This window comes from Enterobacter cloacae complex sp. P29RS, from assembly GCF_014893445.1.
GTDB classification, from domain to species: Bacteria; Pseudomonadota; Gammaproteobacteria; order Enterobacterales; family Enterobacteriaceae; genus Enterobacter; species Enterobacter intestinihominis.
This window is the reverse complement of the sequence record NZ_JADBPZ010000004.1, coordinates 112033-167476: the sequence shown is the minus strand read 5'-3', so window position 1 is coordinate 167476 and position 55444 is coordinate 112033. Positions and strand designations below refer to the sequence as shown.

The following is a 55444-nucleotide window of genomic DNA, read 5'->3' as shown; positions in this document are numbered from 1 at the left end:
CGGTTTAAACAGCAGGCAGCGGCAGGCGCTGTTCAATGATCCCACCGCCGAGGCAAATTTCGCCGCTGTAGAAAACAGCAGACTGGCCAGGGGTAACGGCGGAAACCGGTTCGTCGAAACGCACGTCAATGCGATCGTCATCCAGTGCGGTGACGGTGCAAGGGATGTCCGTCTGGCGGTAGCGCGTTTTCACGGTGCAGCGCAGCGTGCCTTTCAGCGGCTCGCGATCGACCCAGTGCAGCTGTTGCGCGATAAGTCCAACGGACATCAGGCGCGGATGGTCGTGACCCTGAGCCACCACCAGAATATTGTTTTCGACATCTTTGTCGACCACGTACCACGGATCTTCGCTGCCCTCTTTGGTGCCGCCGATACCCAGACCTTTACGCTGGCCGAGAGTGTGGTACATCAGCCCCTGGTGCTGACCAATCTCATCACCGTCAACGGTGACGATTTTGCCCGGCTGTGCAGGCAGGTAGCGCCCCAGGAACTCGCGGAATTTACGCTCGCCGATAAAACAGATACCGGTGGAGTCTTTTTTCTTCGCGGTGATCAGATCCAAATCTTCAGCAATCTTACGTACTTCCGGCTTTTCCAGCTCGCCGACCGGGAACAGACTTTGGGCAATCTGTTCATGGCTCAGCGTGTAGAGGAAGTAGCTCTGATCTTTATTGCCATCCAGACCGCGCAGCAGCTGGCTTTTACCATTCACATCCGCGCGACGCACGTAGTGGCCGGTCGCAATGTAGTCTGCGCCCAGATCTTCCGCGGCGAATTCCAGGAAGGCTTTGAATTTGATCTCTTTGTTACACAGGATATCCGGGTTTGGCGTGCGGCCCGCTTTGTACTCTTCGAGGAAGAGTTCAAAAACGTTGTCCCAGTATTCTGCGGCAAAGTTAACGGTGTGCAGTTCGATGCCGAGCTTATCGCACACGGCCTGCGCATCGGCGAGATCCGCAGCGGCAGTGCAGTATTCCTCGCCATCGTCTTCCTCCCAGTTCTTCATGAACAGGCCCTCCACCTTATAGCCCTGTTGCTGCAACAGGTAGGCGGAAACGGAGGAATCGACACCGCCGGACATGCCGACGATCACTTTTTTCTGGCTGTTATCTGACATGGAATACTCACGACATTGAACTTCAAGGCGGCGTATTCTATCACGCCCCCCCACCATTGACACCCTCTGTAAACGGCCAGTTAAATTCTGCAATGACATCCAGCGGCAGGCGCGCCGCAGACTGCCAGCAGCGGATGCTTTCCGCAACCAGCGGCGAGCGCAGGTTTGACGCGTTCATGATCTCGTCTGCGGTCATCCACAGGCAGCGATCGATATCGTCGTCGTGCGGTTCAGTGGCGCACGTTTCGTTAAGCTCAACGGCGAATAAAAAGCGCAGGAAAGGTGTCTGGTCAGGCGCTATCCACTGATGCATACGGATAAAGTGCTGCGGTTCGGCGCGGATACCCGTCTCTTCCCAGAGCTCGCGTTTCGCTGCCTGCAATAAGGTTTCGTTGGCTTCAAGATGCCCGGCTGGCTGATTCCAAAGCGCTTTGCCGTTGATGGTCTCTTCCACCACCAGGAATTTCCCCTGAGCGTGGACCACGCAGGCGACCGTAACATGGGGTTTAAACATCAGTTCTCCTTAGGGGTAACATCCCGCCATTCCCCGTTAGCCAGCGAGTCCAGCGTGTAGCTGCCCATGGCGTAGCGAATGAGTCGCAGGGTAGGGAAGCCCACATGCGCAGTCATGCGCCTGACCTGTCGGTTGCGGCCTTCATAAAGGGTGATTTTAAGCCAGCTGGTGGGAATCGATTTGCGCTCACGAATCGGCGGGTTGCGCGGCCACAGCCACTCGGGTTCATTCACGCGCTCAATACCAGCTGGCAGGGTAGGACCATCGTTCAGCGTTACGCCGTTGCGCAGCTTTGCCAGCGACGCGTCGTCCGGCTCGCCTTCAACCTGCACATAGTAAATTTTTCCGGTACGTTTGCCCGGCTGAGTAAGCCTGGCCTGGAGCACGCCGTCATTGGTAAGCACCAGCAGCCCCTCGCTGTCGCGATCCAGACGCCCGGCCGCGTAGACCCCCTGAACGGGGATAAAATCCTTCAGCGTGCTGCGCCCGGCCTCGTCGGTAAACTGCGGCAATACATCGTAGGGTTTATTGAACAGTATGACCCGCGTTGGCTGGGGTTCTGGCGTTCTTCTGGTGGCTTGTCGTGAGCTGAATCGCTCAACCCGGTGTTTTCTAAAAGAAGTTTTCTTCATGGTATTTTCAGGCGTTATCAATTGCCGCATTATAGCCTAATAACGAAGACCTTTCATGGCGTCGGACAATCAGGTACTATCGGAAGGCTCATTACAATTTATTAACATAAGATCAGTAACAACCAGAAGCGCTCGAAGGAGAGGTTAATGGAAAGCAAAGTAGTTGTTCCGGCGGAAGGTAAAAAGATCACCCTGCAAAACGGCAAGATTAACGTTCCTCACAACCCGATTATCCCGTTCATCGAAGGTGACGGTATCGGTGTAGACGTTACCCCGGCAATGCTGAAAGTGGTTGATGCCGCTGTTGAGAAAGCCTACAAAGGCGAGCGTAAAATTTCCTGGATGGAAATTTACACCGGTGAAAAATCGACTCAAGTTTATGGCCAGGACGTCTGGCTGCCAGCCGAAACGCTGGACCTGATCCGCGACTATCGCGTTGCTATCAAAGGCCCTCTGACCACGCCAGTTGGCGGCGGCATTCGCTCCCTGAACGTGGCGCTGCGTCAGGAACTGGATCTGTATGTGTGTCTGCGTCCGGTGCGTTACTACCAGGGCACTCCAAGCCCGGTTAAGCACCCGGAACTGACCGACATGGTCATCTTCCGTGAAAACTCTGAAGACATCTACGCCGGTATCGAATGGAAAGCGGATTCTGCTGATGCAGAAAAAGTGATTAAATTCCTGCGCGAAGAGATGGGCGTGAAGAAAATTCGCTTCCCTGAGCATTGCGGCATCGGCATCAAGCCGTGCTCCGAAGAAGGGACCAAGCGTCTGGTGTGTGCCGCCATCGAATACGCTATCACCAACGATCGTGACTCTGTGACCCTGGTTCACAAAGGCAATATCATGAAGTTCACCGAAGGCGCGTTCAAAGACTGGGGCTACCAGCTGGCGACCGAAGAGTTCGGCGGTGAACTGATCGACGGCGGCCCATGGCAGAAAATTAAAAACCCGAACACCGGTAAAGAGATCATCATTAAAGATGTGATCGCCGATGCGTTCCTGCAACAGATCCTGCTGCGTCCTGCTGAATATGACGTGATCGCCTGTATGAACCTGAACGGCGACTACATCTCTGATGCGCTGGCAGCGCAGGTCGGTGGTATCGGTATCGCCCCGGGCGCGAACATCGGTGACGAGTGCGCCCTGTTTGAAGCAACTCACGGTACTGCACCGAAATATGCAGGCCAGGACAAAGTCAACCCAGGCTCTATCATTCTGTCCGCAGAGATGATGCTGCGTCATATGGAATGGTTCGAAGCCGCAGACCTGATTGTTAAGGGTATGGAAGGCGCGATTAACGCGAAAACCGTCACCTATGACTTTGAACGTCTGATGGAAGGCGCTAAACTGCTGAAATGCTCAGAGTTTGGCGACGCGATTATCGCGAACATGTAATCCACTCGCTGGGTTAAATGACAACGGGAGCCTGAGGGTTCCCGTTTTTTATGCACACAAGACGGAAAACAACGCTATGACCCATGATATCCCGCTCAAGTATTATGACATCGTCGACGAGTATGCGACTGAAACGGCAAAACCGCCAGAAGAGGCGGAGCGTACGCCACTGGCACACTATTTTCAGCTGCTGCTCACTCGCTTATACAACAATGAGGAAATCAGTGAAGAGGCGCAGCGGGAGATGGCTGTCCAGGCGGAGATAGATGAAGCGCGCATTGACGATATTGCGAACTTCCTGAATCAATGGGGCAATGAATAACGCGTCATCGCGCTGAGTAAGCCAGCAGGCTGGCGAGGTCGTGCCGGGTTAGTGATTTTGAAAAGTACCAGCCTTGCACGAGGGCATCGGGGTATCTCTGCGCGATGAACTGATATTGCGTTTCGCTTTCGACTCCCTCAAACACCAGGGTTTTGTGCAGTTTAGCGAGCGCGTCGCTAAAGATCACCAGGATATCCTGTTTATAATGCTCGTTGATGCCATCCACTAACGACTTATCCACTTTGATTTCGTCATATTTGAGATTGGACAGCCTTGCCAGATTAGAGTTTTGCACGCCAAAATCGTCTATTGAAATTTTGACGCCTGCCGATTTAAGATCCTCACAAAACTCTTCAAGGATGGCCGAGGTGGAAACGCCATTCTCGGATAACTCAACTTTGATTAACGATAAGGGAATAGCGTTCTCTAAGCATGCATGACGTAATACCGCCAGAAATTTGCCGTCTTCAATTTCCGTCCGGCCAACGTTCAGTGAAATCATTAACTGATGTTCGGCCGCCAGCCCGGCAATTTCCGCCAGGGATTTCTTTATCATGTTCTGATAATAAACGTTATACAGACCAATTTTTTTTATTAACGGGATAAACAGCTCAGGAGAAACCTCTTTGTGATTGTTATCCTGCCATCTTGATAACACTTCAACCCCGACGATTTTCTTATCAGCAACCCGAATTATGGGCTGAAAATGAACGCTGATAGTATTCGCTATCACCGCCTTGACCAGCGTTCGCTCAAGAGAAAGTCGATCTTCATAAAGTCGAAGAGAAAACAGCGTCAGGGATACCCAGATAAAGTATAAAAACAGGCACAGGAGCACCATCACTACGCGGGAGAGCGATGCCAGTCCGGCATTATGGTGGGTGACGGTAACGCACAAATCCCAGCGCGTGCTGCACTGCGTCACGGTCTGCGTGAATAACAGTGACGACAAGCGGCTAAGGTTTTCTGTAGGTGACGTAACGGTAAAAAAGGTTCGGTCGAAATCTTTCGTGGTAGAACGAAGTGAATAGTTGGCGGTGACCGGAGAGAATTTATCGTAGGCTGAACGTGATGTGAAGATAATAAGATGGTTATAAATTGTCGCATTGCCTACAAAAAAATCTTTCTGTGAAAATTGCGCCAGACTGAATCCGTTCAGGGTGTTGTGAAGCTCAGAGGGAAGGGCGATGGGATTTGCCAGCTTGCCCCAAAATGCGGTGCAGGTGATTTTCCCATTTTCAATAAACCCCACATCGGCGAAATAGAGACTCTGCATCTTTAAATTACGGTAGACGTTCAGGCTGGCGTTATCGCATCCCTTCGCGGAGGTATTTTTAAGCGTACTGGCGATATTTTGCGTCAAGTCTTCGGAATAGCGTAAGAGCGTGTGGGAGATCTCCCTCTGCCGGTCCTTTTGCTGCTCAACGATAATGGCGTTAACCGCATACAGCGACAGGACGACCATAAAGGTTGAGATGATAGCAACGGCAATGGCCTTGATCATTTTCCTGCTGTCCCGCCACGTCCTGAGGTGCAGGGATCTTAACACAGGTCATTAAAGCTACAAGTATGCGCGTTGAGCCCGCACGTAATTGAAAGGAAAGCCACCATGCCGACTCATTACATCTCAGAACCACTCAAACCGTGTTGAGAGCAGTAAGAGTAGCGTACTGGCAGAAACAAGATTAAGGCAGATGACGAACTTGCTCGATACGTTCATGTTATCAGATTCACTTTGCTGTTCAGTAGCCACAGAGAATAGCGGTTCACCTCATGGGAAAAAACGCCAGATTTTGGTGGGGTGAGGCAAAAAAAAGCCCACTAAAAAGTGGGCAAAAAATACTGGAAGCAATGTGAGCAATGTCGTACTGAATACCTGAGTAATTTGCTCAACTATTCAGTAATGAGAAAGATAATCTTTCTCAGTAAAAGATGCAACCCCACGATGAGTGTGGAACGGCAATTTTTATTGCTTAGATTTTACTCAAACGAACCGTGTGATTCTTATCACAAATTTCCTTTCTCAGATCCTGTGCTATCCTTTTCTGTGTCGTTGATTTAATGACAAAAACCATACAGAGAGGAAAGCTATGGGAATTTTATCCTGGATTATCTTTGGGCTGATTGCGGGGATCCTGGCGAAGTGGATTATGCCGGGCAAAGATGGCGGCGGTTTCATCGTCACGATCGTTCTGGGGATTGTGGGTGCAGTCGTCGGTGGCTGGATCAGTACCCTGTTCGGCTTTGGCAGAGTTGATGGCTTCAACTTCGGCAGCTTTGTCGTCGCGGTGATTGGCGCGCTGGTTGTTCTGTTTATCTACAGAAAAATCAAAAGCTAAATCTGACCTGTGTTAAAAAAGGCTGCCTGAGGGCGGCCTTTTTACTTTGGGCGTTACCACCAGCCTAACTGCGTACCGGCGACGGCCACGATGGCGACAATCAGCATGATGAGGGTCGTTTTTCTCATTTATGCCCCCGGCGCGGCGTAACCGCCAAGGAAAAACCAGCCTAAAAACACGACTGCCGTGATAAAAATAACCACCGGAAAGAGGATCCCTATTCTCATGCCATCACCTGTTTGAGTTTGTATAAGGCCGTAGAGTGTACGGTTTTAATCTAACGCGACAAAGCCTGTTTTGTTTTTTCCTTTTTTATCCTGATACATCGCGAGGTCTGCGGTGCGCAGGGCACTATCTTCATCTGTGCAGTGAGGATCAACAATAACGACGCCATAGCTTGCACCGGGATAGAGAATAGTGACATTACCTAACCCATATTCACCCGCGATACGGCCGTTGAGGCGGGTTTTGATAGCGTTGACCTCTGTGCTGGCGTCGCCATCATCGCTGTGACTCAGGCTGGCAACCAGAAATTCATCGCCGCCGAGCCGGCCGATAATTTCGTCCTGCGTTTGCTGGTGAGTCAGTCGATTGCCGACCTGAACGAGGAACCGATCGCCCGCTTCATGACCGTACTGATCATTGATTCGCTTGAAATCATCGAGGTCAATAAAGGCAATCATGACGTTGCGGTTAAGATGGCGCGCCAGTGAGAACAGGGTGGTAAGGTTTTCAAAAATGGCGCGACGGTTCGGCAGGCCGGTAAGGGCGTCGGTGTAAGAGTGGGCAATGAGCGCCGCATTTGCTTCACGAAGCTGAAGCACAAGCGACTCTTTCTGAATGTACTGACCAATTAACCCGGCAAAGAGCCTGATCACCTGCTCGCCACGCTCGCTGAACTGTTTCTGTGCGGTGCTGGCAGCGCAAAGCGTGCCGTACAGAGAACCGTCAGCCAGGTGAACCGGCACGCTCATATAGGTTGTAATACCCAGTGCTTTTGCCGCTTCACACTCCGGCCAGCGGTCGGGCACCTCGTTACTGAACAAGGTGTCGCTATCCATGGCGCGCTTACAGAGCGTTTCGTCCCAGGGCACGCTGAACCCTTCCGGGATCTGCATTTGCTTGCTGTTACGGGCATATAAAATGTGCTGCAAACGCGCGTTGATATCGATTTTGGTCAGGTAGGTTGATTCCATATCCGTCACAATTTCCAGCATTTCCAGTAGCTGACGCACCAGACTGTCGAGAGATTGCTCGGTGGAGAGGGTTTCTGAAACACGGGCAAGAATGATATCTGACATGAGGCAGGTTGACTCCCATGCAGAAGACCTCTGTATCTGCATGTTATGCTGAAAATATAGACTCCGGTCATAGTAAAACATGAACTGGATTAATTTTATAGATTCTTCTGAAAGCGGATGAAGGAGAGGCTAAAAAAAAGCCCCGATGTTGAGATCGGGGCAAAACATCTTGATTACGGAATGATGTTCTCTGGTCAGAGTGAGAACAGACACCACTATAGGGATGAATCGTGCAGGTTTAATGGAGAAATCATGGAGAAAACGGCGATGACCCGTTACTCTGACGTTTTCAACACCCTGAAGGATCATGATAATGAAATATCTTCTCCTGGCGCTGGTTTTACCGCTGGCCGCATGCTCAACAAAGACACCTCCTCCCGATGCGCCTCAACCGCCGCACGCTATTGGTATGGCAAATCCGGCGTCAGTGTACTGTCTGGAGAAAGGGGGAGAGCAAATCCCTGTACAAAGCCCGCAGGGCGTACGTACCGAGTGCAAATTGCCAGGCGGGGAAGTGATCGATGAATGGGATCTCTATCGCCGCGATCACCCGCAACCGACCAGATGACAACGGCAATAAAACTGCGATACACTTCTCTTTAGGATTATTCTTAGCCAGTTTCTGGCGGTACGTTTGCGAGAAGAAGTATGTTTCAGTTAAAACCGGGCAGCATGGCGATAATTGTGGGTGCGCGTACGACGGCGGGCCGTCGAAATATCGGTAAATCCGTGGAGCTGTTTGGCCTTTGTCAGCCGGGCCAGCGTTTTGTGAACCCGGTTAACGGCGTCATGACGCAATTACCTGATACATCAGCGCGTGCGCTGTGGCTGGTCACCGGTGATGTTTACGCCTTTGATAATCAGCACGGTTTTGCGTTTGTTCGCCCGGAACATTTGATGCCGCTTACTCCCGACGAGATGCCACACAACGTGGATGAGCTGGCAATCGGTTAATCACAGTTCACGCAGCCAGTCCGCCAGTACCCGCGCGTGATTCTGCTCCGTATTTTTCGCCCCATAGAGTAGCGTCACGGTCTGCTGTCGGGCGAGGGCCGCCAGGCGTTTGCCTTCATCCTGCTGCTGCGCCAGCTCTTTACGATAGGCTTCACTGAACGCGGTGAAATCGATCGTTTCACTGTGAAAGGCTTTCCGCAGTTCGCTGGACGGCGTTAGCGCTTTACACCACTCATCACAGGCGAGGTCGGTCTTTTTTATCCCTCGCGGCCAGAGTCTGTCTACCAGCACCCGGTAACCATCGTCTGACGTTGCCTGTTCATATACGCGCTTACATTGAATCATCCGTTTTCCTCCTACCGTTCGACGTTCGGCAAGAACACTATAACACCCGGCGTTTAAGCACCCAATTTAAGGTATTGTGATAATTGCAAAAGATCGGTAGTCTGAGGTTCCTTATGTTATCTGAAAATCCTCCGGCATAAGGAATCTCTCATGGAACTCTCCCCGGTTAAAACGACGCTGCGCATTGCGCTGGTTGGTGATTACAATCCCGATGTTATTGCGCACCAGGCGATCCCGCTGGCGATTGACGACGCCGCTGCGGTTCTGGATCTCACCGCTGATTATGACTGGCTCGCCACGCCTGAGCTGACCAACCCCGAAGACCTGGTCGGGTACGATGCCATCTGGCTGGTACCGGCAAGCCCGTATAAAAACACCGAGGCGGCGTTTATTGCCGCGCGTTACGCGCGTGAGAACAGCATCCCTTTTCTCGGCACCTGCGGCGGGTTCCAGCATGCGCTGATTGAGTATGCCCGTAATGTGCTGGGCTGGCACGATGCAGGCCATGCCGAAACCGATACCGAGGGGAGGATGGTGATTGCGCCGCTGGCCTGCTCGCTGGTGGAAAAAACCGACGCGATTGAGCTGCGGAACAATACGCTGATTGCCAAAGCGTACGGCAAGCCGGAAATTCAGGAAGGTTATCACTGCAATTACGGCGTCTCGTCTGAGTTTGCCAGCCAGCTTGAGCGGGGCGACATGCGCGTAACGGGCTGGGACGAGCAGGGCGAGATCCGCGCGGCAGAGCTGCTGACCCATCCTTTCTTTGTCATCACCCTGTTCCAGCATGAGCGGGCTGCGCTTCAAGGGCGCCCGGTGGTGCTGGTACAGGCCATGCTGCGGGCGGCGCAGGGATAAAAAAAGCAGACCGTCAGGTCTGCCTTGAATGTCAGCGGGGTGTGATCTCCCGGTCACGCCCGGCCAGCATGCCGCACAGGGCCATCACTACCGCTGCCAGCGCGCAGGCCAGCAGCGGAATGCGCCAGTCTCCGGCGGTATCGTGAATTTTCCCCATCAGCGGTGGGCCACAGGCCGCCAGCAGATAGCCAATCGACTGTGCCATGCCGGAGAGCGCGGCGGCCTGATGGGCCGAGCTGGCCCGCAGTCCGATAAACGTCAGGCCGAGGATCATGGTGGCGCCGGATCCAAAGCCAAACACCAGCGTCCAGACGACGGCCAGCCCCGGCGCGAACCAGAACCCGGCCGCACTGACGGCGCACATCAGAGCGACAAGCCCGGCTATGCCACGCTGATCGTTAAGACGGTGCAGGATCAGCGGAATGGCGAGACCGGGAACAGCGGTTGCCAGCTGGAGAAGTCCGTGCATGGAGCCAGCCTGCGTTTCGCTGTAGCCGTGGCTAAGTAAAATCGCGGGTAACCAGCCGATAATGACGTAGTAAATCAGCGAGTTAATGCCCAGAAAAAGCGTCACCTGCCAGGCGAGTGCCGAGCGCCAGATTGCCCGATTGTGCAACGCGCCCGCGCCGGTCAGGGTGGCGGCCGGCCTCTTGCGCCATTGCGGTAACCACAGCAGCAGCGCCACCAGCGGGAAGAACATCAGCATCAACAGCGCCCCGTGCCAGCCACCACTCCCCAGCGACAGCGGGACGATCAGCGCAGACCCTGCGGCAGCGGCGGCCCCCATCGTCAGCGAATAAGCCCCCGTCAGTTTTGCGACCTGGCCCGGAAAATCACGTTTGATTAATCCGGGTAACAGGACATTGCCCAGCGCAATCCCACAGCCCACGATCGCCGTACCGATAAACAGCAGCGAGGCCGACGGCAGCGAACGTACGCCAATCCCGATGCAAATCAGCAGCAGAGCGATAAAAAGGCTGCGCTCAATGCCCAGGCGCCGGGCGACGCCTGCGGCAAGGGGAGAGATAAAGGCGAAGGCCAGCAGAGGCAGCGTTGTGAGCAGACCGGTTTGCGCCGTGCTTAAGCCATAGTCCTGTCGGATGGTGTCGAGCAGGGGGGCGACCCCGGTAAAGGTGACGCGCAGCGTCGTGGCGATCATCAGGATGCCTGCAACCAGCAGCGCGCCCTGTTTCCCGGAAGGTTGAATAGCAGTAGTCATTATTGTCTCTTACTTTCAGGCGAGCGCATACCATACCGATTTAAGTCGTGGTTGAAATCAGGCTAAAATGACAGTTTATCGCTAATATCGGACAACTTTATGTATGGACTGGGACTCGACGGCTACGATCCCGATAGCCAGCACGACGCGGCGGTGGCCTTTCGCATCCGCGTGGTGGCACAAGAACAGTACATTCCGCTGCATCAGCACCGCAAAGGGCAGCTGATTATGGCGCTGGGAGGAGCGATCACCTGTGAAGTAGAGAACGCGATGCTGATGGTGCCGCCCCAGTATGCGGTGTGGATACCGGGTCAAACGCCGCACAGCAACAAGGCGACGCCCGGCGCGCAGCTCTGCCTGCTGTTTATTGAACCCGGTGCGCTCGAATTACCGACGCGTACCTGTACGTTGAAAATATCGCCCCTGGTGCGGGAGCTGGTGCTGGCGCTCGCGGACAGGTCACAGGAGGAACTGCCTCTTCCCGCTACCGGAAGGCTGGTTGACGTCCTGTTTGATGAACTGCCCCTGCAACCGCAGGAGCATCTCCAGCTGCCGGTATCTCCGCATCCGAAAATTCGTCTGATGAGTGAGACCATGGCAAACGAACCTGCCGCCTGGCAGACGCTGGCGCAGTGGGCCAGCCACTTTGCCATGAGCGAGCGCAATCTGGCGCGACTGGTGGTGAAAGAGACCGGCTTAAGCTTTCGCCGCTGGCGACACCAGCTCCAGCTGATTGTCGCATTGCAGTTTTTGATCGGCGGAAAGTCGGTCCAGCAGGCGGCGCAGGCGCTGGGGTATGACTCCACCACCGCCTTTATCACCATGTTCAAGAAAGGACTGGGACAGACGCCCGCCCGCTATATCGCCAGCCTGACTACGACTTCCCGATAAACAGCGAAACCAGTCCGGCAGCAATCAGCGGGCCAACCGGCACGCCACGAAATAGCGCCACGCCTAACACGGTGCCCACCAGCAGCCCGGCCACCAGAGAAGGCTGGCTGCTCATCAGCGTCACGCCGCGCCCGCCAAGCCATGAGACAAAAATGCCCACCGCAATCGCCACCAGCGATTTCCAGTTCACAAAGGAGTGCAGCAGCGTTGAGGCCGGTAGCGTTCCGCTGGCAATCGGGGCCATCACGCCGATGGTCAAAATAATGATCCCGATGGTAAGCCCCTGTTTTTCTATCCACGGGAAGAAGGTGTTCAACGGTGTGACGCGAACGATGATCAGGACCAGAATGGAAATCGCGACGGTGGTATTGTGGCTGACAAAACCCAGAGCAGCCAGGGCCAGAAGTATGAGTAGTGTAGGGTCGAACATGACGGGATCCTTGCCAAAAATAGTAAGCCTGCTTACTTTACGCGCAAACGCGACGGCAGGCAGGCTTTACTGAAAAAATTGTCTATTTTTGGGCACTTGCCTGACGTCAGTCCACCAGTTGCTGGATAAGCGGACTCCCTTCGCGGATAAACACCGGGATGGTTTCCAGCGCCGCAGGCACCCGGATATGCTCCCCACCGGCGTAGCGCTCACCGTTGAGGGCGATCCAGCTATTGCCCGTCGGCAGCCAGACATCGCGCTCACGCTGACCGGCCTGCATAACCGGCGCCACCAGAAGATCTTCACCAAACAGATACTGATCTTCACACGCCCAGCTCTGCTTGTCCTGCGGATAGTGCCAGAACAGCGGACGCATAAGCGGGTCTCCGTGCAGATGAGCCTGCCGGTACAACGCGTCAATATACGGGCGCAGGGTTTCGCGCACGGTAAGCCAGTGCTGCATGATGGCGTAATTCTCTTCTCCGTAACTCCACAGCTCATTAGGCGAACCGCTGTTACACTGAGGAATACCGTCACGGTAGCGCTCCGGAGGTTGGATCTGCGGTTCGCGATAGCCGTGCATGCGCAGTACCGGTGTAAACACCGCCCACTGGAACCAACGGATCAGCAATTCATGGAACGCCGGGTCGTTAACGTTCCCTCCCTGGAAGCCGCCGATATCGGTCGTCCACCATGGGATCCCCGCCAGCCCCATATTCAGTCCTGCGGCGAGTTGATTGCGAAAAGCATGGAACGATGAGTGGACATCACCCGACCACGCCAGCACGCCGAATCGCTGGCTGCCTGCCCAGGCGCAGCGTACCAGGTTAACAATGTCGGTTTCGCCGTTTGCCTGGAGCCCATCGTAAAAGCCCTGCGCAAAGTCACGCGGGTAGCGATTGCCCACTTCCAGTACCGGACCGGCGTGGTAGCGATAGTTGTCAAAATCATAGGCGCGATATTCCGGCTCCGCTTCGTCCAGCCAGAACAGCTTAATGCCCATGTCGTAGTAATTTTTCTTCACCGTATCCCAGACGAATTTCCGCGCCTCTGGATGGGTCGCATCAAAGAAGGTGGTATTGCCCATAAAATCGAGGTTGACCTGCACGCCGCGCTCACTGCTGACTAGCCAGCCTTTGGCTTTCATCAGCGGGTAGAGGGGGCTGCGCGCCTCTACCGTTGGCCACACCGACACCATCAGCGCAATACCCATTTCGCGCAGCTCGTCGACCATGCCTTCAGGATCGGGCCAGTCTACGGGGTCGAAGCACCAGGTGCCCTGATTCGGCCAGTGGAAAAAGTCGATGACCATCACCGACAGCGGCAGATTACGGCGGCGATACTCCCGCGCAACCTCCAGCACCTCCTGCTGGGTGCGGTATCGCAATTTGCACTGCCACAGCCCGCTGATAAACGCCGGGGCGGGGGGCGGAGTACCGGTGGCTTTCACATACTGGCGGGTGATATCCGCCACCGTGTCAGCGGCGGTGATCCAGTAGTCCATCTCTCCTGTGACGCGGGCGCGCCATTCCGTCTGATTTTTTGCAAAGCTGGCTTCACCAATCGCCGGGTTGTTCCACAGCAGGCCATAGCCAAGGCTGGACTGCATAAAGGGCACGCTGGCCTGGGAGTTGCGCTGAGCCAGCTCCAGCGTGCAGCCTTTCAGATCCAGCCACGGCTGTTGATACTGACCCATGCCATAGATGCGTTCATCCGGACGCGATTCAAACCGGACGGTGAGCTGATATTTGCCGCCCATCAGCGGTTTAAATTCGCGGCCATCCAGCTTCAGGGCGCTGACATATTTATCCTGACTCTTCTCGCTGGCACCGATACCCACCGTTGAACGCTGGCGCCACATCTCCTCCAGCAGCAGTTCGCCGCGCTGATTGTAGAAGGCCAACTGACCTTTAAGGTTCAGGGTCGCGGTAATATTGCCGTTGCGCAGCGTCAGGCTTTCCGCTTCGGCGACAATCTCGGCCTGGCAAGGGGCGGCGGGTAACAGTGCCTGTAAGGCGTCATCAAATGCCGGGGAGCAGGTGGCCCTGACGCGAAGACTGTTTTCTCCCCAGGGTTCGATGCGCAGGATCTGGCGTTCAAAACGCCATTCGATACAGTTGGAATGTTGAATCAGCTCACTCATGGATAATGCGTCCTTCTAAACAGGGTGTTTGGCGAGATGGATGGATTGCATTGTGCTGTCGTCGAGCTTGTACCAGCGCAGCGTGGCAAACGCGCAGAGCGACAAGATGCCAGGTACGACGGTGAAGAGGGCGATGATGCAGTACATGGCCGTGGTGGTTTGTTCCGGGGCATTGGCAACATAGCCGCTTAAGCCCAGCGTCCAGCCAACAATCGCGCCGCTGATCGCCATCCCCAGCTTGAGTACGGCGAGGAAGGTGGAGAAGATCACGCCGTCCATGCGTTTGCCCTGTTTCCATTCGCCGTAATCGGCGACATCCGCCATCATCACCCACATTAGCGTGGTGGTGGCCTGGTAAAGGGTGGAGACGATAAACGTCATGGGCACCAGAATAAGCACCGACTTAGGCGCAAAGAACAGGGCGATGCTGAGTACCCCCGCCAGTACGGAACAATATCCAAACATCTGCACTTTGCTGACGTTCTGCGTCAGACGTTTGGCCAGCGCGCTGCCTGCGGCTTTCCCGAGAATATGCGCCCCGAGCATCCACATAAAATAGCTTGCGCTACCGAGATAATAAGTGACGAAATACATCATTGCGCCAAGGCGAATAACGCCAAAACTAATATTGGTTAATACCAGGACGGCGACAACTCGCCATTGGTCGTTTCGTAATAAATCCCGCAGTTCCGCAAGATAATTATTGTGGGTGGCGGGAGCCTTAATACGTTCACGCGTATTGGCGAAGCAGATCCAGAACATGATGACCGCGACGGTCGCCATAATGGCCATCGCCCAGCGGTAGCCCAGTAATTTATCGTCGCCGCCTAAAAACTCTGCCAGCGGCATCATAAAGAATGTCGACAACGCGCCACCCAGCGTGGCAAGGAAAAAGCGATAAGACTGAAGGGAAATTCGCGCATCGTTGTCGGGCGTAATTACCGCGCCCATGGAGCAATAGGGAATATTGATTGCGGTATACATCAGCATCATCAGGGTATAGCTGACGGTGGCGAAAATCATTTTACCGTGCAGGTCGAGCGACGCCGGCACGGCGTAGGTCAGCAGACAGCTTGCGCCAAAGGGCAGCGCCAGCCACAGCATCCAGGGGCGGAATTTTCCCCAGCGGGTACGCGTCCTGTCTGCGATATAGCCCATCGCCGGATCAATTATGGCATCGGCGGTTCTCGCCAGAAGAAACATAGTGCCCACGAATGCGGCAGGTAACCCCACCACGTCCGTATAGTAAAACGTCAGAAAAATAATGACGTTATCCAGCCCAATATGGCTCGCCATATCGCCTAACCCATAACTGATTTTTTCTTTACGGGTAATTATCTCGGTCATTGTATTCACCTTGCCAGTGTAAGGTTTATTTATGAGGTGCTCCGTAAACAAGGTTAACCATCATGAAAAGGTTAACAATTGCGAGATCTGGCATCGGGGTTACGTAAATTTCTTTTCGTGATACCGGTAACAAATAAAGTATTTAAACAGTGACTTTATACGGGGGAGGGGAGTTAACAGCGAATCGTTTCAGCGAAAAATTGTCATTTCGCGGACGCGTCATTGTCATTTAACTGTCATTATGCGGGAGTAAAAAAAAAGGAAATGGGCAAGGCAGAGGGCATCATGAACGATCCTATGTTTGTCGAAACGCTGATTATCTCCTCATCGTTTTTTATCATCGCGATTATTTTGATTGCTTCCGTGCTGCTGCTGGAAAACGGCTGACCGTTAGCCAGCCTCTGTATTTATTGTTTACGGAACGACACCAGTTCAGGACGGGCGATACGCAGATAGTCCTGGGTATCCATAATCACCGATTTTTCCAGCAGACCGGCGTTAAAGGCGATCTCGTCAAAGCGCTCAAACAGCAACGGATCGGCGACAAGCGTCAGATCCGGGTGAAAGCTGAAGGGGGGAATGGCGCCGAAAACGCAGCCGGTAAGCGCATCCACTTCGGCCGGACTGGCGAGAGATGCCTTAAGCCCTCCGAAATGGCTGGCCAGCAGGCTCAGATCGGCCTGCCGATCGGCGGCGAGGATTGCCAGAATATGTTTCTTAACGCCGTTGCCTTTTACCTTACAGACCAGCGCTTTTGCACCCTGGCGGAGATCGGTCCCGCGAATTTCACTGACCGCTTCGCATTTCCCTACGGCCTCATGCGCCACCACACGAAAGTGCGCCTCCTGCTCGGTTAATAAGCTGATTAGCTGCTGATGGGTTGTCGTCCCGGTCACGTCATCAGACATAACGATTTCACCTGTGATTAGCCAATACGTAGCTTGCTACATTAGCACGGGAGGGAGAGGGCTGAAAGAAAACAGCCAGCGGGAGCGCTGGCTGTTGATTCATGCGTTGCTGGTGGAAGACTGTTTCTGGAACAGTTCCCGGAAGACCGGATAGATATCATCCTGGTCTCGAATGTGCTGCATCGCAAAGTTATCGAACATCGCTTGCAGATGCTCATACTCTCGCCACAGCGTCTGGTGGGCGCGACGGGTAATTTCAATGTAACTGTAGTAGCGCACCACCGGCAGGATCTTCTTCGCCAGAATTTCATGACACAGGGGTGAGTCATCCGCCCAGTTATCGCCATCCGATGCCTGTGCGGCGTAGATGTTCCACTGCGCCGGGTCGTAGCGCTCCTTTACCACCTCATCCATCAGCTTCAGGGCGCTCGACACGATGGTGCCACCGGTCTCCTGCGAGTAGAAAAACTCATGCTCATCCACCTCTTTCGCCTGAGTGTGATGGCGGATGTAGACCACCTCCACGTTCTTATACGTTCTGCTCAGGAACAGATAGAGCAGAATATAAAAACGCTTAGCCATATCCTTGGTGGCCTGATCCATTGAACCTGACACGTCCATCAGGCAGAACATCACCGCCTGGCTGGAAGGCTCCGGACGTTTTTCGTAGTTCTTGTAGCGCAGGTCGAACGTGTCGATAAACGGTACCCGGTCGATCTTCGCCCGCAGTTCGGCGATCTCTTTTCGCAGGCGCTCCTCTTCCAGTAGTTGCGCCGGTTCGGTGTTTTCCACCACTTTCAGGCTGGTTTCCAGCTCGCGCAGTTCGCGCCGTTTGCCTGCCGTCATCGCCGTGCGTCGCGCCAGCGAGTTTTGCAGTGAACGCACTACGCTGATGTTGGCGGGCACCCCGTTTGCGGTATAGCCCGCACGATGGGTTTTGTATTCGTTGAGCTGACGGTGCTGATTCTTTCTCAGATTCGGCAGGGCCAGATCCTCAAACAGCAGGTCGAGATATTCGTCTTTTGAAATCTGAAAGACGAACTCATCCTGGCCTTCACCGTCCTGGCTGGCTTGTCCCTGACCGCTGCCAGAACCGCCGCCTCCGCCTTGTGGCCGCTCGATTCTGTCATTCTGGACGAAGTGGTCATTACCTGGGTGCACGCGATGGCGAAGACCGCCACGCCCCTGATGAAACATCGGTTCGCTGATGTCATCGTTGGGAATGGAGACGGATTCGCCGCTGTCGACGTCGGTCACCGAGCGTTTGTTGATGGCCTCGGAGATCGACTGTTTAATTTGCGCTTTATAACGGCGCAAGAAGCGCTGGCGATTCACCGTGCTCTTGTTTTTGCCGTTAAGACGCCGGTCAATAAACCAGGTCATATATCCCCCGTACTGCATTTGCCAACTTGCAGCGTCCGTAAGTGCCGGACATTTTGTTGGCCCGGTAAGCGCGTTACCGGGCACTTGTTTTAAGACGATTTACGCACGCGCAGATACCATTCACAAAGCAGGCGGACCTGTTTGCGCGTATAGCCTTTTTCCATCATACGGTCGACAAAATCGTCGTGCTTTTTCTGCTCGTCGGTTGAGGTTTTGGCGTTGAACGAGATAACCGGCAACAGCTCTTCCGTGTTAGAGAACATTTTCTTCTCTATAACCGTGCGCAGTTTTTCGTAGCTGGTCCAGTTTGGATTGCGGCCGTTGTTATGCGCTCTGGCGCGCAGCACGAAGTTCACAATCTCGTTTCGGAAGTCTTTCGGGTTGCTGATCCCGGCCGGTTTCTCAATTTTTTCCAGCTCTGCGTTCAGGGATTCACGGTCAAACAGCTGGCCGGTATCCGGGTCGCGGTACTCCTGATCCTGGATCCAGAAGTCAGCGTAGGTGACGTACCGATCGAAAATGTTCTGGCCGTATTCGGAATAGGATTCCAGGTAGGCGGTCTGGATCTCTTTGCCGATAAACTCGGCGTATTTCGGGATCAGGTAGCCTTTCAGGAACTCCAGGTAGCGTTCAGCCTGCTCCTGTGGGAACTGTTCACGTTCAATTTGCTGTTCCAGCACGTAGAACAGATGAACCGGGTTGGCGGCCACCTCCGCGTGGTCGAAGTTAAAGACGCGGGAGAGGATCTTAAACGCGAAACGCGTCGACAAACCGTTCATCCCTTCGTCGACCCCGGCGTAATCGCGGTATTCCTGGTACGATTTGGCTTTCGGGTCGGTATCCTTCAGGCTTTCGCCGTCATACACGCGCATTTTGGAGTAAATGCTGGAGTTTTCCGGCTCTTTCAGGCGCGACAGGATCGAGAAGCGTGACAGCGTTTCCAGCGTTCCCGGTGCGCAAGGGGCATGGACCAGCTCACTGTGGTTGAGCAGTTTTTCGTAAATCTTGATCTCCTCGGAGATCCGCAGGCAATAAGGCACTTTGACGATGTACACACGGTCAAGGAACGCCTCATTGTTTTTGTTGTTACGGAAGGTCACCCATTCAGATTCGTTCGAGTGGGCGAGGATAATCCCGTTAAACGGCAGGGCGGAAATACCTTCCGTCCCGTTGTAGTTCCCCTCCTGGGTGGCGGTCAGCAGCGGATGCAGCACTTTGATCGGTGCTTTAAACATCTCGACAAATTCCATAATCCCCTGGTTGGCGCGGCACAGCGCACCGGAATAGCCGTAGGCATCCGGGTCGTTTTGCGCGTGATGTTCCAGCTTACGGATATCGACTTTACCCACCAGCGCCGAGATGTCCTGGTTGTTCTCGTCACCGGGTTCAGTTTTAGCAATGGCGATCTGCTCGAGGATAGACGGCCACACTTTCACGACGCGGAATTTGGTGATGTCCCCACCAAACTCGTGCAGGCGTTTTGCCGCCCACGGCGACATGATCGTACCGAGATAGCGATGCGGAATGCCAAACTCTTTTTCCAGAATTTGCGCATCCTCTTGCGGATTAAACAGGCACAGCGGATGGTCATTGACCGGGCTGCGCTCGCCGTTGGCGCTCAGCACATAGATCGGCACGCGCTGCATCAGCGCTTTCAGCCGTTCAGCCAGGGAGGATTTACCCCCGCCGACGGGACCCAGCAGGTAAAGGATCTGTTTCTTCTCTTCCAGCCCCTGAGCGGCATGCTTCAGGTAGGAGACGATCTGCTCAATGGCATCTTCCATACCATAGAACTCTTCAAACGCCGGGTATCGGGCGACTACCCGATTCGAAAAAAGACGGGAAAGCCGTGGCTCCAGGGCAGTATCAACCATGTTTGGCTCACCGATAGCCATCAATAGCCGTTCTGCCGCATTGGCATAGGCACTGCGATCTTGCCGACAAATGGTAAGAAACTCCTGCAGTGTGAACTCTTCGTCCTTGGCAGCTTCGTAGCGCTGGCGATAGTGATCGAATATATTCATGGCATGCCGTCCTTTCGTTTTTTAGCACAGGATAAGAGCCGTTCGTATGAGTAGTGGAGGCTCCCGGAAGAGAATCTTTCGCACCTCACTGCCAGAGCAGCAACCTGTGTGCCAGGTCGAAGGCTATGAACCGCAGGGTGTTCAGCAAAACCTCTTCTTAAATTAAAGCGTAGATGGCAATTGCAAAACTTGCATACGGATAAAATCTACTTTCAATGACATATCAATAACTCATCCAAAAATTTCCACTGCGGTTATAAGCGAAAAGGGGGTTTTTCATTTATCGGTCACATAAATGAAAGCGGGATGTCATCTGAAAAATGAAAAATAACGGGTTAATCAAATGGATTCGCGCGCAAAAAATTTTGGGATGTACGGGAATGGCGGTTACACTTCACCCGCTGATTATTTGACTACAGGAAAGAATGGATTGTGACCAAACTCAAACTTCTGGCATTGGGCATCCTTGCCGCTACCGCAGCGAGCACCGTACAGGCGGAGAGCCAGTGGACTGTTGGCGCGGGTGCTGGCGTGATCAACAGCCCGTACAAGCAGTATGACCGCGACGTTTATCCTGTCCCCGTTGTCACCTATGAAGGCGATAACTTCTGGTTCCGTGGATTGGGCGGCGGCTACTATCTGTGGAACGATACGGCCGATAAGCTCTCCATCATGGCCTATTACGACCCAACGTACTTTAAACCAGGCGACAGCGACAGCAATGCGCTTCGTCAGCTGGACAAGCGCAGAAGCTCACTGATGGCCGGGCTTTCTTACGTCCATAATACCCAGTATGGCTTCCTGCGCACGGCGCTGGCGGGCGATACCCTGGACAACAGCAATGGCTTCATCTGGGATCTGGCGTGGCTTTATCGCTATACCAACGGCGCGGTGACCCTGACGCCGGGTATCGGTGTGCAGTACAGCAGCGAGAATTACAATGACTACTACTATGGCGTGTCTAAGGCTGAGTCTCGCCGCAGTGGTCTGAAGAGCTACAGCGCTGATGATGGCTGGGATCCGTACCTGGAACTCACCGCCTCGTATAACTTCCTCGGTGACTGGAACGTGTACGGTACTGGCCGTTATACCCGTCTGAGCGACGAAGTGAAGGACAGCCCGATGGTCGACAAGTCCTGGTCCGGCATCTTCTCCGTGGGTGTGACCTACAAGTTCTGACCAGAACGTGATGTATTAAAACGGGGCGCTTGCGCCCCGTTTGTTTTTTATGGTGCCTGATAAATATTAGCGCTTCACAATCTTGATCGTCTGGCCTAAGCGGGACGGTTTTTCTTCGCTGGTCTTCTGCGGGGCGGTCACGCACGCGGTTTCCACACACACGAAGGTCTTGTAACCGTCATCCGGGATATCTGCCATGCTGACGGAAAGGGCAGGGCCCGGGTTCCAGCCCACCACGTTGCTATGGTGGTGGTGAACCACGTCAATGCCGCGGTTCAACGCGCTGTCGTGGATGACGCTACAGGCTTCCGGGTGCAGATACACGCGGTCGGTACGGTCCGGGAAGCTCTGAACGCCGTCGTCCAGCCTGCCTTCTTTCGCGTTGTCCACTTTGTCGATAAAGGTATCGCCAAGTCCGCTCACCTTAACGGCCTGAATGTCGCCTACGTTGAAATAGGTGTGCAGGGCGGACGTTGTTTCGAATTCGCCGTGCGCTTCCAGTTCAATCTCGCAGGTTTTACCCAGCTTGAAGCGGGCATAGAGGGTGAATTCATGTGGCCACAGGGCGCGCGTTTCATCATTTGCCTGAAGTTCAAAGGTCAACACCGCGCCGTTATCATCTTCGTTGTGGGCTTTCAGCGTCCACTGCTGGTTACGGGCGAAACCGTGAGACGGCAATCCCTGCTGCGCTGACGGACCAAACCATGGCCAGCAGATCGGTACGCCGCCACGGATCGCCGCCCCTTTTTTGAACGAGGTGGCCTCGCTCAGCCACAGGCCTTCTTCTTCGCCTTCTGGTTTCCAGGAGAGCAGGTGGGCGCCATTGAGCGCTACGGAGGCTTTAACGCGCGGATGATCGACGACGATGATATCGGCGCCGTCAATCTGACGGCGGGAGAGCACAGGGGTAAGTTGTTCGACTACCGGAAGTGCAAAAATTTTATTAATCATTAAGCAATCCTCTGTCTAAAAACAATAAAAAAGGCGACCGAAGTCGCCTTTTAGGATCAAGCACTCATCTCAACTTATTTGGAGATGTGAGCGATCAGGTCCAGTACTTTGTTAGAGTAGCCAGTTTCGTTGTCGTACCAGGAAACCAGTTTCACGAAGTTGTCGTTCAGTGCGATACCTGCTTTAGCATCGAACACGGAAGTGCACACTTCGCCGTTGAAATCGGTAGATACAACGTCGTCTTCGGTGTAACCCAGAACGCCTTTCATTGGGCCTTCGGAAGCAGCTTTGATTGCTTTCTTAATTTCTTCGTAAGAAGCAGCTTTTTCCAGACGAACGGTCAGGTCAACAACGGATACGTTAGGAGTTGGAACGCGGAACGCCATACCAGTCAGTTTGCCATTCAGTTCTGGCAGTACTTTACCTACTGCTTTAGCAGCACCGGTAGAAGATGGGATGATGTTCTGAGCCGCGCCACGGCCGCCGCGCCAGTCTTTGTGAGACGGGCCATCAACGGTTTTCTGAGTAGCGGTGGTAGCGTGAACGGTAGTCATCAGACCTTCGATGATGCCGAAGTTGTCGTTGATAACTTTAGCCAGCGGTGCCAGGCAGTTGGTGGTGCAGGATGCGTTGGAAACGATGTCCTGGCCAGCGTAAGTTTCGAAGTTTGCACCGCGAACGAACATTGGGGTGTTGTCTTTGGAAGGACCAGTCAGAACAACTTTCTTCGCACCCGCAGTGATGTGTTTACGTGCAGTTTCGTCGGTCAGGAAGATACCGGTAGCTTCAGCTACAACGTCAACACCGATTTCGTTCCATTTCAGGTTAGCTGGGTCTTTCTCAGCAGTAACGCGGATGGTTTTGCCGTTAACAACCAGGTGGCCGTCTTTCACTTCAACGGTGCCGTCGAAACGACCGTGAGTTGAGTCGTACTTCAGCATGTACGCCATGTATTCAGCGTCCAGGAGATCGTTGATACCAACGATTTCGATGTCAGAACGTTTCTGAGCAGCACGGAAAACAATACGGCCGATACGGCCAAAACCGTTGATACCTACTTTGATAGTCATATATTCCACCAGCTATTTGTTAGTGAATAAAAGGTTGCCTGTAAAATTACAAAAACCTTACGCAGCGTCAAGCGGAATCGTGTCAATCATTGCGACAAATCAATCCTGTGACTAACGTTTGTGCGACTGACTCGCCTCACTTTCCCTTTGAGCTAGCAACCACATGGGGGCTGCGCCCGGAATTTTAAAGGCCTTGCAGGATTAAAATGTGAAATTGATCACAATTGCCTGACCGCCTTTTCGCGACACATAAGTTTAGATCAAAAGTGCACGCGCGGGTGTTAATGTTTTGTTAGAATCTGGGTTAAAAGATGTCTGTTTCAACAGCGAGATGTAAGCATATGTCGAACCAACATAACCCCGACGATTTAAAAAAAAACCTTACAGAGATGCAGTTTTACGTAACGCAAAATCACGGCACGGAACCGCCGTTTACCGGGCGTTTGCTGCACAATAAACGGGAAGGCGTCTACCACTGCCTGGTGTGTGATGCACCGCTGTTTAACTCCCAGACTAAGTACGATTCTGGCTGCGGCTGGCCAAGCTTTTACGAGCCTGTCAGCGATGATGCGATCCGCTATCTGACGGACTCCTCGCACGGCATGGTGCGCACCGAAATTCGTTGTGGGAATTGCGACGCCCATCTCGGGCATGTCTTCCCGGATGGCCCGCAGCCGACGGGGGAGCGTTTCTGCGTAAATTCGGCTTCGATGAGCTTTACCGATGACGAAAACGGCGACCAGACCAAGGGTTGAAAAAACGATTCAGCAAATTATTCCTTTGAAAGGGAGAGATCGTGAATATTAATGACATGATTGCTGGCATGACCCCGGAGGTTTATCAGCGCCTGGTGACGGCCGTTGAGCTGGGAAAATGGCCGGACGGTGTGGCGCTCACACCTGAGCAAAAAGAGAACAGCTTGCAGCTGGTGATGCTGTGGCAGGCGCGTCACAATACCAACGCCCAGCACATGACCATCGACACTAACGGTCAGATGGTGATGAAAAGTAAGCGCGAACTGAAAGAAGACTTCGGCATCACGCCGAAGCCGATTGCAACCTTCAAATAAATCTCCCATGTAGGCCGGGTAAGGCGAAGCCGCCACCCGGCACACTACACCTTAGTGCGGGATCCCAAGCGACTCCGCCAGCTGCTTCGCTAACTGGTTGTTGTCATCCGCGCCATACTCCCAGAACATCGCCCCGGCGAGACCTTTCTCCTTGATGTAATCTGCTTTAATCGCCACGGAACGCGGGTTCTCATAGGAGATCGCAAACAGCGCCTTCCCGTCGGCGGATTTTACCGACAGCCACGGCACCTTCGCCTGTTCGTCCCAGTGCTCGGTAAAGCGTTTCTGCGGATCGTTTAGCAGTTTGCGGACGATATCGTTGTATTTCACGTAGGTATCTTTGGTCAGGTCATAGCCAAGCGATTTGAACAGGCCCAGTTCCTGCGGCCCGAAGTAGGGCTGGGTGACAGGATTGTTTTGCGCGTCCGGTTTACTCCAGTCGATACCCGGTTCAACGGCGCGCTTCGGTACACGACCGTAAAAACCGATTCCGAGGTTCATTTGCTGCGGCTTAAGGCCGGCGGCCAGATAGTTATTCACCACAAAATCAACGCTGTATTTGTCTGCGGCAGCCACCGTTGGCCAGGCGCTGGAGTCATACAGATTCGCGTTAAAATACTGCGTCCCGTACGCCATGTCGTAGGTCATCAGGTTGATGTAATCGAGCAGGGGGGCAATGGCCTTCACATCCACCCAGCTTTTCGGACTTTCTGCATTTGCGCCCACCGCAATCGTGACCAGTTTTTTCTTACCAAACGCGTCACGCATCTCTTTTAACAGCGCGGTGAAATTATCCCTGTCGGCTGGGGTGCTCTCGACCAGTCCCCACGCGCCGTTGACCGGGAACTCCCAGTCGAGATCGATCCCGTCCAGGCCGTATTGACTGACGATCTGCTGTGCGGAGCGAATAAACACCGCGCGGCTCTCTTTGGTAGCCGCTGCGCCAGAAAAACCACGTGCGCCCCAGCCGCCAACGGAAAGCAGCACTTTTAAATTCGGGTTTTTTTTACGAAGCTGAGGAAGTAACGCCAGGTCGGATGCCACCTTGGGTGATAACCAGATTTGATGCAGTTTTGCCGGATCTTTCAGTGCAGGGTTGGTTTCGTCTTTCTCGTTATTATAGACCAGACCAAACGAGTAGTTGAGGTGTGTGATCTGACGGACATCGAGTTTATTGATATCGCCACCCGGTCCGGCGGTAACATCGCCACCGCCATTGAAGTAGCCCACGGACATCAGGGGCGCGGCGGAAGCCAGTGACGCGCAAAGCAAGGGTAATGCTGCCAGCAAGGGCAAACGTTTCATATAAGTTCCTCTTTGACTGAATAAAAATAACCACGCCACAGAAAAGGCGTGGCGAAAAAACAGCCTGAAGAGAATACCATCGCCGCTTCGCTTGTGATGCGAGGGAGTTCACTTTATGGGAGATCGGGGAGGGGTTTTGCCGGGTGGCGCTGATGCTTACCCGGCCTACAAAACCAGAGAAAGTAGGCCGGGTAAGGCGAAGCCGCCCCCCGGCTAAAAAAGCTTACGCCTGCGTCTCCATCCAGTCAGCCAGCGTATACAGTGTTGCGCCTTCTGCGGCCATATCCATAAACGCCTGGGCGCTGTCATGCGGCTGAATATTCACCCCGCGACAGCCGTCGGTAATGACATTCACGGTATAGCCCAACTGGAGCGCATCCAGCACGGTGAACTTCACGCAGTAATCCGTCGCCAGGCCCAGCACAATCAGCTCGGTGATCTCATGATGGCGTAACCATGCGTCAAGCGCCGTCTTCTGGCGGTGACCGTTATCGAAGAATGCGCTGTAGCTGTCGATGGTTGGATTTTCACCTTTGTGGAACACCGCGTCGATGGCTTTCTGGTTCAGCAGCGGATGCAGCTCAGCGCCTTCCGTCTGCTGCACGCAGTGATCGGGCCAGAAGGTTTGCGCCAGTCCGTCCAGTTCGCCCTGGCTGTAAGGCTCAACGTTGTGCTGGCTGGCAAAGCTGCCGTGGTTTGCCGGATGCCAGTCCTGACTCGCCACCACCGCTTCATCACGAGCCTTACACCACTCAATCAGCGAATTCGCGACGTCTACGGTGCTGTCGCCTTCCGCGACGGCCAGCGCACCGCCCGCACAGAAATCATTTTGCAAATCGACCAGTAACAGGGCGCGTTGCTTCATGGGAACTCCTTATTCGTCCGGCGTCAGTTCACCGCGCAGGTTTTGCATCATGGCGCGGCGAATGGAATCAATATCCAGATCCTGACTCAGTAAATAGTGAAGTTTAGTCAGCGTTGCCTCAACGGTCATATCGAAACCACTGATCACGCCAGCGTGCGCCAGGGCGTTGCCGGTGGCGTAGCCGCCCATATTGACCTTACCGGACATACACTGAGTGAGGTTCACCACCACAATCCCGCGATCGCTCGCCTCCTGAAGCTCTTTCAGGAACTCACCGTTCTGCGGGGCGTTACCCACACCATAGGAGCGCAGGATCAGCGCCTTCACCGGCTGGCGCAGGAAGTTGCGCACCACGTCGGCGGAAATACCCGGATAAATCGTCACCACGCCAATCGGCTGCGGGGTGATCGGGTGAACGATCAGCTCGCCTGCAGTATTTGGCGCGGGCGGCGTGCCCAGACGACGGATATGGATCCCCGCTTCCAGCAGCGGTTGCAGGTTAGGTGAGGCAAACGCGTCAAAGCCGTCAGCGTGCGCTTTAGTGGTACGGTTCCCGCGGTACAGTCGGTTGTTGAAGAACAGCGTTACCTCGTTGATCGGGTAATTAGCGGCCACGTACAGGGAGTTAAGCAGGTTGATCTGCCCGTCTGAACGCAGTTCCGCCAGCGGGATCTGCGAACCGGTCACGATGACGGGCTTGCCCAGGTTCTCCAGCATGAAGGAGAGCGCCGAGGCGGTGAACGCCATGGTGTCGGTGCCGTGCAGTATCACGAAGCCGTCGTACTGGTCGTAATGGGCTTTAATATCGTCCGCAATATGCTGCCAGTCTTCCGGCGTCATGTCGGAGGAGTCCATCAGCGGCTCATATTCGTGGATGGTAAAGTCCGGCATTTCCGGACGGTGGAATTCAGGCATCAGCGCCAGCTGGCGCTGCAAGTGGCCAGAAACCGGGATATAGCCATTTTCTGAGCGCTGCATACCGATGGTACCGCCGGTATAGGCGACATATATTGATTTCTTCTGCATGGTAATGAGTTCTTGTTCTTCAAAAGAAAAAATCCCCTCTTCACGGGAAGAGGGGACGGTTTTTAACGCACGTTCGCACAGGTCAGGCAAAACGCGTAACGGCTTTGCGGATCGTTGAAAGTCGCGAGCTTATCGCTCTCCGCTTTCATGGCTTTAGCCGCCGTCGCCACCGGCGCCGGCAGATACGCCTGAAGCGCTTCCGGCAGCATGGCGCGGACGGAGCCGGACATGCTGTCCATGACCATATCGAAGAACGTCGGTTCGTCCTGATAATAGTCAACGTACCACTGCTTGAGCTTCGCCAGTTCCGCCGCTTTCTTCACGGCATCGTCGAAGTCACCCAGGCTGTCTACCAGACCGTTGCTCTTCGCATCCTGGCCGGTCCAGACGTGGCCCTGCGCGATCTGGTCAATCTGGTCTGGCGTCTTTTTACGGGAATCCGCCACCAGCGTGATGAAGCGCTTATAGCCACTCTCAATGCTGAGCTGCATCATCTCGGACACCTCAGGCGGCAGAGATTTAGTCACGGACACATCCGCCAGCGGCGAGGTGGAAACGCCGTCGGTATGAACGCCGAGATAATCCAGGCTGTTCTCTACGGTGTTGATCACGCCGAAGATGCCAATCGAGCCGGTCAGCGTGCTTGGGTTAGCCACAATGTAGTTGGCTGGCGTCGAGATCCAGTACCCCCCTGAAGCCGCCATGCCCCCCATCGAGACCACGACCGGCTTGCCCGCGGCACGCGCGGCGGCCAGCTCAGCACGGATCACCTCGGAGGCGCTGACGCTGCCGCCAGGGCTGTTCACCCGCAGGACAATCGCCTTCACTTTCGGATCCAGACGCGCATCGCGGATCTGCGACGCGGTGGTGTCCCCGCCGACGTTCCCCGGCGTTTCTTCACCGTCCATAATGGCCCCGTTAGCAAACACCACGGCGATGCTGTCACCGCTGTCATCCGGCTTTTTCGCGGCGTAGTCATACATGCTGATGGCGCTGTAGTTCTTGTCCTCTTTACTCCAGCCGAACTGTTTGGTCAGCGCTTTTTCGATTTCAGCGCTGGAACCCAGCCGATCGACCAGTTTGTTATCAAGCGCGTATTTCGCTGTATCGCCGTCCACTTTGCGCAGGCCCTCCAGCACACCGCGCGCGCGCGGGAAGACCTGCTCAGCGGTCATTTGACGGTTAGCGGCAATGGTGCCGAGATAGTTCTGCCACAGCTCGCCAATCCAGCGGCTGTCCGCTTCACGGGCGGCAGGGGACATATCATCACGGATAAACGGCTCCACGGCAGATTTATAGGTCCCGACGCGGAAGACGTGGGTAGTGACCTTCAGCTTGTCGAGCAGCGATTTGTAGTACAGACCATTTGTGGCGAAGCCATGCAGATCGACCGTGCCCTGCGGAGAGAGCCAGATTTTGTTAGCAAAGCTCGCCAGATAATATTGCCCCTGGGTGTAGCTGTCGCCGACGGCAATGACCGGTTTACCGCTGTCGCGGAATTCCCGCAGCGCTTTCCCGATGTACTGCATCGAAGGCTGATCGGCTCCGGCAAAATCTTTCAGATCCAGCACGATACCGGTAATGTTGCGATCGTCTTTGGCCTGACGGATCGTGTCGACGATATCAAACAGGGAGTTTTCCTGCAGGCGGTCTGAAGTCGCGCCGAACAGCTGGCGGCCAATCACGCCCAGACGGTTGCTGGTCGATGGCTTATCAACAATCACACCGGTGATATCGAGGAGCAGTGCGCCGCGCGTCGAATTCTGCGCCTGGCTGGCGCTGCTGAGATGCATCCAGATACCTGCGCATACCAGGACCAGGAAGATGAAGAAGATATTCATCACCAGGTTGCGGACGAAGTTGAGCAGTCGCCACGTCCATTTAAAGAAACCGGCAAAGATTCGCCAAAGGGTTCGCATGTATTCTCCCTAACCAGAAAAGGACTGTTTCCGTCGCCACAGGACGGTAATGTGCGGTTATCGTAATGACCCAACCGCCACTTGTCAGCAGGAATCGCCTGCCACGCTGTAACAAATTCTGCTGTCGTGTTAATTTTGTGAGTAAATTTCACGAAAGGAGTTAACCAATGGACGCACTTGAACTGCTTGTTAACCGTCGTAGCGCTTCCCGCCTGGCCGACCCGGCCCCCGTCGGCGAACAGCTGGAAAACATTCTGCGTGCCGGAATGCGTGCGCCGGACCATGGCACATTGCAGCCGTGGCACTTCTTTATTATTGAAGGCGAAGGGCGCGACCGCTTCAGCCAGCTGCTGGAGCAGGGGGCGGTTGCCGCAGGCCAGGATGAGAAGGGGATTGATAAAGCCCGCAACGCGCCGTTCCGTGCGCCGATGATCATCGCGGTAGTCGCTAAATGCCAGGCCGACCATAAAGTGCCGGTCTGGGAGCAGGAGATGTCTGCCGGTTGCGCGGTAATGGCAATGCAGATGGCCGCCGTCGCGCAGGGCTTTAACGGCATCTGGCGTACCGGGCCGCTGACCGGGAGCGCCGCCGTGCGGGAAGGCTTCTCCTGCGGTGAACACGATAAAATTGTCGGCTTCCTCTATCTCGGCACCCCGCAGCTTAAAGCCTCCAGCACCATTAGCGTGCCGGACACCACGCCTTTCGTCAGCCGTTTTTAATTACACGCGCTAAACTGTCTGGATTCTGAGCATCCGCCGCAGAATTCAGACAGTCATACTTACCTCTTTATGGAATGAGCGCTACCATAGCGCGATTGAGATGACAGGAGACGTCCATGAGCGAGCAAACTATTCGTTTAACGCAATACAGCCACGGAGCCGGTTGCGGTTGTAAAATTTCCCCGAAAGTGCTGGAGACCATCCTGCACAGTGAACAGGCGAAGTTTGTCGACCCGAACCTGCTTGTCGGTAACGAAACGCGTGACGATGCAGCGGTTTATGACTTAGGTAACGGCACCAGCATTATCAGCACCACTGACTTCTTTATGCCGATTGTCGACAACCCGTTCGACTTCGGACGCATTGCGGCCACCAACGCCATCAGCGATATCTTCGCGATGGGCGGTAAGCCGATTATGGCGATCGCCATTCTGGGCTGGCCGATTAACACCCTCCCGCCGGAGATTGCCCGCGATGTCATCGAAGGCGGACGCTTTGCCTGCCAGCAGGCGGGTATTGCCCTGGCCGGTGGTCACTCTATCGATGCGCCGGAGCCGATCTTCGGCCTGGCCGTCACCGGCGTGGTGCCGACCGAACGCGTGAAGCGCAACAGCACCGCGCAGGCGGGCTGCAAGCTGTTCCTCACCAAGCCGCTGGGCATTGGCGTACTGACAACCGCCGAGAAAAAATCCCTGCTGAAGCCCGAGCATATTGGTCTGGCAACGGAAGTGATGTGCCAGATGAACCTTGCCGGTGCGGCATTCGCCAGTATCGACGGCGTGAAGGCCATGACCGACGTGACCGGCTTTGGTCTGCTGGGACACCTCTCTGAAGTCTGTCAGGGCGCGGGCGTGCAGGCGCAGGTCTGGTATCAGGATGTGCCGAAGCTGCCGGGCGTGGAAGAGTACATTGCTCAGGGCGCCGTTCCGGGCGGGACGCAGCGCAACTTCGCCAGCTACGGCCATTTAATGGGCGAAATGCCGGAAGCGTGGCGCAATCTGCTGTGCGATCCGCAAACCTCCGGCGGCCTGCTGCTGGCGGTGACGCCGGAAGCAGAAGCTGACGTTCAGGCAACGGCGGCCGAGTTTGGCATCACCCTGACGGCCATTGGCGAGCTGGTGACCGCCCGCGGTGGCCGCCCGATGATTGAGATCCGTTAATTCGATGCGGTTGTTTATTGCCGAAAAGCCGAGTCTGGCGCGAGCCATCGCCGACGTGCTGCCCAAGCCGCATCGCAAAGGTGATGGCTTTATCGAATGCGGTAACGGGCAGGTGGTCACCTGGTGTATCGGTCACCTGCTTGAACAGGCGCAGCCGGATGTCTACGACAACCGCTACGCCCGCTGGAACCTCAACGATCTGCCGATCGTGCCGGAAAAGTGGCGTCTGCAACCGCGTCCTTCCGTCACCAAACAGCTCAACGTCATTAAGCGTTTCCTGCATGAGGCGACGGAAGTGGTCCACGCGGGTGACCCGGACAGGGAAGGGCAACTGCTTGTCGACGAAGTGCTCGACTACCTGGAGTTGGCACCGGAAAAGCGCCAGCAGGTGCAGCGCTGTTTAATTAACGACCTCAACCCGCAGGCGGTGGAGCGCGCGATTTCGCGCCTGCGCGCCAACAGCGAATTTATTCCCCTGTGTGTCTCCGCGCTGGCGCGTGCGCGTGCCGACTGGCTGTACGGGATCAACATGACCCGCGCCTACACCATCCTGGGACGCAATGCGGGCTATCAGGGCGTACTCTCTGTTGGGCGTGTTCAAACCCCGGTGCTGGGGCTGGTGGTGCGTCGCGACGAAGAGATCGAAAATTTCGTCGCCAAAGACTTCTTCGAAGTCAAAGCGCATATCGTCACGCCGAAAGACGAACGCTTTACCGCCGTCTGGCAGCCGAGCGATGCCTGTGAGTCATATCAGGACGAAGAGGGACGGCTGCTGCATCGTCCGCTGGCGGAGCACGTGGTTAACCGCATTACCGGCCAGCCCGCGATCGTTACCAGCTATAACGACAAACGGGAATCAGAGCCCGCACCGCTGCCGTTCTCCCTTTCGGCGTTGCAGATCGAGGCCGCGAAAAAGTTTGGCCTGAGCGCGCAGAACGTGCTCGATATCTGCCAGAAGCTCTATGAAACCCACAAGCTGATCACCTATCCGCGTTCGGACAGCCGCTATCTGCCGGAGGAACACTTCGCCGGACGCCACTCGGTGATGAATGCCATTGGTGTCCATGCGCCGGATCTGTTGCCGCAGCCGGCGGTAAACCCGGATACCCATAACCGCTGCTGGGACGATAAAAAAGTCGATGCCCACCACGCGATAATCCCGACGGCGCGCACCAGCAACGTCAACCTGAACGACAACGAAGCAAAGGTCTATAACCTGATCGCGCGTCAGTATCTGATGCAGTTCTGCCCGGACGCGGTTTTCCGCAAGTGCGTTATTGAGCTGGAAATTGCCAAAGGCAAATTTATCGCCAAAGCGCGTTTCCTCGCGGAAGCGGGCTGGCGCACGCTGCTCGGCAACAAAGAGCGTGACGAAGAGAACGACGGCACGCCGCTGCCGGTCGTAGCCAAAGGCGATGAACTGCTGTGCGAAAAAGGCGAAGTGGTTGAACGTCAGACCCAGCCGCCGCGCCACTTCACCGATGCGACGCTGCTTTCGGCCATGACCGGGATCGCCCGTTTTGTGCAGGATAAAGATCTGAAGAAGATCCTCCGCGCCACCGACGGTCTGGGTACGGAAGCAACCCGCGCGGGGATTATCGAGTTGCTGTTTAAGCGTGGTTTTCTCGAGAAAAAAGGGCGCTATATTCATTCGACAGAGCCGGGCCGGGCACTGATTCACTCCTTGCCAGAGCTGGCCGCCAGACCGGACATGACCGCGCACTGGGAGTCGGTGCTGACGCAGATCAGCGAAAAGCAGTGCCGTTACCAGGACTTTATGCAGCCGTTGGTGGGGACGCTTTATCAGCTGATTGATCAGGCGCGCAGTACGCCAGTGAAGCGATTCCGGGGGATGGTTGCCCCGGGTGGCGGGGCGAAGAAACCGTTCAAAAAGAAAAAAAGCGCAGCCAAAAATACCACCGCTTAAACCGTAGGCCGGGTAAGGCGAAGCCGCCACCCAGCAAAAAGCAGCTCTGCGGCCTGAAAAAAGCCCGGTGGCGATAACGCTTACCGGGCCTGCAAGGGCGAGAATGCAGCGAAACTAAATCACACCCTGCCCGATCATCGCATCGGCCACCTTCACGAACCCGGCGATGTTGGCGCCGCGCACGTAGTTGGTCTGTGAAGCCTCACCGCCGTACTCCACGCAGGCATGGTGAATATCAAGCATAATGTGGTGCAGACGGGCATCCACTTTCTCCGCCTTCCAGCCCATTCTCGCGGCGTTTTGTGCCATTTCCAGACCGGATGTTGCCACCCCGCCCGCGTTCGCCGCCTTGCCTGGCGCAAAGAGTACGCCCGCGTCCAGGAACAGATCGGTCGCTTCAATGGTGGTGGGCATATTTGCCCCTTCCGCTACCGCCTTCACGCCATTGCTAATCAGCGTCCGGGCGGCATCCACGTCCAGCTCGTTTTGCGTCGCGCACGGCAGGGCGATATCCACCGGCACACCCCACGGCTGTTTACCTTCCAGATAGGTCAGGCCAAACTCTCGGGCATAATCCGCCACGCGGCCGTCACGGCTGGCTTTGATTTCGCACAGACGCGCCAGTTTTTCTGCTGTGAAGCCAGCTTCATCCACCACGGTGCCGCTGGAGTCGGAGGCGGTCACTACGCGCGCGCCAAACTCCATCGCTTTCTCGATAGCGTACTGCGCCACGTTGCCGGAGCCGGAGACCGCCACGCGCATCCCCTCGAAGCTCAGCCCGTGACGCTTAAGCATCGCTTCAGTGAAATAGACCAGACCGTAACCCGTCGCTTCCGGACGAATCAGGCTGCCGCCAAACGACAGACCTTTGCCGGTAAAGACGCAGGCGCTGTTGTTGGAGAGCTTTTTCATCATCCCGGCCATAAAGCCCACTTCACGACCACCCACGCCGATATCCCCGGCAGGAACGTCGGTGTCCGGCCCAAGGTGGCGATAGAGCTCAGTGACCAGCGCCTGGCAGAAGCGCATCACTTCGCCTTCGCTCTTGCCTTTCGGATCGAAATCACTCCCGCCTTTACCGCCGCCCATCGGCAGGGTAGTGAGCGCATTTTTAAAGGTCTGCTCGAAGCCGAGGAATTTCAGAATCGACAGGTTCACCGAGGGATGGAAGCGCATCCCGCCCTTAAACGGCCCAATGGCGGAGTTAAACTGCACGCGCCACGCGCGGTTGACCTGTACCTGATTGCGATCGTCCACCCACGCCACGCGGAACTGGATGACGCGCTCTGGCTCCACCAGACGTTCAAGCAGCGCCATCTGGCGGTAGCGCGGATTTTCCTCAAGGAAGGGCCACAGGGTGGTCATGACTTCACGAACGGCCTGGGCAAACTCGCTTTGGTGCGGGTCGCGCTGCTGAACATGGGCAAGAAAGCTTTCCAGAGAGCGTGTCTGATCCATAGATATAAGAACCTCTTATAATAATTTGTGCGTGTGGCGGAGATGTTTTGTGTCGTTTTTTTGACTATACCACCCGCACCGCTTTGAGAGGCAAGCAGAAATTTAGGCCGAAAGGGAAATTAATGACAAGCCGCGCGTCATAACCAAAAGCGATGACGAGATAAATTAAAGATCCCGTCAGGATCTACCGTTATAGATATAAACGATGCAAAGGAAATTAAGTCTATGAACCGTTTCGCAATGGCCGCGTTATGTTTGATGGTGTCCGCCGGGGCACAGGCTGATCGCATTCGCCCGGATGTCGAAGTTAACGTGCCGCCAGAGGTTTTTAGCGCTGGCGGACAGCGTGCGCAGCCGTGTAATCAGTGCTGTATCTATCAGGATCAAAACTATTCCGAAGGCGCAGTGGTCAGGGCGGATGGCGTGCTGTTGCAGTGCCAGCGTGATGAGCGCACCCTCAGTACAAACCCGCTGGTCTGGCGTCGCGTAAAAGAATAAACGCTTCCAGAAGCGGTATATCCGCCGGGGCTAAATCATACGTGAACGCGTCTTCTGGCGTGCACCACACCAGCGCCGAGTGGTAGTGCGCCTTCAGCTCGCCGCTAAATTCCGGCACGTGCCAGGCGTGGAGGTGGATCAGCCGCTGCGACACTTCCCGCTGGTGGCTTGCCACATACCGCGCGGGCACGGCTTCAATGCCGAGCTCTTCGCGTAGTTCGCGGATCAGCGCTTCCTGCTGGGTCTCAGCGGCTTCAACCTTTCCGCCCGCAAATTCCCACATTCCTGGCTGATCGGCATGTTCGGGACGCTGCGCCAGCAAGATCTTGCCCTCTTTTTCGAGGATGGCCGCAACAACATCGAGTGTTTTCAGCATGTTCGTCAATAATTAATAGCGAAAAACGACATATTATCGTGCCCTGCCAAAGAGTCCAGTCATCAGGAGAATCAGGTGAAAGAGACAGCCGCCTGGGTTGCGCCCATGGAAACCCTTCCCGTCAGCCTCAAGCCCATTGCTGCCATGCAGAAAAAACACTTCGGCGCGGTGCTGAACCCCACGCGCTGGTGGGGGCGTATGCCGCGTCTTTTCTGGCTGGTAGCGCTATTTGTCGGCTATCTGGAGCGGCGCAAGGCGCGTTTGACGCCGGTTCTGCGTTCGTTACTAATGACGCGGGTCTCGCAGATCTGCCACTGCGCATTTTGTATTGATGCCAACAGCCTGCGTCTGGCCGAGCGGAGCGGGGCGCTGGATAAAGTGCAGGCCGTCAACGACTGGCAAAATTCCACCCTGTTCAGCGAAGAGGAGCGCGCGGCGCTGGCCTATGCGGAAGCGGTCACCGCCACGCCGCCTCAGGTGGATGAAAATATCAAAAACCAGCTGAAGCGCCACTTTAGCGAAGAGACTATCACCGAAATGACGGCTCTGATTGCCTTTCAGAACCTTTCCGCCCGCTTTAACGCCGCGCTGGATATCCCGGCTCAGGGCCTGTGTGCCACGTTTAAAGGTAAACCGCATGCTGGATAAACATCTGCATCCACGGCTGAAGCCCGGGTTAAATCAGCTGGCCGCCGCGCTGGATAAACCGTTTATTACGCCTGATGGGTTAACGCTCGCCGGGTTAGCGATTGGCGTACTGGCGTTACCGTTTCTGGCGCTGGGCTGGTATCTGCCAGCGCTGGTCGCCATTGTGCTGAACCGGCTGCTGGATGGTCTGGACGGTGCGCTGGCGCGTCGCCGTGGCCTGACGGACGCGGGAGGATTTCTTGATATCGCCCTCGACTTCCTGTTTTACGCGCTGGTACCGTTTGGCTTCGCGCTGGCCGCTCCGGCTGACAATGCGATCGCCGCCGCCTGGCTGCTGTTCGCGTTTATGGGGACGGGCAGCAGTTTCCTGGCCTTTGCCGCGCTGGCGGGGAAGCATAATATCGACAACCCCGGCTACGCGCACAAGTCGCTTTATTACATTGGAGGATTAACGGAAGGAACGGAGACCATCGCGCTGTTTGTGCTGTGCTGCCTGTTTCCGGCACACTTCACGCTGTTCGCCTGGGCGTTTGGCGCGTTGTGCTGGCTGACCACCACAACGCGCATCTGGAGCGGTTACGTGACGCTGAGGTCACTCCCCCGCTAGCGTGCGCTCTCCGGTCCACGCTCCCCGGTGGAGACCGGGTTCTGCGGATGGCTGCTCCATTCGTACCAGCCGCCGTCGTAGACGGCAACGTTTTGCCAGCCCATGGCGCGGGCGTACATGAAGGCTTCAGACGCGCGCCAGCCAGTGCCGCAGTAAAACGCAACGTGCTGCTCCGGCAGGATATTCCACGTCTTCCACATGGCGGCAATATCATCGGCGCTGCGCATGGTGCCATCCGGATTGTGGAAATCTTCCATGTGGGTCGCGTCGCTACCCGCATGGCCCCAGCGCGCACCGGCAATGTCACCTTTTGGCTTGATATAGCTGTAGCCGCTGGTTTCACCGATAAACTCTGGCCAGGAACGAATGCTCACCAGGGATGCATCCTGACGGTGCAGCATTCCCCGGGCCTGTTCCATATCCACCATCAGCCGGGGCTGGCCCGGGATCGGCGCGCCAAAATCAGGGGCTGGCTTCACGTTCTCAGGCGTTCCGCGCTCAACGGGCAGGCTGGCGTCTGACCATGCCTTCCAGCCGCCGTCCAGAATTCGCACATCCTTCACGCCCGCGTAGAGCATGATCTGCGCCACGCGCGCGGCGGCATATACGTCGCGACCGTACAGAATGACGGTGGTATCGTGACGGATCCCGTGCTTCGCCAGCATCGCTTTCAACTTTTCGTCAGCGACCTTATTCCACAGCGGTTCGCTTTCCACTTCATTGGTGTCGATGTAGCCCGCGCCGGGAATGTGGCTCAGGAGATAAAGCTTCGGCGCACCCCAGCCAGCCTCGATCACCTTCCACTCTCCGGCTGGTGCGGCAGTAACGGGTTTGCCCTGCTGCAACAGGTGGATCCACTGCGGATAAACCAGCTGTTCAAAATGTGCCAGACGTTGCAAACGGTCGGATTGTTGCAGGGCATCGCTCAGGATGGAAACGTGGGTAAAACCCGCTTTTTCCAGCCGCGTTTTGACGGTCTGGTTGTCATCATCATTGCCATAGAGCGCAACCGGCATGTCAGGCGTAAGCCGATGCTGTTTTGCCCAGCCGCTGAGCTGTTCATCGCTCATTGCCCCAAGCCAGCCTGCAGAGAGATTAAGCGCGGCGGGTTCATGCCCGGACGTTCCGCGCAGCGTCTGCGGCCAGCCGTTAAAGAACGCACTGACGCGCGTATCAATTACCGCGCCGTTTTGCGCCTGGAGCTGGTCCAACGTGAGGGAGTGGGGCATATCAGCCGCCATGGAGGAGAGTGAGGCGAGGCCGCAGATCAGAGCCAGCGCGGTCAGTTGAGAAACACGTTTCATCGAAAAACCTGACGTCATTAAAAGAGGGTGGCATTGTCGTCTCTCCTGAAGCCAAAAACATTGCGTTAGCACATTATTGCCAGCGAGAAATCTCAATCACCTCTCCGCCGGGCGGGATATCTTCCTCATCATGCGTGACCAGCACCATCGGGATCTTGCGCTGGCGAGTGGTTTCGAATACCCACGCCCGGAATGAGGCGCGGAGCGTTTTATCCAGTCGGCTGAACGGTTCGTCGAGCAGCAATGCCTGCGGCTGGGCGAGAAGGGCGCGCAGCAGGCTGACCCGGGCGCGCTCGCCGCCGGAAAGGGTCGCCGGATCGCTGGCGTAGAGGTTTGCCAGCCCGGCAGATTCAAGAGCCTGCTCTACCGCGTCGCGCCGCGCGCGTCCGGCAATGTGCGCCGGCAACGCCAGCATCAGGTTTTGCCCCACGCTGAAGGCGTCAAACAGCAGGGCGTCCTGAAACAGAATGCCGATCCCGCGCGTTTCCACGGGGAGCATATCGCAGCGACGATCGTTCAGCCACAGCTCGCCGTGCGCCTTAAAATCAGCGGATAACGCGCCCACCATCCAGGCGAAAAGGGTCGATTTCCCGCTCCCGGAGGGTCCCATCAGCGTGAGAATCTCCCCTGCCGGGACGCGGAAGTTGACCTCACGTAAGAGAGGCGCAATGGTGAGATTTTTCACGTTCAGCATTAACGTAATCCTTGTCTGTGACGGCCCACGAACCGGGCGAGCAGCGCGGCAAGGGCAAATACGCTGCTGGTCAACAGCAACAGACCCAGCGCCCGGCTGGCAAGGATCGGAACGCTGCCGCCGCTGCTGAGGGCGACCGCCTCCGTCGTCAGAGTAGTAAAACGACCCGCTCCCAGCCAGAGGGTGGGCATGTACTGGGCCATGCTCACGGAAAAGCCGGTGGCAAAGGCCAGCAGGGCCGGACGAACCATCAGGGGACATTTCACTAACCAGAAAATTTTCGCCTGTCGCCAGCCCAGCGTTCTGGCGGTGAGGATAAGCCGGGGATCGAGCCTGCGCCAGGCCGGTTGCAGCACCAGGAGCATCCACGGGAGAACCCAGAGCATATGGCTCCAGAGCACCGCTGCGTACTGGCCGTCGATGCCCAGCCTCAGCGCCACGGCATACTGCCCGGACACGAGGGGCAGCGCCGGGAGGGCAAGCGGCAGCCAGATCCACACCGCGCCGCGCTGGGGTCCCCACTCAAGCCAGATCATGAGGATGGCCAGCGCTGTCAGGCTGGACAGCAGTCCCAGTGAAAGGCTGTCGCTGACGGGGCCGATGTCGCCCCGGCGTGCCAGCATCAGCAGAACCAGCGCACAGAGCACGCCGCACAGCGGCAGTAACCCGCCCAGCGTCCGTGCGGGCAACGCGGTATGCGAAGCGCGACGTACCCCCGAGACGTCAGGCTGGGCGCGCCGCCAAGCCGTCCAGAGGCTGTATCCCACCGCGGCAAGTGCGGCCAGCAGCAGGAGCAACACCAGACACAGCAACGTTCCTTTTGTCTGCTGCTGCGCATCGCCCTGGGTGAGCCACTGCCAGGCCAGCACCGCCAGCGTAGGTGGGTTGCCCGGCCCGAGCACGATCGCCACATCCACCACGGAAAGCGACCAGGCGAGCACCGGCAGCATCACGGCGCCCAGCGCGGGGGCGATAGCCGGGAGGACGAGCCAGTTGAGCGCCTGCATTCGTCCGTAGCCGAAGGTATGCAGGACAATTTTCTGCTGTGCGAGGCGCTTTTCAGGCAGCGCGGCGTAGATTGCCCACAGAACGAACGCGCTCTCTTTGACCGCAAGCGTCAGGCCAAGCCCGATACCGTAGCGGTCAAGCTGCGGCGAACAGACTGTACAGATCCGGTAAAACTGACCGCCTTCCGCAAACAGCAGCAGCGCGCTGGTGGCGAAGGCGACGTGCGGCACGGCTAACAGCCACGGCAGACGGGTGCTCAGGCGCTGCCAGCCATCACCCGGCCAGAGAAGCGCAAGCAGGCTCAGGGCGATAAACAGTGAACCCAGCGTCGCGATGAGGGTTGACACCAGCGTAGCGGCCAGCGCCTGCGGCAGCTGCGGGTCGGCAAACAGCGCCGCCCAGTTACTGAGAGAAAACGCCGGGGCCAGCAGCATGCCGCTGGCGGGAAGCAGTGGCAGATAGATGACCGCCATTGCCGCCCAGACCAGCCCGCTTAGCGGGTTCCGTAGCGGCGAAGCCATTCCTGCTCCAGGGCGTTAACCCAGGCGGCGTGCGGTTCGGGAAGCACATCAGGCGTGCCTGAAGGGGTAAAGGCATGAAGCTGTTTTGCCGCTTTCGCAGGTAGTTTGGCACCATCCAGCGTGCTCGGGTCACCCCAGACGGCAGGATCGGCTTTGCGGATCTGCGCCTGCGGTGACAACAGGAAATTTGCCACCACTTTCGCCCCTGCGCTCGCACTGGCATTTGCCGGGATTGCGACAAAATGGACATTGCCGATCATACCTTTGAGAAAGCCGAAACTGTAGCTGTCGGCAGGCAGTTCACCGCTCGCCACCTTTTGCATCGCATGGGCGGGGTTAAAGGTGAGCGACAGGTTCAGGCTGCCGCTGGCCAGCAGCGTATCCATGCGCGCAGGCGATGGCGGAAAATCGTTCCCTTCGCGCCACAGCAGGGGATGCAGCGTATCAAGATAGTTCCACAGCGGCGCGGTGATCTCTGCAAAGGTGCCGTCCGGCGCGTTTTTTAACGCCTCCGGATGGGCGGTCAATGCCAGCAGAAGCTGTTCAAGAAACGCCGTGCCAGTAAAATCCGGCGGTCGCGGATAGCTCACCTTGCCAGGGTGCTGCTGAGCGTAAGCCAGCAGCGCGTGGGGATCTGCCGGAGGCGTCGGCATACTCGCTTTACGGGCGATGAAGGTTAACTGCGCGCCGCCCCATGGGGATTCCGCCCCATCGGTCGGGATGGCAAAATCTTCCGTGACCGGTTTACGGGTATCGACGTAACGCCAGTTGGGTAGGGTTTGCGCCCAGCCGGTGAGCAGCAGGTTTGCCTCCTTCAGCGTGCGGAAGTTTTCCCCGTTTACCCAGAGTAGATCCACCGACCCGTTACTGCTGCGTCCTGCGGCCTGTTCCGTCTGGATCCGCTTCACCGCATCGGCGGCATCGGCCAGATGAACGATCTTCAGGTTAATGGCGTAGTGCGTTTTCATCTCGCCGCTCACCCAGTCGAGGTAGCGGTTAACGGCCTCGTCACCGCCCCAGGCGTTAAACCAGACGGTCTGCCCGGTGGCCTGTTGCTGAATGGATTGCCAGCTTTCTGCGGCGAAGGCAGAGGTTGCCAGCAGCAGACTCGTCAGAAACGCGCAAAAACGCACCCGGCGCATAATGCCTCACTTTTTAATCGAAGGGATGTAACGGGAAAACAGCCAGCGAGTGACCAGCGGTAATAACCCTAATAGTGTAAAGGCGAACAGCAGTCCCGGCGACAGAATATCGCGCAGCGTGGTGAGTTTTCCCAGCTCGCGTCCGGCGTTCAGATAAATGACGGTGGCAGGTAGCATCGCAAGCTGGCTGACCCACCAGTAGTGACGCACCTGGATACGGGTTAGCCCCATCAGCAAATTGACCAGAAAGAACGGAAACAACGGCATCAGGCGCAGGGCAAAAAGGTAGCGCGCGCCATCGCGAACCATCCCCACATCGATCGTGTTCATCTGTGCGGCAAAGCGCCGTTGCACCCAGTCACGCAGCAGATAACGGCTGACGAGCATGGCAAGCGTGGCGCCGAGCGTCGAGGCCAATGACACCAACAGCGTCGCCTCCCACAGGCTGAAAATCGCCCCGCCGAGCAGCGTCAGAAGCGCGGCCCCGGGTATCGACAGCGCAGAGACCAGAACGTAAACCGCAAAATAGATCAGCGCGCTCTGAAGGGGCGCCTGCTCCACACGATCGAGCAACGTTTGCTGGTGTATTTTTAGCGTGTCGAGGGAGAGCATGCCCGGAGGAAGCAAAACAACGATTAAAACAAATGCGCCCAGAAGGGCGCACAGGAGAATGATTTTTTTAATATTCACTGAGGATTACAGCTTGAACGTTGCCCATACCGGCGCATGGTCGGACGGTTTTTCCATGCTGCGAATATCATAGTCGATACCGGTTTCGATGCAGCGTTCGGCCAGGGGGGCGCTCGCCAGCAGCAGATCAATACGCAGGCCCCGGTTGTCATCGAAGCCTTTAGAGCGGTAGTCAAACCACGAGAAGCGATCCTGCGTCTCCGGGTTAGCGGTGCGGAAGGTATCCACCAGCCCCCAGTCAAGCAAGCGCTGCATCCACTCGCGCTCTTCCGGCAGGAAGGAACATTTCCCGGTGCGCAGCCAGCGCTTGCGGCTGTCTTCGCCAATGCCAATGTCCAGATCAGTCGGGCTGATATTCACATCCCCCATGATCAGCACCGGATTATCTTTGTTGAGTTCGGTCGTAAGGTAGTTTTGCAGATCCTGATAAAATTTGGCTTTGGCCGGGAATTTGGTCGGGTGGTCGCGGCTTTCACCCTGCGGGAAGTAACCATTAATCACAGTGATGTTACCCAGCGGGGAAGGCAGCTCAGCCATGATGAGACGACGCTGTGCTTCTTCACCGTCACCCGGGAAGCCACGACGCACCGACACCGGCGTATCTTTGGTCAGCAGCGCAACGCCGTAGTGGCCTTTCTGACCGTGGTAAAAAACGTTATAGCCCAGCTTCGCTACCTCTTCGAGCGGGAACATATCGTCGTGAACTTTTGTCTCCTGCAAGCCGATCACATCTGGCTGATGTTGCTCAACAATCGCTTCGAGCTGGTGAGGGCGGGCACGCAGGCCGTTGATATTAAAAGAGACAAATTTCATAGTCGCTGCCAATGCAAGGTGAATAGTGCAAGGATGGTAGCAGAATTTACGTCGTCTGTTATCCGCTTCGCCCAATTACTGCGACAGATAATGCCGACGGTGCAATATTTGCACCATTTCGACGCGTTTTGCCCTCGAACAGGGCGTAAAGGACCGATAAATTTCGCGAGCGATCACAATTCCAGAATTATATTTGGCATGTGCATACTCTTTCTTGTTTTCGTGCGGCAAAGCGCCGCTTACTGTAAAAATATTCACTATTTATGCATTAATAGTGAATAACTCCATATTGTAACTCATTGATATTCTGTTACCCAAATCCGTTTATGCATTTTTATCGCTGGCTGGCACGAACGCTGCAATCTACATTCACAGTGCAAACACTCAATTATTTAACATTTAAACAACCTTTTATTTACCGGATGAGGTCGCTATGTCTCTGTCAGTTACGCGTGAAAATTTTGATGAATGGATGATGCCGGTATACGCTCCGGCGGCTTTTATTCCGGTACGTGGGGAAGGCTCTCGCCTGTGGGATCAGCAGGGCAAAGAGTATATCGACTTTGCGGGTGGGATTGCGGTGAATGCGCTGGGGCATGCAAACCCGGCGCTGCGGCGGGCGCTGAATGATCAGGCGGCGAAATTCTGGCATACCGGCAACGGTTATACCAACGAACCGGCGTTGCGTCTGGCGAAGAAGCTGATCGACGCCACTTTCGCAGAAAAAGTCTTTTTCTGTAACTCCGGCGCGGAAGCGAACGAAGCGGCGCTGAAGCTGGCGCGCAAATATGCGCACGATAAATTCGGCCCGCACAAGAGCGGCATCGTAGCCTTTAAAAATGCCTTCCATGGCCGCACGCTGTTTACCGTCAGTGCGGGTGGTCAGCCCTCATATTCTCAGGATTTTGCGCCGCTGCCGCCGGATATCCGTCATGCGGCGTATAACGATTTACACTCTGCCAGCGAGCTGATTGACGACACCACCTGTGCGGTGATTGTCGAGCCCATGCAGGGGGAAGGCGGCGTCATGCCCGCCCAGAAAGCGTTCCTGCAAGGGCTGCGCGAGCTGTGCGATCGGCATAACGCGGTCCTGATTTTTGACGAAGTCCAGACCGGCGTGGGCCGCACGGGTGAGCTGTACGCCTACATGCACTATGGCGTGACCCCGGATGTGCTTTCAACAGCCAAAGCGCTCGGCGGCGGCTTCCCGGTGGGGGCGATGCTGACCACCGATACATTCGCCAGCGTGATGACCGTGGGCACCCATGGCACCACTTACGGCGGTAACCCGCTGGCAACCGCTGTCGCCGGACAGGTGCTGGATATCATCAACACTCCTGAGGTGCTTAGCGGCGTGAAGCAGCGTCACCAGTGGTTTGTTGAGCGTCTTACCGCCATCAATAACCAGACCGGCATGTTCAAAGAGATCCGCGGTCTGGGGCTGTTGATAGGTTGTGAGCTTGCCCCTGAGTTTGCTGGCAAAGCGAAGCTGATTTCACAGGAAGCGGCAAAGCAGGGCGTGATGGTGTTGATTGCCGGCGCTAACGTGGTGCGGTTTGCCCCTGCGCTGATCGTCAGTGAGGAAGAGGTCAGAACCGGGTTAGATCGTTTTGCGCTGGCCTGCGAACAGGTGAAGTGCGGGGTGTCATCATGATGGTCATCCGTCCCGTTGCGCACGGCGATCTCGCCGGGCTTATGCAGCTTGCCGGTAAGACAGGGGGCGGGCTGACCTCGCTGCCTGCCGATGAAAAAACGCTGTCGGCGCGCATTGAGCGCGCCCTGCAAACCTGGCAGGGGACGTTGCCAAAAAGCGAACAGGGCTATGTGTTCGTGCTGGAAGAGACCGACACGGGAACCGTGGCGGGGATTTGCGCCATCGAGGTGGCCGTCGGGCTCAACGATCCGTGGTACAACTACCGCGTCGGCACGATGGTCCACGCCTCGAAAGAGCTGAACGTCTACAACGCGCTGCCGACGCTCTTTCTCTGTAATGACCATACCGGCGCCAGCGAACTCTGCACCCTGTTTCTCGATCCGGACTGGCGCAAAGAGGGTAACGGTTATCTGCTCTCCAAATCGCGCTTCATGTTTATGGCCGCCTTTCGCGACCGCTTCAACGAAAAAGTGGTCGCGGAGATGCGCGGCGTAATTGATGAGACGGGCTACTCGCCGTTCTGGGAGAGCCTGGGCGAACGCTTCTTCTCCATGGAATTCAGCCGGGCGGATTACCTGTGCGGTACCGGTCAGAAGGCGTTTATCGCCGAGTTAATGCCGAAGCATCCTATTTATACCCATTTCTTAACGCCGGAAGCGCAGGCGGTGATCGGCGAAGTTCACCCGCAAACCGCTCCGGCCCGTGCAGTGCTGGAGAAAGAGGGTTTTCGCTACCGTAATTACGTCGACATCTTTGACGGCGGTCCGACGCTGGAATGCGACATTGACCGCGTACGCGCCATCCGTAAAAGCCGCCTGGTTGAGGTTTCAGAAGGCCAGCCCGCGCCGGGCGAGTGGCCAGCCTGTCTGGTCTCGAACGAGAATTACGCCAACTTCCGCGCCATGCTGGTGCGAACCAACCCAACATGCGAGCGTCTGGTACTGACGGCTGCGCAACTGGATGCCCTGAAATGTAACGCTGGCGACACGGTTCGCCTGGTGCGGCTCTGCCCTGAGGAGAAAACAGCATGACTCTATGGATTAACGGTGACTGGGTAACGGGCGAAGGTGATGCGCGGACAAAAACTAACCCGGTCGGCCAGGAGGTGCTCTGGTCGGGGAGCGACGCCAGCGCCGGGCAGGTTGAGCAGGCCTGCCAGGCTGCACGCCGCGCGTTTCCGGCATGGGCGAAACGGCCATTCTCCGAGCGCCAGGCGCTGGTTGAGAAATTTGCTGCGCTGCTGGAGGCCAATAAAGCAGAGCTGACCCGCATCATTGCCTGCGAAACCAGCAAGCCGCGCTGGGAGGCAACAACCGAAGTGACGGCGATGATCAATAAAATCGGTATATCGGTGAAGGCGTACCATGCCCGCACCGGTGAGCAGCATACCGGGATGCCGGACGGCGCCGCCACGCTGCGCCACCGTCCGCACGGGGTGTTGGCGGTGTTTGGCCCGTACAACTTCCCCGGGCATCTGCCGAACGGGCATATTGTGCCTGCGCTGCTGGCGGGAAATACCGTTATCTTCAAGCCGAGTGAGTTAACCCCCTTAACCGGAGAAGCGGTGGTAAAACTCTGGGAGCAGGCAGGGCTGCCGCCGGGCGTGCTGAATCTGGTGCAGGGCGGGCGTGAAACCGGTCAGGCGCTGAGTGCGCTGAGTGACATTGACGGTCTGCTGTTTACCGGCAGTGCCGGAACGGGTTATCAGCTGCATCGTCAGTTGGCGGGGCAGCCGGAAAAAATTCTGGCGCTGGAGATGGGTGGCAACAACCCGCTGATTGTGGAAGATCCGGATGATATCGATGCTGCGGTCCACCTGACCATTCAGTCGGCATTCATTACCGCCGGACAGCGCTGCACCTGCGCCCGCCGCCTGTTGGTTAAACGCGGCGCGCAGGGGGATGCGTTTCTTAAGCGTCTGGTGGAGGTGAGCGGGCGTCTGGTTCCCGCGAAATGGGATACCGAGCCGCAGCCGTTTATCGGCGGGCTGATCTCCGGGCAGGCGGCGCTGAACGTGCTGAAAGCGTGGCAGGAGCACGTGGCGTGCGGGGCGAAAACCCTGCTGGAGCCGAAGCTGGTTCAGCCGGGCACATCGCTGCTGACGCCGGGGATTATTGAGATGAGTGCGACGAGCAACGTGCCGGATGAAGAGGTCTTTGGCCCGCTGCTGTGCGTCTGGCGCTATGACGATTTTGCATCGGCGATCGAGATGGCCAACAACACCCGCTACGGCCTGTCGAGCGGCCTGATATCCCCGCATCGCGAGAAATTCGACCAGCTGCTGCTGGAAGCGCGCGCCGGGATCGTGAACTGGAACAAACCGCTGACCGGCGCGGCGAGCACCGCGCCGTTTGGTGGCGTAGGGGCATCGGGCAACCATCGCGCCAGCGCCTGGTATGCCGCCGATTACTGCGCGTGGCCGATGGCAAGCCTGGAAACCCCGGCGCTGACGCTGCCGGAGACGTTGAATCCGGGGCTGGATTTTACAGAGGGTGACGCCCATGAAAGCGCGTGAGGTTAACTTTGACGGACTGGTGGGGCTGACGCACCACTATGCCGGGCTGTCGTTCGGCAATGAAGCTTCGACGAAGCACCGTTTCCAGGTCTCGAACCCGAAGCTGGCGGCCAAGCAGGGGCTATTGAAAATGAAGGCGCTGTCCGATGCCGGTTTCCCGCAGGCGGTAATCCCGCCGCAGGAGCGGCCGAACGTGGCCGTGCTGCGCCAGCTGGGCTTCAGCGGTACGGATGAACAGGTGGTTGAAAAAGCCGGTACGCAGTCCCCACAGCTGCTTTCCGCGGCCAGTTCAGCCTCTTCAATGTGGGTAGCGAATGCCGCCACCGTCGCGCCGTCGGCGGATACGCTGGACGGCAAAGTGCATCTGACTGTCGCTAACCTGAACAACAAATTCCACCGCGCCAGCGAAGCGGAGACCACCGGGCGTGTGCTGCGCGCCATTTTTAATCATGATGCGCATTTTGAGGTGCATTCGGCGCTGCCGCAGGTCGCGATGTTTGGCGACGAAGGGGCGGCAAACCACAACCGTCTGGGTGGCGATTACGGCGATCCGGGTTTGCAGCTGTTTATCTATGGACGGGAAGAGGGCGGCCACGCCGCGCCGGTTCGTTATCCGGCGAGACAAACCTTAGCCGCAAGCCAGGCGGTTGCACGGCTGAACCAGGTTAATCCTACTCAGGTGATTTTTGCCCAGCAAAATCCGCAGGTGATCGACCAGGGCGTGTTTCATAACGACGTGATTGCCGTTTCCAACCGTCAGGTGCTGTTCTGCCACGAGCAGGCGTTTGCCCATCAGGAAAAGTTGCTGGCCACGCTGCGCGAACGCGTGCCGGGATTTATGCCGATTCAGGTGCCCACGCAGGCGGTAAGCTTGCAGGATGCGGTCGAAACGTATCTGTTCAACAGCCAGCTGCTGAGCCGGGATGACGGCAGCATGATGCTGGTGCTGCCGCAGGAGTCCCGCAACCATCAGGGCGTCTGGCGCTATCTCAGCGAACTGGTGCAGGCGGATAACCCGATTGATGAACTGCGCGTGTTTGATCTGCGGGAAAGTATGGCCAACGGCGGGGGACCGGCGTGCCTGCGACTGCGCGTGGTGTTAACGCCGGAGGAAATGCAGGCCGTGAATCCGTCGGTGATGATGAACGACACGCTGTTCAATACCCTCAATGACTGGGTGGACCGCTACTATCGTGACCGTCTGGTTCAGGCCGATCTGGTTGATCCGCAGCTGCTGCGCGAAGGCCGCGAGGCGCTGGATGCATTATCAACCATCCTGCAACTGGGATCGGTTTATCCGTTCCAGCGCTAAGGAGACGATATGGAAAACTTTCTGGCGCTGACGCTGGCTGAAGAGACACCGGAGCGGCACGAGGGGGAAGGCCCCTCGTTCCACTGGCGATGGCTGGGGCCGGGCGTGCTTGAACTGACGCCGACGGGGCAATATAACCTGTCGCTGCTGCTTTCTACCGGCATTCACGGGAATGAAACCGCGCCTGTGGAGATTGTCGATCTGTTGCTGCGCGCGCTGTATCGCGCAGAGATCACGCTGCACTGCCGTCTGCTGGTGGTACTGGGAAATCCGCCTGCGCTGGCGCAAAACAAACGGTATCTCGTGAGCGACATCAACCGAATGTTTGGTGGCCGCTGGGCGCAATTTCCACAGAGTGATGAAACGACACGTGCGCAATGGCTGGAGAAGGTGGTCACGGCGTTTTTTGCCGGGGCGGGGGAAACGCGCTGGCACCTCGATCTGCATACCGCCATCCGCGCCTCGTACCACGTACGTTTTGGCGTGTTACCGCAGCGCCATCAGCCGTGGGATGAGGCGTTTCTGACCTGGCTTGGCGACGCGGGACTGGAAGCGCTGGTTTTCCACCAGACGCCGGGCGGCACGTTTACCCACTTCACCTGCGAGAATTTCGGCGCGCTGTCCTGCACGCTGGAGCTGGGAAAAGCGCTGCCGTTCGGGCAAAACGACCTGACGCGTTTTGCCCCTACGCATCAGGCGCTTCGGGCGTTGCTCGCAGGGGTTGCGCCGGAACCCACCCGGGAACCCGTCGTGCGCTATCGGGTCGTACAGCAGATCACGCGTCAAAGCGAAGCTTTCCAGCTTCATATGGCTCCCCATACGCTGAACTTCACGCCGTTTCGCCAGGGCGTCCTGCTGGCGGAAGATGGTGAGACGCGCTATGCGGTACAGAACCCCACGGAATATGTTTTATTTCCTAACCCGTCAGTCGCGTTTGGTTTACGAGCCGGGTTGATGCTGGAAAAAATGCCCTGATCGTCTCCCCTCGCGCAGACCGGAGGGGAAACAAAGAATTAATTTCTTAACGTTAAAAGCGCTCTGGTAGTGTTTGCGGAATATTCCTGGAGAATTGCTTTATTATTAAACGGTACTTCGCTATACTCCTCCATAATCTCTTTAAAATCATCCTGTTGAATATTTTTGTTTCATCTCTCCACGCTTTTTCCTTAATTTCTCCATAATTGGCGAAAACGTGTTTTTTATACTTTCATTGTTTTACCGTTGCTCTGACTAATTGACGATAAACCCCGTAAAGTTAATCTCGTCAACACGGCATAGCGCCGAAGAATAACTGAAAGTAAGGAAAGACATTATGCGTAAATTAACTGCACTGTTTGTTGCCTCTACCCTGGCTCTGGGCGCTACCAGCATGGCGTTCGCCGCCGATACCGCGACCACTACCGCCGCGCCGGCAGAAGGCAAAATGATGATGCATCATAAAGGCAAGCCGGGTATGCATCATGAGATGATGATGTTTAAAGATCTGAACCTGACCGATGCGCAGAAGCAGCAGATCCGCGACATCAGGAAAAGTCAGCGTGACCAGATGAAACGTCCTCCGCTGGAAGAGCGCCGCGCGATGCATGACATCATTGCCAGCGACAGCTTCGACAAAGCAAAAGCAGAAGCGCAGATCGACAAAATGGCCGAGCAGCATAAAGCGCGTATGCTGGCCCACATGGAAACCCAGAACAAGATTTACAACATTCTGACGCCGGAACAGAAAAAGCAATTTAATGCCAATTTTGAGAAGCGTCTGACAGAACGTGCAGCGCCGGAAGGTAAAATGCCTGCACCAGCCGAATAATCGGTTCACTCTCTTAAGACCGCCGGGCTCCTGTCTACACAAGCGAAAACGCTGTGGACAGGACCGGCGGTTTTTCTTTTGCCCCATGCCTAAGGTCTGGCCTTACCGTTGCCGATAATACGTCTGTGAAATGCCCTGGCGCACGGTGCGTCCTTCAGGAGTGGTCATGGAATTCTTTGATATCCGTAAAATACCCGTCAGTCTCTGGCGTAACGGCGCGGGCGAGACGCGTGAGATTTGCTGTTTCCCTCCCGCGACGCGGGATTTTTCCTGGCGGGCCAGCATCGCCTCCATCGCCAGTAACGGCGAATTCTCCGCGTTTCCGGGCGTTGACCGGGTGATTACGCTGCTGGAAGGCGGCGAGGTGACGCTGGATGCGGGGAGGGCGTTTTGCCATACCCTGAAACACCATCAGCCTTACGGCTTTGCGGGCGATTTGACGGTGAAAGCCGTGCTCACGGAGGGGCAGATGTCGATGGATTTCAATGTCATGACCCGACGGGAGCACTGCCAGGCAAAGGTGCGAGTTGCTACCCGAACGTTCACTACCTTCGCATCACGCGGTGGCGTGGCGTTCGTATTAAGCGGCGCCTGGCAACTGGGCGATAAATTACTGACCGCCGATCAGGGCGCCAGCTGGCAAGAGGGCAGCCATACCCTCCGTCTACTGGAAACGAAGGGGTCGCTGCTGTTCAGTGAAATTACCTGGCTGCCGGGTCATTGAGCATGACTATCTCATATTTACCGGTTAACAGCGGCTTACAGAGAATTTTGTAGCCATCCTGATCGAACCCGGCAGGTGTGCGCAGCAGGGCGGCAGCGTCATCCAGACTTTCAACCGCGCCAAGCCAGAGCCAGTTGCGGATGACGTGATAGTGCGTCATCGCATCGCGGGTCTCTTTCAACGCCACCGCGCCTTCCCACGGCCAGCAGTTGACGCTGATTGAGGCCAGGCCAGCCATAAACCGGGCATGATGTTCTTCAACGCTCTCTTTTCCACAGCACGCCCCGGCGCAGCGTTTCAACGCGGAGCGGAAACAGGCGCGACCGCGGGTAGTCGCTTCCAGTCCTAACAGGCCGTAACAAAGCTGTAATTCATCAGCAAGGGATTGCAGAGTTTGCAGTGCGGCACGTTTGTTGGCAAACAGACCGTAAAGATTCGGTTCATGCGAAAAATCCACTTCCCGGGCATAAACGACCTGCGGTTTTCCCGCGTTAACCTGCAAGGAACACAGCTGGCGGTTGCGGCGCAGGCGTTTGTTAAACAGCGGCTGTTGTTCCTTGATGAGCCGGGCTTCGAGCAGAAGCGCGCCCAGTTCACCTGCCGTCTCGATCCAGGTGATCCGCCGGGACTGTCTGAGCATCGACGCTTCGTCCGGCGTACGCAGGTGCGACATCACCCGACTGCGGATATTTACGCTTTTGCCGATATAGAGCGGCATGGTGTCGCTGTCGCCGTGGAAGAAATAGACGCCAGGCTGTTTAGGCAGCGCCTCAAGCCAGGGGCGAAGATGCTCGGGATATTCGTAGATAGCCGCCGCTTCAAACTCAAGACGCGGGGCGGATTGACGCCTGCTCACATACTGCTCCATATACTGTTCAGGCATACAGTGTAGCAGGTGTTTGGTGGTTAAAAAAGAGCCGGGTGGCGGTTACGCCTTACCCGGCCTGCAAAACTGAGTTACCGTTTTGCTTTTACTTTTTCCAGAAATCATCAAACACCGTAATGGGTGGACGGCGTTTGTGCTCGGTTTTCAGATACCAGCCTTCAATAATTTTTGCGGTACCTTCGTCGAGCGTTTTGCCTTCCAGATAATCATCGATGTTGTCATAGGTCACACCCAGCGCGGCTTCATCCGGCAGGGAAGGGCGATCGTCTTCCAGGTCTGCCGTTGGCGCCTTCTTATACAGGTGCTCCGGGCAGCCCAGCGCCGCCAGCAGTTGCTTACCCTGACGCTTGTTCAGGCGGAAGAGGGGGTTGATGTCCGTGCCGCCATCGCCGTATTTGGTGAAGAAACCGGTGATGGCTTCCGCGGCGTGGTCGGTGCCGACGACGACCCCTTTGGTCATCCCTGCGATACTGTATTGCGCTTTCATGCGCTCACGGGCTTTCTCGTTGCCACGAACAAAATCGCTCAGTTCAATGCCAGCTTCACGCAAGGCCTGCTCGCTTGCCAGTACCGAACCTTTGATGTTTACGGTAAGAACACGGTCCGGCTGAATAAAGGCGATCGCATCCTGACAGTCCTGCTCGTCGGCCTGCACGCCATACGGCAGACGTACGGCAATAAATTGCAGTGCGGTGTCACCGGTCTCGTCACGCAGCTCGGTGATGGCCATCTGGCTTAGTTTACCGGCCAGAGTGGAGTCCTGACCGCCGCTGATACCCAGTACCAGCGTCTTCAGGAAAGGGTGTGCGGACAGGTAAGCTTTCAAAAAATCAATGCTACGACGGATCTCTTCTTTGGCATTAATCGCAGGTTTCGCGCCCAGCGCCTGAATAATTTCTTGTTGCAGAGCCATTACGCCCTCCCTATGCAGAACCAAACAGAAAGTGTGATCTGTTAAAACTAACCCTTTGTCGGGGAAACGACAAGGATCACAGTTTTGAGTGTACTGTTTTACAGCGATTTAGCAGCTTATCGTTGTTTTATTAGAATTTTCCGAAATTCGTCTGGCGTAACTCGCAAAGTTGAACAATAGTAATTTTTATCCCATGCTTAGTTAACACGCTGATAAACAAGAGGACGGAATATGAACAAGAACGTAGCAGGAATTTTAAGCGCAGCGGCGGTACTGACTATGCTGGCTGGGTGTACAGCTTACGATCGCACCACAGATCAGTTCACACAGCCAGTGGTAAAAGACGTCAAAAAAGGCATGACGCGTTCCCAGGTTGCAGCCATTGCCGGTAAACCTTCTTCAGAAGTCACTATGATCCACGCGCGTGGCACCTGCCAGACCTATATTCTGGGTCAACGTAATGGTAAGGCAGAAACCTACTTTGTCGCCCTGGATGATACCGGTCACGTGATCAATTCGGGTTACCAGACCTGCGCTGAATACGACACCGATCCACAGGCACCTAAGGCGCAGTAACCGCGCTTGCCTGAAAGTGTTAACAAACCGGCCTGATGGCCGGTTTTTTTATGCATACGTAAATCTTATTTCTTAGCGCGAAATATTTGCCTGAAATGTGAAGGTAGTCAACAAGCCAGGTCAATGAGAGACAATTTGAGTCTATCCAGAATTATCCCCTCCCTGTACCATTGCGTATACTCACTTCAACGACAAACAATGTTCAGCACACTGCCCGTCAGCCAGGATAGCGAGTCGAGTGATAGCGCGACGGCGGTCAGACCAATAAGAGGGAAATTATCATGGAAAAGAAACATATCTACTTGTTCTGCTCTGCGGGCATGTCCACTTCGCTGCTGGTTTCAAAAATGCGTGCGCAGGCCGAAAAATATGAAGTCCCTGTGGTGATTGAGGCGTTTCCGGAAACGCTGGCGGGCGAAAAGGGTCAGACAGCAGATGTAATTTTACTCGGGCCGCAAATCGCTTATATGCTGCCAGAAATTCAACGTTTGCTCCCTAATAAGCCGGTCGAAGTGATCGATTCCGTTTTATACGGCAAGATCGATGGTTTAGGTGTATTAAAAGCTGCTGTTGCGGCGATTAAAAAAGCTGCTAATTAATTTTTTATTTTTCCCGTCAAAGAGTTATTTCACACACAATACGCCGTAACGGTCGTTGCGGCATTTAAGGGTATTTTCCTATGAGTAAAGTCATCGCTTCACTTGAAAAGGTACTCCTTCCTTTTGCTGTTAAAATAGGAAAGCAGCCTCACGTTAATGCCATTAAGAACGGCTTTATTAAATTAATGCCGTTGACATTAGCCGGGGCAATGTTCGTTTTAATTAACAACGTTTTTCTCAGCTTTGGAGAAGGTTCCTTTTTTTATTCATTAGGAATTAGGTTAGATGCTTCCACTATTGAAACCCTTAATGGTTTAAAAGCCATTGGCGGCAACGTATACAACGGTACGTTGGGTATTATGTCGCTAATGGCACCTTTCTTTATCGGAATGGCGCTGGCGGAAGAGCGTAAAGTGGATCCGCTGGCGGCGGGCTTACTGTCCATTGCCGCGTTTATGACCGTCACGCCGTACAGTGTGGGCGACGCTTACGCCGTGGGCGCCAACTGGCTGGGTGGGGCAAACATCATTTCCGGTATTATTATCGGACTGGTGGTGGCCGAAATGTTCACCTTTATTATTCGCCGCAACTGGGTTATTCGCTTGCCGGATAGCGTTCCGGCCTCCGTTTCTCGTTCATTTTCCGCGTTGATACCGGGCTTCATTATCCTCTCCATCATGGGGATTATTGCCTGGGCGCTCTCTCACTGGGGGACTAACTTCCACCAGATCATTATGGACTCTATCTCAACGCCGCTGGCGTCGATGGGTAGCGTGGTCGGTTGGGCGTATGTCATCTTTACCTCCCTGCTGTGGTTCTTCGGCGTGCATGGTTCACTGGCACTGGCGGCGCTGGACAGCGGTATTATGACCCCGTGGGCACTGGAAAACGTCGCGCTTTACCAGCAGTACGGCTCCGTCGATGCGGCGCTGGCGGCCGGTAAAACCTTCCATGTGTGGGCGAAGCCGATGCTTGACTCCTATATCTTCCTGGGCGGTACCGGGGCGACGCTGGGTCTGATCATCGCGGTCTTTATTGTCTCTCGCCGCGCCGACCATCGTCAGGTTGCGAAGCTGGCCCTGCCGTCAGGCATCTTCCAGATTAACGAGCCGATCCTGTTTGGTCTGCCAATTATCATGAACCCGGTGATGTTCATTCCATTCATCCTGGTTCAGCCACTGCTGGCCGCGATTACGCTGACGGCGTATTACCTGGGCATTATCCCGCCGGTGACCAACATTGCGCCGTGGACGATGCCAGCTGGTCTGGGCGCGTTCTTCAACACCAACGGTAGCGTGGCCGCCTTCCTGCTGGCGATATTCAACCTCGGGATTGCAACCCTGCTCTACATGCCGTTCGTGGCGATTGCGAACAAGGCTGCAAC

Annotated in this window: 59 protein-coding genes (1 of these 59 cut by a window edge); 27 read left to right on the top strand and 32 right to left on the bottom strand. The window is 55.9% G+C overall.

Annotated features, from left to right (window positions below):
* Positions 1 to 4: 4 nt before the first annotated feature.
* The 3 genes from mnmA to rluE are packed head-to-tail and all read right to left on the bottom strand — an operon-like array spanning position 5 to position 2293.
* Positions 5 to 1117 carry a tRNA 2-thiouridine(34) synthase MnmA gene (gene mnmA, locus IM282_RS04830; protein WP_032103856.1) on the bottom strand — a complete coding sequence of 371 codons (1113 nt, stop codon included), beginning with the start codon at positions 1115 to 1117 and terminating at the stop codon, positions 5 to 7.
* A 40-nt stretch (positions 1118 to 1157) separates the two neighbouring features.
* Positions 1158 to 1631, bottom strand: a complete 474-nt coding sequence (locus IM282_RS04825; protein WP_046618326.1) for an NUDIX hydrolase — start codon at positions 1629 to 1631, stop codon at positions 1158 to 1160.
* On the bottom strand, positions 1631 to 2293 hold the full coding sequence (rluE, locus tag IM282_RS04820) for a 23S rRNA pseudouridine(2457) synthase RluE (protein WP_062932503.1): 663 nt from the start codon (positions 2291 to 2293) through the stop codon (positions 1631 to 1633). The genes IM282_RS04825 and rluE overlap by 1 nt, the downstream gene beginning before the upstream one ends.
* Positions 2294 to 2410: 117 nt before the next feature.
* Between rluE and icd the strand changes: the two genes are divergently transcribed.
* Together icd and IM282_RS04810 are read left to right on the top strand one after the other, a co-directional pair.
* Positions 2411 to 3661, top strand: a complete 1251-nt coding sequence (gene icd, locus IM282_RS04815) for an NADP-dependent isocitrate dehydrogenase (RefSeq protein WP_192970198.1) — start codon at positions 2411 to 2413, stop codon at positions 3659 to 3661.
* A 76-nt stretch (positions 3662 to 3737) separates the two neighbouring features.
* Positions 3738 to 3983, top strand: coding sequence for a DUF2543 family protein (locus tag IM282_RS04810; RefSeq protein ID WP_022647773.1), 246 nt, complete (start codon positions 3738 to 3740; stop codon positions 3981 to 3983).
* Between the two features lie 4 nt (positions 3984 to 3987).
* Here IM282_RS04810 and IM282_RS04805 read toward each other — a convergent pair whose 3' ends face one another.
* Both IM282_RS04805 and yncL read right to left on the bottom strand, forming a co-directional pair.
* Positions 3988 to 5487, bottom strand: coding sequence for a cyclic diguanylate phosphodiesterase (locus IM282_RS04805; RefSeq protein WP_192970197.1), 1500 nt, complete (start codon positions 5485 to 5487; stop codon positions 3988 to 3990).
* A 123-nt stretch (positions 5488 to 5610) separates the two neighbouring features.
* Positions 5611 to 5703: a stress response membrane protein YncL gene (gene yncL / locus IM282_RS04800; protein WP_071524166.1), complete on the bottom strand. Its 93-nt coding sequence runs from the start codon at positions 5701 to 5703 to the stop codon at positions 5611 to 5613.
* A gap of 370 nt (positions 5704 to 6073) precedes the next feature.
* Here yncL and IM282_RS04795 point away from each other — a divergent pair, with 370 nt between their 5' ends.
* Positions 6074 to 6322, top strand: a complete 249-nt coding sequence (locus tag IM282_RS04795; protein WP_022647775.1) for a GlsB/YeaQ/YmgE family stress response membrane protein — start codon at positions 6074 to 6076, stop codon at positions 6320 to 6322.
* Positions 6323 to 6375: 53 nt separating this feature from the next.
* On the opposite strand, the gene yoaJ is transcribed toward IM282_RS04795, so the two are convergent.
* From yoaJ to IM282_RS04780, 3 genes are read right to left on the bottom strand one after another with little or no spacing between them, the layout of a single operon-like run.
* Positions 6376 to 6450 carry a protein YoaJ gene (yoaJ, locus tag IM282_RS21995; protein ID WP_071785224.1) on the bottom strand — a complete coding sequence of 25 codons (75 nt, stop codon included), beginning with the start codon at positions 6448 to 6450 and terminating at the stop codon, positions 6376 to 6378.
* The gene (locus IM282_RS04785; protein WP_015570793.1) at positions 6451 to 6549 is read right to left on the bottom strand and encodes a YoaK family small membrane protein; all 99 of its coding nucleotides are present in this window, start codon (positions 6547 to 6549) and stop codon (positions 6451 to 6453) included.
* A 45-nt stretch (positions 6550 to 6594) separates the two neighbouring features.
* A complete protein-coding gene (locus tag IM282_RS04780; protein WP_022647776.1) occupies positions 6595 to 7623 on the bottom strand; it encodes a sensor domain-containing diguanylate cyclase in 1029 nt (342 codons plus the stop codon).
* A gap of 313 nt (positions 7624 to 7936) precedes the next feature.
* On the opposite strand from IM282_RS04780, the gene IM282_RS04775 reads away from it, so the two are divergent.
* Positions 7937 to 8191, top strand: a complete 255-nt coding sequence (locus IM282_RS04775; RefSeq protein ID WP_022647777.1) for a DUF333 domain-containing protein — start codon at positions 7937 to 7939, stop codon at positions 8189 to 8191.
* Positions 8192 to 8271: 80 nt separating this feature from the next.
* Positions 8272 to 8577: a hypothetical protein gene (locus IM282_RS04770; protein WP_022647778.1), complete on the top strand. Its 306-nt coding sequence runs from the start codon at positions 8272 to 8274 to the stop codon at positions 8575 to 8577.
* Here the strand turns inward: IM282_RS04770 and IM282_RS04765 are convergent, their stop codons facing one another.
* Positions 8578 to 8922, bottom strand: a complete 345-nt coding sequence (locus IM282_RS04765; RefSeq protein WP_022647779.1) for a DUF488 domain-containing protein — start codon at positions 8920 to 8922, stop codon at positions 8578 to 8580.
* Between the two features lie 150 nt (positions 8923 to 9072).
* On the opposite strand from IM282_RS04765, the gene IM282_RS04760 reads away from it, so the two are divergent.
* A complete protein-coding gene (locus tag IM282_RS04760) occupies positions 9073 to 9780 on the top strand; it encodes a CTP synthase (RefSeq protein ID WP_022647780.1) in 708 nt (235 codons plus the stop codon).
* A 31-nt stretch (positions 9781 to 9811) separates the two neighbouring features.
* Here IM282_RS04760 and IM282_RS04755 read toward each other — a convergent pair whose 3' ends face one another.
* The gene (locus tag IM282_RS04755; protein ID WP_126314779.1) at positions 9812 to 10999 is read right to left on the bottom strand and encodes a CynX/NimT family MFS transporter; all 1188 of its coding nucleotides are present in this window, start codon (positions 10997 to 10999) and stop codon (positions 9812 to 9814) included.
* A gap of 99 nt (positions 11000 to 11098) precedes the next feature.
* On the opposite strand from IM282_RS04755, the gene IM282_RS04750 reads away from it, so the two are divergent.
* Positions 11099 to 11890, top strand: coding sequence for a helix-turn-helix transcriptional regulator (locus IM282_RS04750; RefSeq protein ID WP_023305889.1), 792 nt, complete (start codon positions 11099 to 11101; stop codon positions 11888 to 11890).
* On the opposite strand, the gene IM282_RS04745 is transcribed toward IM282_RS04750, so the two are convergent.
* From IM282_RS04745 to IM282_RS04735, 3 genes are all read right to left on the bottom strand, one after another.
* Complete coding sequence (locus IM282_RS04745) at positions 11874 to 12320, bottom strand: DUF441 domain-containing protein (RefSeq protein WP_024908579.1); 447 nt, start codon at positions 12318 to 12320, stop codon at positions 11874 to 11876. The two genes, IM282_RS04750 and IM282_RS04745, sit on opposite strands and share 17 nt — an antisense overlap.
* Before the next feature lie 106 nt (positions 12321 to 12426).
* Complete coding sequence (locus tag IM282_RS04740) at positions 12427 to 14463, bottom strand: TIM-barrel domain-containing protein (protein WP_192970196.1); 2037 nt, start codon at positions 14461 to 14463, stop codon at positions 12427 to 12429.
* Between the two features lie 15 nt (positions 14464 to 14478).
* Positions 14479 to 15810: a glycoside-pentoside-hexuronide (GPH):cation symporter gene (locus tag IM282_RS04735; protein WP_192970195.1), complete on the bottom strand. Its 1332-nt coding sequence runs from the start codon at positions 15808 to 15810 to the stop codon at positions 14479 to 14481.
* 285 nt (positions 15811 to 16095) lie between these two features.
* Between IM282_RS04735 and yoaI the strand changes: the two genes are divergently transcribed.
* Positions 16096 to 16197, top strand: coding sequence for a small membrane protein YoaI (gene yoaI, locus IM282_RS21840; RefSeq protein ID WP_017384693.1), 102 nt, complete (start codon positions 16096 to 16098; stop codon positions 16195 to 16197).
* Positions 16198 to 16217: 20 nt separating this feature from the next.
* Here yoaI and IM282_RS04730 read toward each other — a convergent pair whose 3' ends face one another.
* From IM282_RS04730 to yeaG, 3 genes are all read right to left on the bottom strand, one after another.
* On the bottom strand, positions 16218 to 16718 hold the full coding sequence (locus tag IM282_RS04730) for a YbaK/prolyl-tRNA synthetase associated domain-containing protein (RefSeq protein ID WP_023299826.1): 501 nt from the start codon (positions 16716 to 16718) through the stop codon (positions 16218 to 16220).
* A gap of 99 nt (positions 16719 to 16817) precedes the next feature.
* The gene (locus tag IM282_RS04725) at positions 16818 to 18101 is read right to left on the bottom strand and encodes a YeaH/YhbH family protein (protein WP_017384692.1); all 1284 of its coding nucleotides are present in this window, start codon (positions 18099 to 18101) and stop codon (positions 16818 to 16820) included.
* Positions 18102 to 18190: 89 nt separating this feature from the next.
* Complete coding sequence (gene yeaG / locus IM282_RS04720; protein WP_006809140.1) at positions 18191 to 20125, bottom strand: protein kinase YeaG; 1935 nt, start codon at positions 20123 to 20125, stop codon at positions 18191 to 18193.
* A 432-nt stretch (positions 20126 to 20557) separates the two neighbouring features.
* Here yeaG and IM282_RS04715 point away from each other — a divergent pair, with 432 nt between their 5' ends.
* Positions 20558 to 21304 carry a MipA/OmpV family protein gene (locus IM282_RS04715; RefSeq protein ID WP_023299885.1) on the top strand — a complete coding sequence of 249 codons (747 nt, stop codon included), beginning with the start codon at positions 20558 to 20560 and terminating at the stop codon, positions 21302 to 21304.
* Positions 21305 to 21370: 66 nt separating this feature from the next.
* Here the strand turns inward: IM282_RS04715 and IM282_RS04710 are convergent, their stop codons facing one another.
* Together IM282_RS04710 and gapA are read right to left on the bottom strand one after the other, a co-directional pair.
* On the bottom strand, positions 21371 to 22255 hold the full coding sequence (locus tag IM282_RS04710; RefSeq protein ID WP_022647789.1) for a D-hexose-6-phosphate mutarotase: 885 nt from the start codon (positions 22253 to 22255) through the stop codon (positions 21371 to 21373).
* A 74-nt stretch (positions 22256 to 22329) separates the two neighbouring features.
* Positions 22330 to 23325: a glyceraldehyde-3-phosphate dehydrogenase gene (gene gapA, locus IM282_RS04705; protein ID WP_006809136.1), complete on the bottom strand. Its 996-nt coding sequence runs from the start codon at positions 23323 to 23325 to the stop codon at positions 22330 to 22332.
* 341 nt (positions 23326 to 23666) lie between these two features.
* Between gapA and msrB the strand changes: the two genes are divergently transcribed.
* Together msrB and IM282_RS04695 are read left to right on the top strand one after the other, a co-directional pair.
* Positions 23667 to 24080, top strand: a complete 414-nt coding sequence (msrB, locus tag IM282_RS04700; protein ID WP_022647790.1) for a peptide-methionine (R)-S-oxide reductase MsrB — start codon at positions 23667 to 23669, stop codon at positions 24078 to 24080.
* Positions 24081 to 24121: 41 nt separating this feature from the next.
* A complete protein-coding gene (locus tag IM282_RS04695; protein ID WP_058647223.1) occupies positions 24122 to 24394 on the top strand; it encodes a YeaC family protein in 273 nt (90 codons plus the stop codon).
* 51 nt (positions 24395 to 24445) lie between these two features.
* On the opposite strand, the gene IM282_RS04690 is transcribed toward IM282_RS04695, so the two are convergent.
* From IM282_RS04690 to sppA, 4 genes are all read right to left on the bottom strand, one after another.
* Complete coding sequence (locus tag IM282_RS04690; RefSeq protein WP_192970194.1) at positions 24446 to 25699, bottom strand: glycoside hydrolase family 18 protein; 1254 nt, start codon at positions 25697 to 25699, stop codon at positions 24446 to 24448.
* Between the two features lie 223 nt (positions 25700 to 25922).
* Positions 25923 to 26564 (bottom strand): bifunctional nicotinamidase/pyrazinamidase, encoded by a 642-nt coding sequence (pncA, locus tag IM282_RS04685; protein ID WP_023305944.1) that lies wholly within the window; start codon positions 26562 to 26564, stop codon positions 25923 to 25925.
* Between the two features lie 9 nt (positions 26565 to 26573).
* The gene (gene ansA / locus IM282_RS04680) at positions 26574 to 27590 is read right to left on the bottom strand and encodes an asparaginase (RefSeq protein WP_023305945.1); all 1017 of its coding nucleotides are present in this window, start codon (positions 27588 to 27590) and stop codon (positions 26574 to 26576) included.
* Positions 27591 to 27652: 62 nt separating this feature from the next.
* The gene (gene sppA / locus IM282_RS04675) at positions 27653 to 29509 is read right to left on the bottom strand and encodes a signal peptide peptidase SppA (protein WP_192970193.1); all 1857 of its coding nucleotides are present in this window, start codon (positions 29507 to 29509) and stop codon (positions 27653 to 27655) included.
* Between the two features lie 167 nt (positions 29510 to 29676).
* Here sppA and IM282_RS04670 point away from each other — a divergent pair, with 167 nt between their 5' ends.
* From IM282_RS04670 to IM282_RS04660, 3 genes are all read left to right on the top strand, one after another.
* Positions 29677 to 30228 (top strand): NAD(P)H nitroreductase, encoded by a 552-nt coding sequence (locus IM282_RS04670; protein ID WP_022647795.1) that lies wholly within the window; start codon positions 29677 to 29679, stop codon positions 30226 to 30228.
* A 116-nt stretch (positions 30229 to 30344) separates the two neighbouring features.
* Positions 30345 to 31388, top strand: a complete 1044-nt coding sequence (selD, locus tag IM282_RS04665; protein WP_022647796.1) for a selenide, water dikinase SelD — start codon at positions 30345 to 30347, stop codon at positions 31386 to 31388.
* Positions 31389 to 31392: 4 nt separating this feature from the next.
* Entirely contained in the window at positions 31393 to 33315 is a 1923-nt protein-coding gene (locus IM282_RS04660) for a DNA topoisomerase III (RefSeq protein ID WP_023305946.1), read from the top strand.
* 114 nt (positions 33316 to 33429) lie between these two features.
* On the opposite strand, the gene gdhA is transcribed toward IM282_RS04660, so the two are convergent.
* The gene (gene gdhA / locus IM282_RS04655) at positions 33430 to 34773 is read right to left on the bottom strand and encodes an NADP-specific glutamate dehydrogenase (protein WP_022647798.1); all 1344 of its coding nucleotides are present in this window, start codon (positions 34771 to 34773) and stop codon (positions 33430 to 33432) included.
* Positions 34774 to 34998: 225 nt separating this feature from the next.
* Between gdhA and IM282_RS04650 the strand changes: the two genes are divergently transcribed.
* Positions 34999 to 35271: a YnjH family protein gene (locus IM282_RS04650; protein WP_022647799.1), complete on the top strand. Its 273-nt coding sequence runs from the start codon at positions 34999 to 35001 to the stop codon at positions 35269 to 35271.
* On the opposite strand, the gene IM282_RS04645 is transcribed toward IM282_RS04650, so the two are convergent.
* Entirely contained in the window at positions 35231 to 35647 is a 417-nt protein-coding gene (locus tag IM282_RS04645; RefSeq protein WP_032676321.1) for a pyrimidine (deoxy)nucleoside triphosphate diphosphatase, read from the bottom strand. The genes IM282_RS04650 and IM282_RS04645 overlap by 41 nt on opposite strands.
* A 75-nt stretch (positions 35648 to 35722) precedes the next feature.
* Between IM282_RS04645 and IM282_RS04640 the strand changes: the two genes are divergently transcribed.
* Complete coding sequence (locus tag IM282_RS04640; RefSeq protein ID WP_023299893.1) at positions 35723 to 36295, top strand: carboxymuconolactone decarboxylase family protein; 573 nt, start codon at positions 35723 to 35725, stop codon at positions 36293 to 36295.
* Positions 36285 to 36902 (top strand): CDP-alcohol phosphatidyltransferase family protein, encoded by a 618-nt coding sequence (locus IM282_RS04635; RefSeq protein ID WP_192970192.1) that lies wholly within the window; start codon positions 36285 to 36287, stop codon positions 36900 to 36902. The genes IM282_RS04640 and IM282_RS04635 overlap by 11 nt, the downstream gene beginning before the upstream one ends.
* Here IM282_RS04635 and IM282_RS04630 read toward each other — a convergent pair.
* The 6 genes from IM282_RS04630 to xthA form a co-directional block, all read right to left on the bottom strand.
* On the bottom strand, positions 36899 to 38206 hold the full coding sequence (locus IM282_RS04630) for a rhodanese-like domain-containing protein (RefSeq protein ID WP_192970191.1): 1308 nt from the start codon (positions 38204 to 38206) through the stop codon (positions 36899 to 36901). The two genes, IM282_RS04635 and IM282_RS04630, sit on opposite strands and share 4 nt — an antisense overlap.
* Positions 38207 to 38279: 73 nt before the next feature.
* Positions 38280 to 38900 carry an ATP-binding cassette domain-containing protein gene (locus IM282_RS04625; protein ID WP_045621417.1) on the bottom strand — a complete coding sequence of 207 codons (621 nt, stop codon included), beginning with the start codon at positions 38898 to 38900 and terminating at the stop codon, positions 38280 to 38282.
* Positions 38900 to 40429 (bottom strand): thiamine ABC transporter permease, encoded by a 1530-nt coding sequence (locus tag IM282_RS04620; protein ID WP_192970190.1) that lies wholly within the window; start codon positions 40427 to 40429, stop codon positions 38900 to 38902. Before IM282_RS04620 ends, IM282_RS04625 begins: the two co-directional genes overlap by 1 nt.
* The gene (locus IM282_RS04615) at positions 40402 to 41571 is read right to left on the bottom strand and encodes an ABC transporter substrate-binding protein (protein ID WP_192970189.1); all 1170 of its coding nucleotides are present in this window, start codon (positions 41569 to 41571) and stop codon (positions 40402 to 40404) included. The genes IM282_RS04620 and IM282_RS04615 overlap by 28 nt, the downstream gene beginning before the upstream one ends.
* A gap of 6 nt (positions 41572 to 41577) precedes the next feature.
* On the bottom strand, positions 41578 to 42261 hold the full coding sequence (locus IM282_RS04610) for a TVP38/TMEM64 family protein (RefSeq protein ID WP_192970188.1): 684 nt from the start codon (positions 42259 to 42261) through the stop codon (positions 41578 to 41580).
* Positions 42262 to 42267: 6 nt separating this feature from the next.
* Entirely contained in the window at positions 42268 to 43074 is an 807-nt protein-coding gene (xthA, locus tag IM282_RS04605) for an exodeoxyribonuclease III (protein WP_023299900.1), read from the bottom strand.
* Positions 43075 to 43507: 433 nt separating this feature from the next.
* Here xthA and IM282_RS04600 point away from each other — a divergent pair, with 433 nt between their 5' ends.
* The 7 genes from IM282_RS04600 to ves all read left to right on the top strand — a co-directional run bounded on the left by IM282_RS04600 (position 43508) and on the right by ves (position 51086).
* The gene (locus tag IM282_RS04600) at positions 43508 to 44728 is read left to right on the top strand and encodes an aspartate aminotransferase family protein (RefSeq protein ID WP_192970187.1); all 1221 of its coding nucleotides are present in this window, start codon (positions 43508 to 43510) and stop codon (positions 44726 to 44728) included.
* A complete protein-coding gene (astA, locus tag IM282_RS04595) occupies positions 44725 to 45759 on the top strand; it encodes an arginine N-succinyltransferase (RefSeq protein ID WP_022647810.1) in 1035 nt (344 codons plus the stop codon). Before IM282_RS04600 ends, astA begins: the two co-directional genes overlap by 4 nt.
* On the top strand, positions 45756 to 47243 hold the full coding sequence (astD, locus tag IM282_RS04590) for a succinylglutamate-semialdehyde dehydrogenase (protein ID WP_046618292.1): 1488 nt from the start codon (positions 45756 to 45758) through the stop codon (positions 47241 to 47243). The genes astA and astD overlap by 4 nt, the downstream gene beginning before the upstream one ends.
* Positions 47230 to 48555, top strand: coding sequence for an N-succinylarginine dihydrolase (astB, locus tag IM282_RS04585; RefSeq protein WP_192970186.1), 1326 nt, complete (start codon positions 47230 to 47232; stop codon positions 48553 to 48555). The genes astD and astB overlap by 14 nt, the downstream gene beginning before the upstream one ends.
* A gap of 9 nt (positions 48556 to 48564) precedes the next feature.
* Positions 48565 to 49530 carry a succinylglutamate desuccinylase gene (gene astE / locus IM282_RS04580; protein ID WP_038415886.1) on the top strand — a complete coding sequence of 322 codons (966 nt, stop codon included), beginning with the start codon at positions 48565 to 48567 and terminating at the stop codon, positions 49528 to 49530.
* A 337-nt stretch (positions 49531 to 49867) separates the two neighbouring features.
* Positions 49868 to 50362 (top strand): ATP-independent periplasmic protein-refolding chaperone Spy, encoded by a 495-nt coding sequence (gene spy / locus IM282_RS04575; RefSeq protein ID WP_022647814.1) that lies wholly within the window; start codon positions 49868 to 49870, stop codon positions 50360 to 50362.
* Between the two features lie 166 nt (positions 50363 to 50528).
* Positions 50529 to 51086, top strand: a complete 558-nt coding sequence (gene ves / locus IM282_RS04570) for an environmental stress-induced protein Ves (protein WP_022647815.1) — start codon at positions 50529 to 50531, stop codon at positions 51084 to 51086.
* Here ves and cho read toward each other — a convergent pair.
* On the bottom strand, positions 51064 to 51942 hold the full coding sequence (gene cho, locus IM282_RS04565; RefSeq protein WP_032624399.1) for an excinuclease Cho: 879 nt from the start codon (positions 51940 to 51942) through the stop codon (positions 51064 to 51066). The two genes, ves and cho, sit on opposite strands and share 23 nt — an antisense overlap.
* A 115-nt stretch (positions 51943 to 52057) precedes the next feature.
* Positions 52058 to 52885, bottom strand: a complete 828-nt coding sequence (gene nadE / locus IM282_RS04560; protein WP_192970185.1) for an ammonia-dependent NAD(+) synthetase — start codon at positions 52883 to 52885, stop codon at positions 52058 to 52060.
* A gap of 231 nt (positions 52886 to 53116) precedes the next feature.
* Here nadE and osmE point away from each other — a divergent pair, with 231 nt between their 5' ends.
* From osmE to chbC, 3 genes are all read left to right on the top strand, one after another.
* On the top strand, positions 53117 to 53461 hold the full coding sequence (gene osmE, locus IM282_RS04555) for an osmotically-inducible lipoprotein OsmE (RefSeq protein WP_022647818.1): 345 nt from the start codon (positions 53117 to 53119) through the stop codon (positions 53459 to 53461).
* Between the two features lie 275 nt (positions 53462 to 53736).
* The gene (gene chbB / locus IM282_RS04550) at positions 53737 to 54060 is read left to right on the top strand and encodes a PTS N,N'-diacetylchitobiose transporter subunit IIB (protein ID WP_225303350.1); all 324 of its coding nucleotides are present in this window, start codon (positions 53737 to 53739) and stop codon (positions 54058 to 54060) included.
* An 80-nt stretch (positions 54061 to 54140) separates the two neighbouring features.
* Positions 54141 to 55444 carry the 5' portion of a PTS N,N'-diacetylchitobiose transporter subunit IIC gene (gene chbC / locus IM282_RS04545; protein WP_017384664.1) on the top strand. The gene runs 55 nt beyond the window's last position, so 1304 of the gene's 1359 nt are visible here — the first part of the coding sequence; it begins with the start codon at positions 54141 to 54143; its stop codon lies beyond the right edge, outside the window.

What these genes read in the sequence shown, in the direction of transcription:
- ves (WP_022647815.1), top strand. Translation starts at nt 50,529, where the DNA reads ATGGAATTCTTTGATATCCGTAAAATACCCGTCAGTCTCTGGCGTAAC.
- IM282_RS04620 (WP_192970190.1), bottom strand. Translation starts at nt 40,429, where the DNA reads ATGGCTTCGCCGCTACGGAACCCGCTAAGCGGGCTGGTCTGGGCGGCA.
- IM282_RS04825 (WP_046618326.1), bottom strand. Translation starts at nt 1,631, where the DNA reads ATGTTTAAACCCCATGTTACGGTCGCCTGCGTGGTCCACGCTCAGGGG.
- gapA (WP_006809136.1), bottom strand. Translation starts at nt 23,325, where the DNA reads ATGACTATCAAAGTAGGTATCAACGGTTTTGGCCGTATCGGCCGTATT.
- sppA (WP_192970193.1), bottom strand. Translation starts at nt 29,509, where the DNA reads ATGCGAACCCTTTGGCGAATCTTTGCCGGTTTCTTTAAATGGACGTGG.
- IM282_RS04755 (WP_126314779.1), bottom strand. Translation starts at nt 10,999, where the DNA reads ATGACTACTGCTATTCAACCTTCCGGGAAACAGGGCGCGCTGCTGGTT.
- IM282_RS04775 (WP_022647777.1), top strand. Translation starts at nt 7,937, where the DNA reads ATGAAATATCTTCTCCTGGCGCTGGTTTTACCGCTGGCCGCATGCTCA.
- osmE (WP_022647818.1), top strand. Translation starts at nt 53,117, where the DNA reads ATGAACAAGAACGTAGCAGGAATTTTAAGCGCAGCGGCGGTACTGACT.
- IM282_RS04810 (WP_022647773.1), top strand. Translation starts at nt 3,738, where the DNA reads ATGACCCATGATATCCCGCTCAAGTATTATGACATCGTCGACGAGTAT.
- IM282_RS04625 (WP_045621417.1), bottom strand. Translation starts at nt 38,900, where the DNA reads ATGCTGAACGTGAAAAATCTCACCATTGCGCCTCTCTTACGTGAGGTC.
- yncL (WP_071524166.1), bottom strand. Translation starts at nt 5,703, where the DNA reads ATGAACGTATCGAGCAAGTTCGTCATCTGCCTTAATCTTGTTTCTGCC.
- IM282_RS04650 (WP_022647799.1), top strand. Translation starts at nt 34,999, where the DNA reads ATGAACCGTTTCGCAATGGCCGCGTTATGTTTGATGGTGTCCGCCGGG.
- IM282_RS04660 (WP_023305946.1), top strand. Translation starts at nt 31,393, where the DNA reads ATGCGGTTGTTTATTGCCGAAAAGCCGAGTCTGGCGCGAGCCATCGCC.
- IM282_RS04750 (WP_023305889.1), top strand. Translation starts at nt 11,099, where the DNA reads ATGTATGGACTGGGACTCGACGGCTACGATCCCGATAGCCAGCACGAC.
- pncA (WP_023305944.1), bottom strand. Translation starts at nt 26,564, where the DNA reads ATGAAGCAACGCGCCCTGTTACTGGTCGATTTGCAAAATGATTTCTGT.
- IM282_RS04760 (WP_022647780.1), top strand. Translation starts at nt 9,073, where the DNA reads ATGGAACTCTCCCCGGTTAAAACGACGCTGCGCATTGCGCTGGTTGGT.
- IM282_RS04805 (WP_192970197.1), bottom strand. Translation starts at nt 5,487, where the DNA reads ATGATCAAGGCCATTGCCGTTGCTATCATCTCAACCTTTATGGTCGTC.
- IM282_RS04635 (WP_192970192.1), top strand. Translation starts at nt 36,285, where the DNA reads ATGCTGGATAAACATCTGCATCCACGGCTGAAGCCCGGGTTAAATCAG.
- IM282_RS04795 (WP_022647775.1), top strand. Translation starts at nt 6,074, where the DNA reads ATGGGAATTTTATCCTGGATTATCTTTGGGCTGATTGCGGGGATCCTG.
- yeaG (WP_006809140.1), bottom strand. Translation starts at nt 20,125, where the DNA reads ATGAATATATTCGATCACTATCGCCAGCGCTACGAAGCTGCCAAGGAC.
- IM282_RS04630 (WP_192970191.1), bottom strand. Translation starts at nt 38,206, where the DNA reads ATGAAACGTGTTTCTCAACTGACCGCGCTGGCTCTGATCTGCGGCCTC.
- IM282_RS04780 (WP_022647776.1), bottom strand. Translation starts at nt 7,623, where the DNA reads ATGTCAGATATCATTCTTGCCCGTGTTTCAGAAACCCTCTCCACCGAG.
- IM282_RS04710 (WP_022647789.1), bottom strand. Translation starts at nt 22,255, where the DNA reads ATGATTAATAAAATTTTTGCACTTCCGGTAGTCGAACAACTTACCCCT.
- IM282_RS04770 (WP_022647778.1), top strand. Translation starts at nt 8,272, where the DNA reads ATGTTTCAGTTAAAACCGGGCAGCATGGCGATAATTGTGGGTGCGCGT.
- gdhA (WP_022647798.1), bottom strand. Translation starts at nt 34,773, where the DNA reads ATGGATCAGACACGCTCTCTGGAAAGCTTTCTTGCCCATGTTCAGCAG.
- IM282_RS04670 (WP_022647795.1), top strand. Translation starts at nt 29,677, where the DNA reads ATGGACGCACTTGAACTGCTTGTTAACCGTCGTAGCGCTTCCCGCCTG.
- yoaI (WP_017384693.1), top strand. Translation starts at nt 16,096, where the DNA reads ATGAACGATCCTATGTTTGTCGAAACGCTGATTATCTCCTCATCGTTT.
- msrB (WP_022647790.1), top strand. Translation starts at nt 23,667, where the DNA reads ATGTCGAACCAACATAACCCCGACGATTTAAAAAAAAACCTTACAGAG.
- astE (WP_038415886.1), top strand. Translation starts at nt 48,565, where the DNA reads ATGGAAAACTTTCTGGCGCTGACGCTGGCTGAAGAGACACCGGAGCGG.
- selD (WP_022647796.1), top strand. Translation starts at nt 30,345, where the DNA reads ATGAGCGAGCAAACTATTCGTTTAACGCAATACAGCCACGGAGCCGGT.
- IM282_RS04645 (WP_032676321.1), bottom strand. Translation starts at nt 35,647, where the DNA reads ATGCTGAAAACACTCGATGTTGTTGCGGCCATCCTCGAAAAAGAGGGC.
- nadE (WP_192970185.1), bottom strand. Translation starts at nt 52,885, where the DNA reads ATGGCTCTGCAACAAGAAATTATTCAGGCGCTGGGCGCGAAACCTGCG.
- spy (WP_022647814.1), top strand. Translation starts at nt 49,868, where the DNA reads ATGCGTAAATTAACTGCACTGTTTGTTGCCTCTACCCTGGCTCTGGGC.
- IM282_RS04785 (WP_015570793.1), bottom strand. Translation starts at nt 6,549, where the DNA reads ATGAGAATAGGGATCCTCTTTCCGGTGGTTATTTTTATCACGGCAGTC.
- IM282_RS04735 (WP_192970195.1), bottom strand. Translation starts at nt 15,810, where the DNA reads ATGACCGAGATAATTACCCGTAAAGAAAAAATCAGTTATGGGTTAGGC.
- rluE (WP_062932503.1), bottom strand. Translation starts at nt 2,293, where the DNA reads ATGCGGCAATTGATAACGCCTGAAAATACCATGAAGAAAACTTCTTTT.
- mnmA (WP_032103856.1), bottom strand. Translation starts at nt 1,117, where the DNA reads ATGTCAGATAACAGCCAGAAAAAAGTGATCGTCGGCATGTCCGGCGGT.
- astD (WP_046618292.1), top strand. Translation starts at nt 45,756, where the DNA reads ATGACTCTATGGATTAACGGTGACTGGGTAACGGGCGAAGGTGATGCG.
- IM282_RS04730 (WP_023299826.1), bottom strand. Translation starts at nt 16,718, where the DNA reads ATGTCTGATGACGTGACCGGGACGACAACCCATCAGCAGCTAATCAGC.
- IM282_RS04690 (WP_192970194.1), bottom strand. Translation starts at nt 25,699, where the DNA reads ATGAAACGTTTGCCCTTGCTGGCAGCATTACCCTTGCTTTGCGCGTCA.
- xthA (WP_023299900.1), bottom strand. Translation starts at nt 43,074, where the DNA reads ATGAAATTTGTCTCTTTTAATATCAACGGCCTGCGTGCCCGCCCTCAC.
- icd (WP_192970198.1), top strand. Translation starts at nt 2,411, where the DNA reads ATGGAAAGCAAAGTAGTTGTTCCGGCGGAAGGTAAAAAGATCACCCTG.
- IM282_RS04615 (WP_192970189.1), bottom strand. Translation starts at nt 41,571, where the DNA reads ATGCGCCGGGTGCGTTTTTGCGCGTTTCTGACGAGTCTGCTGCTGGCA.
- astB (WP_192970186.1), top strand. Translation starts at nt 47,230, where the DNA reads ATGAAAGCGCGTGAGGTTAACTTTGACGGACTGGTGGGGCTGACGCAC.
- IM282_RS04600 (WP_192970187.1), top strand. Translation starts at nt 43,508, where the DNA reads ATGTCTCTGTCAGTTACGCGTGAAAATTTTGATGAATGGATGATGCCG.
- IM282_RS04765 (WP_022647779.1), bottom strand. Translation starts at nt 8,922, where the DNA reads ATGATTCAATGTAAGCGCGTATATGAACAGGCAACGTCAGACGATGGT.
- IM282_RS04745 (WP_024908579.1), bottom strand. Translation starts at nt 12,320, where the DNA reads ATGTTCGACCCTACACTACTCATACTTCTGGCCCTGGCTGCTCTGGGT.
- astA (WP_022647810.1), top strand. Translation starts at nt 44,725, where the DNA reads ATGATGGTCATCCGTCCCGTTGCGCACGGCGATCTCGCCGGGCTTATG.
- IM282_RS04740 (WP_192970196.1), bottom strand. Translation starts at nt 14,463, where the DNA reads ATGAGTGAGCTGATTCAACATTCCAACTGTATCGAATGGCGTTTTGAA.
- IM282_RS04725 (WP_017384692.1), bottom strand. Translation starts at nt 18,101, where the DNA reads ATGACCTGGTTTATTGACCGGCGTCTTAACGGCAAAAACAAGAGCACG.
- ansA (WP_023305945.1), bottom strand. Translation starts at nt 27,590, where the DNA reads ATGCAGAAGAAATCAATATATGTCGCCTATACCGGCGGTACCATCGGT.